Below are 57,671 nucleotides of genomic sequence, written 5' to 3' on the forward strand. Positions count from 1 at the left end.
GAGAGCCGCCAGACAGGTCAGGATCGACTCGCCCGCTTGTTACAGCATCAGATTCGTTCTTTCTATGATTCGAAAGCCTGGGTGCCGTTACTCAAGTTTCACACCGACTATCAAGACGCCTTTCAGCTGGTGCCATTGGAACGGGAGCGTCTCTTGATGGTGGCGCAGGCCTATCAGCAAGTGAATCTTCCGGCAGAAGCCTGGCATTGGTATGGCCAACTCTTAAAGGAGTACCCCGACAGTCCTCTTCGGGAGGACATTCGCCTTCAGCAGGTGGTGGTTGCTCAAGAGCAGAAAAACAAATCTTGGGTGCAAGAGGCGGGAACGTCCTATCTCCGTGAGTTTCCCAATGGCCGGGGGCGTGGGCAGGTGGAGACCATTCTTGCCTTGGAAGCTCTCACGGACAAACGGTATGCAGAAGCGATACAAGGTTTCTCGGCGGCTCTCCAGCATGTGGACGGTGAAATGGAGCAACGCTATGTGCTCCGGAATCGGGCACGCGCCTATCGAGCGCTCGGACGGATGGAGTCCGTGGTGCAAGACCTCCGACAGGTAGTGTCCATTCAACCCACGCAGGTTTCCGATGTCCTCCGTTTGGGGGATGCCATGTTTGATCATGGGGACTATGTCGAAGCTCAGCATCTGTACGATCAAGCCCTGGCCTTTGATGCGCCGCCGGCCTTGCACACCTGGGCCAAATATCGGCTAGCGGCCTCGCTTGAATACATGGGGAAGTCCGATGAAGCGGCCGCGCTGCTCGCTGAAATCCGTCAATTACCAACCCGTTCTCCAGAATTGGAACATACGATTCGTTCAGCCGCCACGGCGGTGTTGGATGAAATGTCCTCGAAAGAAACCCCACCAACCAGGATACCCGATGCCCCAATTCAATCCTAAACCGATGATCGCTTTGAGTAGCAAGAGGAATGAGGAATTGAGCTGGCCGACACTCGACTCTATCATGGAGCCGACGATCTCCAGTGAAACCCTCAGCCTGGCGCTAGAGGCCAAATATGCAGAAACGCAACGATTGCATCATCACCTGCATCGTTTGGTGAAAAGTCTTCCGTTGCCTGCCCTGCTCTATAACCGCAAAGGGCGGATTGTGACGGCTAATCACGAGGCCCATGTGCTGATGGGCGGAATCGATTGGAAGAAGATGAACTGGCAGGTTCAGGATCTCTGGACAAGCCTGGGATGGCCACCGGTTCCCTTTTCCGACTGGAAGTGGAAGGCAGGCCGGATATCCTGTTGGGATTGTCCGTTAGGAGGGATGGATCAACCGTCCAGTCTGACGGTTCGTTATCTCAAATACGAAGGAGATGCGCACAGTGGACGAACGGAACAGATTCAACGTTTGGCAACCATAGGCGAACAGGTTGGGAAGCTGGCGCATGATATTCGAAATCCACTGGCGAGTATTGAATGGTTTGCCACACTGTTGGGGCGGGACAGTCCATCCGGTAAGGGACGTCAAGAGCTGGCGGATCAATTACTTCACGCCATTCGTTCATTAGATGGACTGGTCTCGAATCTCTTAACATCCACCACGCCATTGAAGGGAAATCGGCAGTGCGTGAATCTCTTGGAACTGTTGGATGATGTGGAGCTCTTGGCCACGTTTCCCCTCAGAACCAAACGGCTGACCATTCACCGGCAGCGAGAAACCTCGCTTCTCGAGATCTTGGGACATGAGCAGTTATTAAAACAGGCACTCTTGAATCTGCTCCTGAATGCCATTCAGGCCTCTCCACCTGATGGTCATATTGAGATTCAGTGCCGGCGGACTTCTCGGCCGGTTTCGGGAGGGGACGTCTCTACCGGAGTCAATGGCGTGGCATTGAGTATTCGAGATGAAGGATGTGGCATGTCGGAAGAAGAACTCACCAGAGTTTTTCAGCCATTTTATTCGAAACGTCAGGGAGGGACCGGCCTGGGACTCCCGATCGTGAAAGACATTATGCAGGTGCATCAAGGCATGATTGAGATGGAAAGCCTGACCGGCAAAGGCACAACCGTCAAACTATTTTTTCCTCAATAAAGGAGATTGGCATGATCGATACCGAGGGTGGAGTGGGCCGGGGTATTCTGGTCGTTGAAGATGATGAACAGTTGCAATCGGCCCTGACTCACGCGTTGAGTCAGCATGGGTATGCCGTCACGGTTGCCAGAGATGGCTATGAAGGATTGGAGCGGATGGAACGTGAGGCCCCCTGGCTGGTGCTGACTGATCTGAATTTGCCCGGCAAAGGAGGAATGGATTTTTTACGAGAAGTCCGAAGCCAGGGTTACCATATGCCGGTGGTGGTTATGACCGCCTATGGTGGAGTGGATGCAGCCGTCGAGGCCCTCAAATATGGGGCAACCGATTTTCTTCAAAAGCCATTTCCCCTTGATCGTCTCGAAAAACTCATAGACCAATTGAAAGATGCGCAGCCTGTGTCAGGGCTGGAGGTTCTGAGGGAACAGGAACGATGTCGCCGTGAAGAGCCGCGCGAAGGGTTTCTGACCAGGGATCCGAAAGTGTTGAACACGATCAGCATGTTGGAGATGGTGGCGGCCAGCCCGGCAACCATTTTGATTCAAGGCGAAAGCGGGACGGGAAAGGAAGTCCTGGCCCGGCATGTCCATCGTCATAGTCCCAGGGCTTCTCAACCATTTGTGGCGATCAATTGTGCCGCCCTGCCGGAAGGACTCTTGGAAAGTGAATTGTTTGGCTATGAAAAGGGGGCCTTTACCGGTGCGCTGGCGAGACGATGCGGCAAGTTTGAATTAGCTCACCAGGGAACATTGTTGTTGGATGAAATCGGAGAAATGAGTTTGGGATTACAAGCCAAATTACTCAGGGTCCTTCAAGAACGTGAAGTGGATCGCCTTGGCTCCAGGCAGCCGGTGCAGGTGGATGTGCGGGTGATTGCCACGACTAATCGGAATTTGGCGCAGGAAGTTCAGTCCGGCCGGTTTCGTGAGGATGTGTATTACCGGTTGAGTGTCATGCCGTTTACCATTCCGCCATTGCGTGATCGCCCGGAGGACGTTCAATTATTGGCGGAATATTTTGCCAATCGGTCATTGCGGCGAAACCGGCGCACGCCGTGCGAGATCTCAGATGAGGCGATGGCCTATTTAAAACGGCGGCCGTGGCGAGGAAACGTACGCGAACTGGAAAATGTGATTGAGCGGGGTGTGTTATTAGCCGGGAATGGACCATTACTGATTGAGCATTTTCAGTTTGAAGAACCCATGTTGGCGGCCAATCATGCCAGTGCGCCAAGTGGGACTATCTGGGAAATGGAACGAGAACTCATTTTGAGAACTCTGGAGCGCCATGATGGAAATCGGACGCATGCGGCCAGGACATTGGGAATCAGTATTCGTACCTTACGGAATAAATTACGGGAGTATCGACAGTTAAACGGGGGGCTTTCCCTGAGTATTTAAGCAAAGGCAAGCGGAAGAATATCTGAATGCTCCTTTTTGCGGATTGTGCGGAATGGGAGGAGTAGAGCGGAAAAAAATGCCGGTGCGGGCAAAAGTTACCTTGAGGCCATTAACGACGGACGGTGTGAGAGTTGAGGCGCGGGAGGAATGCGGGAGAACCTCATTCTTCCCTTCCTGTTCACTCCTTACCCGTAATTTCTGGCATTGGTGTTGCTGACTGGAGTGAGAATGGCGAGGTTTGCACGGATCGGTAGCAGGGTATACAGGTGAAGACACAGGAGAACATGAAAACCGGGAAGGAGAGAAAGCCATGATGATTTCCCCGTGGGATGAAGGCACGCGACTCTTTGAGCGGTCACTGGATGTCCGGAGCGGCATTCAGGAAACGATTGCCTCCAACATGGCCAACGAAGAAACGCCTGGCTACAAGTCCAGGATCCTACCCTTCCAAGAAACCTTCAATGCAGTTCTTCGAGGGGATGGTCCATTGGAATCAGTCGTCACCAATCCAAAACATGTGCGCACGGCCTCAGAGGATTCCCGGATCTTTCAGCACACCATCAAACAGGATGCCGGAGCGGGGTTAGACGAGAATACCGTGAATTTGGAAAAAGAAATGACCCTGATGGCGGAAAATACCTTGATGTATATGGCGGTCAGTCAATTCTTAAAAGGGCGCTTCGATGGCTGGAATGCGGCCATTGATGGAGGGAGTGGCGGTAGGTGACCCCCATTGAGCGCATGGTTCCCATGACGCTGATCCATGGAAAGCCGAGAGAACAGGTGAAACGGGAGTTTGCTGAAGCAGAGATGGATATGACGATCTGAAATGGGTGTCGGAAAAAGGAGGGGACGATGAATATTGATCGAGTGTTTTCGGTTGTGGGGTCTGCTTTGGATGCACAGCGGCAGCGGTTAAATATCATTGCCAGCAATTTGGCCAATGCGGAATCCACCCGGACGCCGGAAGGGGGACCATACATCAGGCGTGATGTCGTGTTTCAAGCCTCACCGGCAGGGCAGCAGTTTTCCAATGTTTTTGCCAATGCCTTTGGCGACCAGTCCGGACCATCCGGCGTTCGGGTGACGGATGTGATCCAAGACGAGCGACCGTTAAGGACCGTGTACGATCCCAGTCATCCCGATGCGGATGAACAGGGGTATTTACACCTTCCCAATGTAAATCCGATCGAGGAAATGGTCAATCTCATGTCGGCGACCCGCGCCTACGAGGCCAATTTAGCCGTGATGGAAACCGGCAAGACGATGACGCTTCGTGCATTAGAAATGAGTCGTTAAGGCTCTTCAATCCTGAATGAAGGAGAACAGCGAAATGGACTATCTTCCGATAAAAAGCATTGAGGGTGTTTCAGAACCGTTTGGGGTCACCCCGCTCAAAGGCCCCGCCAGTCAGGACCAGGGATTCGGCGATCTCTTGAAAAAAGCGGTGGAGTCCGTCAATACCATGCAGCATGAGGCCGGACGTTTAGAAGATGCCGTCGCCCGTGGAGAGAACGTCAACATCCATCAAGCGGTCATCGCCGGAGAAAAGGCCGGTTTATCATTTAAGCTGTTAATGCAGGTCAGAAATAAAGTGATTGATGCGTATCAGGAAGTTATGCGGATGCAAGTGTAAAAAGGGTTGAGTTGATGCTGATGCCGATCATGGCGGAGACCCCAATGAGAGAGAGCCGGTCCCGGTCATATCGAGCACCACTCATCGGTGTAAGACTGGGGCCTACATTTCTTCAATCGAGAGCGTTGAGCAAAATCCGTTAACCTTATGGACAGTCTCCTTAGTAATTTTCAAGCCCTAACTTTAACGCAGCGGATCGGCGTGGTGGTCGTCCTGGCCTTAGCCCTGGCGACCATTCCGATGTTGATGATGGTCGGAAAAGCCCCTGAATTGGTGGTCCTGTTCTCCCAGCTCAATCCCGACGATACGCGAGCGATTATCCAAGAACTTGGCAAGCAAGGCGCCGTCTATGAGGTGGGGGAAGGCGGGAATACGATTAAAGTTCCGGCAGAACGGGTGCATGAGTTGCGACTCCAGCTGGCGTCGTTGGGACTTCCTGAATCAGCTGGAGTGGGATTTGAAATTTTCGATCGAACCGGGCTGGGCGTGACGCCTTTTACGCAACAAATGAATTATCGACGCGCGCTTCAAGGAGAACTGGCCCGGACCATTGGCCAGTTATCCCAAGTTGAGCGGGTACGCGTGCATCTGGTGATGCCTGAGAAGCGTCTATTCGCGACGGAACAAAAGCCAGCCCAGGCGGCCGTCGTGTTGACGCTCAAGCGGGGGGCTCCTCTTGGTGGCACGCAGGTTCAGGGGATCGTGCATTTAGTCGCCAGTAGCGTTGAAGGATTAGAGCCCAGCCAGGTGACGGTCGTGGACAATCATGGTCAGGTGCTCAGTCAAAACTCTGCGGATAGTGACGCTCAACTGACGGCTTCTCAAATTGAAACGCAACGACGGGTAGAACGGGATCTGGAGCAACGGGTGCAGACGATGTTGGACCAGGTCTTGGGCCGGGACAAGTCTGTGATTCGGGTCACCGCGCCGTTGGAGTTTCGGCAAGTCGAAATCACCGAAGAAAGCTTTGACCCCAATAGCCAGGTGGTACGAAGCGAAAACCGGAGTCAGGAGAAGGTGTTGGAATCCGGTTCGACCCACGGTGGACCGGGTGTTCCAGGTGTCAGGAGCAATGTGCCCAGCGAGCTCAAGGCAGGCAACGGAACAGAGCAAAAAGAAGCCAAACGAAAAAATGAAACATTGAATTATGAAGTCAATCGTAAAGTGAGCAAAATCATTGAACCGACCGGCGCCATTAAGCGGTTAAGCGTGGCGGTCTTAGTGGACGGGACCTATGAGGCGGCTCAGGGGGCCGAGGGTCAGGCGAATGAGAATACGGCGGAAAAGAAATATGTGCCACGACCTGAGCAGGAAATCCAGAATTTGGTCCAAATTGTGAAAAAAGCGGTCGGATTCTCGGAAGAACGCGGGGATCAAATCGAAGTCATCAATGTGCCGTTTGAATCTCCCACCATCCTTGAGGGTGAGGAGAGTATGACGGCAGGTGTGCAATCGTTCCTGGCCACCTGGGGTGGATTTCTGAAGCCCATTCTCTTTTTCTTCCTGGGAGTGATGGTGTTGTGGTTTGTGGTTCGACCGATGGCGCTGAATCTCACCAAGCCTACTGCGGCAGCGGTGGTCCTGCCACACAAAGGCTTGCCGGCCACGGTGACCGAGTATGAAGCGGAAATTTCCGAAACTCCCCAGGAGCAAGCCATTAAGCTGGCAGCAGATAATCCGGCTTCCGCCGCGCAAGTGATTCGAACCTGGATCAAAGAAGAACAAGGAGAAAAGGTGTAATCCGTGAATAGCCAGTTGTCCGGATATGAAAAGGCGGCGATTTTGTTGCTGGCCATTGGGGAGAGTGCCGCGGTGGAAGTCTTGAAAGTGCTTGACCAAAAAGACATCCGGCAAATCGGTGCGTATTTGGGGGCGTTGGTCAATGTCGGGCAGGACGAACATCGGTTGGTGTTAAAGGAATTCCGGGAATTGGCCGGAACATCCGGTCTGTCGGTGGAAGGCAAAACCTATCTCTCAAAAATTCTCAATGCGGCCCTGGGAAAAGATAAAGCCCGGCGTATTCTGAGTTCCCTGAACACGTCGGAGAATGCCGGATTTGAAACCTTAAAATCCCTTGATGCGGCATCGATTGCGAATTTATTGGCCATTGAACATCCTCAAACAGGGGCATTGATTCTGGCCAATTTGGAATCCGATCACGCAGCTCAGATTTTATCATTGCTCCCTGCGAATAAACGGGATGCCATCGTCTACCGGCTAGCCACCACAGAAGAAGTTTCGCCCAATATGTTGGACGAATTAAATGCCGTACTTCAGGAGGAATTGCGCCTGGGTTCTTCCAAAAATGCGGTGGCTGTGGGTGGGACCGGACTGGTGGCCGAAATCCTCAATTCTGTGAAACGCAATGTGGAAGGGGAAATCCTGACCTCCCTGGAAAGCAAAAATCCGGAGATCGCCGAAGAAATCCGTGGGAAGATGTTCGTGTTCGAAGATCTGGAAAATGTCGATGATCGCGGGATGCAGGAATTGTTGCGTGAAGTCAGCAAAGAAGAATTACTGCTGGCTCTGAAGCCGATCGACGGTCCGCTCCGGGATAAATTCTTCAAGAATATGTCCAGTCGAGCGGCGGAATCCCTCAAGGAAGATATGGAGACTCGCGGCCCAGTCAAGCTGAGTGATGTGGAAACCGCTCAGCAGAACATTATTAAAACCGTTCAGCGCCTGGCCGGTGAAGGCCGCGTAGTATTGGGAGGAAAGGGTGAGGAGCAAATGGTCTAAGGTGCGCCCGCTTATGGAACAGGATGACGCAGTCAAACATTTTCAGATGGTGGAATTAGTCCACAAAAGTGCGAAGCAACGCGCCGAGGAGGCCCAACCTCATGATTGCAGGGAACTCCAACAAGCCGCGTTTGAGCGGGGACGCCAGGCCGGGATCGCCGAGGGGCGTGCCCAGTGTCAAGCCCAAGTGGAGGAGGAGGTTAAAAAGGCACTCCGATTAGCCAATCAGATTGGTCGGGCCCGGGTGGTCGCGTTAGAAGAACATGAACGGGATATTGTGGAGGTCGCGCTGGCGATTAGCAAAAAAATCCTGTTACGGGAATGTGAGATCGATAAAGAACTCGTGGTTCGACAAGTGCGTCAGGTGCTTGGACTACTTCCCGACAAAACGTTAGTGACGCTGAAAGTCCATCCGCAAGACTTCAAAATCTTAGAGCCCCTTCAACACACATTACGCCCGGAGTGGGCCGATGGCGATCATCTGGCGCTTGAAGCCTTTGATGACGTGGATCCTGGTGGATGCCTGGTTGAGCAGGCCGGCCTCCTGTTCGATGCCAGGCTCACTCAACAACTGGCACTGGTGGCCAGCGAATTCGGATTGGAAGCACCCCTGCCATGAGCCTCGCCACGATTCAACAGCGTTTGGACGACATTGCTCCTGTGACGATTACCGGACGGGTCGTCAAAGCCGTGGGGCTGACTCTGGAAGGCACCGGCCTGGGGGCATCGGTCGGCCAGCGTTGCCATATCTTCAGCAAACGAGGGCAGTCGATGGTGGAGGGAGAAGTCATCGGGTTTCGGGAGCAACGGGTGGTGGTCATGCCGTTTGGAGCTGTACGCGGCATCGCCGCCGGAAATCTCATTCGCTACGATCCGACCTCTCCACGATTATTGGTCGGGCCTCAAATGTTGGGACGAGTCGTGGATGGGCTCGGGCAGCCGTTGGATGAAAAAGGGCCGCTGTCCCGTAGCCGCCGCTATGCCCTCTACGCGCCCGCTCCGGCGCCCATGCTCCGGGAGCGCATTACCACACCTATGGATTTGGGCGTACGAGCCATCAATGCCCTGCTGACCTGCGGGGTCGGGCAAAAACTCGGGATTTTTGCCGGAAGCGGGGTGGGGAAAAGTGTCTTGATGGGAACGATGTGCCGTCACACGTCTGCGGATGTGAACGTGATCGCGCTGGTGGGTGAGCGAGGGCGGGAAGTCAGGGAATTTCTGGAACGGGATTTGGGACGGGAAGGTCTCCGCCGTTCGGTGGTGGTGGTAGCTACCTCCGATCAATCGCCGTTAGTGCGGGTTCGGGCGGCGTTTGTGGCCACCGCCATCGCCGAGTTTTTTCGGGATCAGGGCAATCAGGTCCTGCTCCTGGTTGATTCCCTAACCCGGTTGGCACATGCACAACGGGAGGTGGGACTGGCTGCCGGTGAACCCCCTACGACCAAAGGGTATCCGCCATCTGTTTTTACGCTCTTTCCTCAGGTCCTGGAGCGGGTGGGGCCCGTGGGTACGGGATCCATTACCGGTCTGTATACGGTGCTTGTTGACGGTGACGACTTAAACGATCCCATTGCCGATTCCATCCGGTCCATTTTAGACGGACACATTGTGTTGACACGGCGGTTGGCGATGCAAGGACACTTTCCCGCGATCGATGTTCTGCAAAGCGTGAGTCGGGTGATGTCGGATATCGTGTCGACCGCCCAGCAGGATGCTGCCAGATTTCTGGTGCAGATGATGGCCGAATACCGGAACGCGGAAGATCTCATCAATTTAGGGGCATACCAATTAGGCACGAATCCTCGACTCGATGCGGCAATTCACATGAAAGGACCGATCGATGCCTTTCTCCGGCAAACACGTGAGGAAGGGGTGGGCATACCGGAAAGCTGTCAGGCTCTCGAATTGTTGGCACAACAGGGCCGGCGTCTTCTTGAGAGAAAGGGAAAAACCGTATGAATTGGACGACATTACTCCGATTTCGAAAACAAGTGGAAGACCTCGCCCGTGAAGAAGTGGTCTTGGCGGAGTGGGAAAAAAGTCAGATCGTCTCGAAACGGGATGACCTGATGGTTGAAATAGAAGTGGTGGCCTCTGAATTAGACCAGCGGATACGAGGGGGTATCGACACGATGATTGCTGAGCAACGCTATCAGTGGTTGGATCAAATCAGTACGGCCATCGAACACCAGAGCCAACAGATTCAGATGGCGGAAACCAAGCTGGTTGAGTTACGGGCCACATTAAAAAAGGCCCATCATGCCAGACGTGTGGTGGAGTTGGTGATCGCCAAGAAGGAGGAAGAGGTCATGCAGAAAGTCGCCACGCAGGAACAACAGATGCAGGAAGATGTGACGGCTCATGCGTATGCCACTTCTCAACTTGAAGAAATGATCCAATAGGGAATGGAAATATGTCAAAAAAAATGTCTGTTCAGCCTATGTATGGTCTTGACCAACAACCCAACAATGGAGCCTTCGGCAAGGCTCGGGGTGGAAGCCCGCCTGGGATCGAAAGAAATGAGGGGAGGTCAGGAGAAACGAGGCATCTGTTGGTTTCACGCTATACGCCTCACACCTCCCGTGTTCCGTTTCACTCTTCACAGACCCAAGAACGCGGCTGGCGGCAATGTTCAACACTCCTGAGTAGAACAATGTTGCCTAGTCGATCACTCATGGTGTGTTGGGTGCTGGCCATGATCTTGTGGGCAACCACGGTCGGGTCCGTTCAAGAAACCCCGGAGGTGGGAACAACGGATTCATTTGAAAATCAAACAGTTGAAAACGGGTTGAATGAGGAAGCGCCCAGTGCAGAAACCACATTATTGGAACAACTGCAAGCGCGTCTTAAAGAGGTGGAAGAGAGGGAACGTGGTTTGCAACAACGTGAAGAACGGCTCATTGCACTCCAGCAGGATTTGGAGGCGCTGGCTGCACGACAAACCAAAGAGGGGAAACGGTTAGAGGGGGAGGCCTCTTCGCTTGCAGAAGAACAACGTCGATATGTGGAACAGGATCCGGCGTTAATTCATCTAATTAAAATCTATGAATCCATGGATCCCGAAGAAGCGGCGTTGCGAATCGCAGAAATGCGGGAAGGCTTAGCCCTGGATATTTTGGCCGCGATCAAAGACAAAAAAGCCGCCGGCGTGTTAGCAGGCGTCGAACCGGTCAAAGCGGCCAGATTGTCAGAAGGCCTCAGACGATATCGAGACATTAAACTGAACCAACGTAAGAACTCCAAGATTCAGAATTAAATGATGATCAATGCCGTGCCATTTCTTTTCGGACCTCTGGAAAGTCCCCCACAGGTAACCGGTCAGGCTGGTGGAGCCGGGCTGGATCATGCAGGCACCACGGAGAATCCTACCAAAGATTTGTTTGCGAAAATTTTTCGTAACCAGACGACACCGGATTCTTTTTTGAATAATGTATCCAAGACGAGGTTAGGGGAGGACGGAGGACGAGGGTCGAACCAGGATTGGCTTTTCGGCACCCAGGCCCTATCTGGTGAGACCCTCCCGTCCCTGTACCTGGCGAGTCTCTTGGAGAACAATGGGCAAGAGGTACCTGAAGAAGGTGCCGTAGTGGGAAATTATTCGATTTCCTTGAGAGCAGAAGGTGTGAATGGAGACAAGACAGGCGGCCAGGTGGAGAGCCCAACGGCGTTGTTCGAATTTTTGCCCGGGAATGGATCCCAGGATGGGTCTGTGGTTCCTGGGAATGTGGCGCCCCTGGCATTCCTCCAAGGAAAACCCGGAGGAGAGATACGACAACCTCCGGTATGGGGCATTCAGACAGGCTTGCCTCCCTTTGCGGGCGCCCCTGCAAGTCAGACGGCAGGGGTAGGGAGCACGCTCGCTGATCAGAGTGCGGCTCCTCTCGTAACCACGGTCGATTCGGAACGGGTTCTCCAAAATGCCCTCGCAGCGGTGGCTGGGAAGTCTGTCACAGAATCTGACGCGAATCAGCTGAATACAGTGTACCGCGTCTTGAGCCCTGTTCAAGAAACCGGGCCTCGTCTGCTGAAAAATCCTCCATCACCGATAGGGCCTCCGCAGGAATCACTCAAGCCTGCGAACACTCCAGTCAATCAGGCATTCCCGGTTCCAGAACCTTTTGAAGACACGCCCGCAGGTATGGCGAATGTAGCTCAATTGAGTCAGAACCGATTGAATTATGTGAGCAGGGTTTCGTCCGTTCTTAGTGAATCTCCAGCGAACGGGAAGGAGTCCTCGATCGGGATTCCCCTGGATCTTCTTGCTGATGCCAATGTGTCTTTGACAGGCGATCGTTCAAGAGACGTCCTTGAGGCCACAGGAAAAGCCGTGGGAGTCGATCCCAATGCCGGGCAGGGGCTCAATCATGGCATGGGCAATCCGACACATTCTCAGCCGGGCTTTCAGCAGTCCTCTTCCTCACCTGGATCGACTATACGAATGGCGGAAGAGCGTGTCCCGGATCTTCCCGGCCCGGCGCTTCAACGCCTCCAATTGGAGGTGCAACTTTCCGAAACCAATCGAGTGCAGATTGATGTGGGCGTGCAGCATCGGCAGGTCTATGCCAGTTTGTTAATGGATCAAGCTACGTTGAAAAATCTGGCGGTCCAATTTGTTCCACAATTGGAAGAGCAACTGACCCAGGGCGAGATGGAGTTGCAGGAATTTTCCGCGGAAGTCCGCGATCACCAGAATGGGCCGGAATCAGACACACGTTCGGATGGGGCGGGAACGCAGACGAGCCAACGGGGTACGACTTTCCTCCATCAGACACCAGGATCGCTCTCCCATAGGGCCGGGCGGGTTGAGGAACAGGGATTCCATTTGGTGGCATGAAGCAGATGAAATGATGCACTCGTGTAAACAAGATCGCATAACAAAGGAGCCCTGAATCATGGATGCCATTACGCCGACCCAACCAGGAACAAATGCCACGGCAACAGGCGGTGCCAATGTGCAAGCGGCGGTTTCGGCACTTGGGTCGGATGTCTTTCTTCGCTTATTAGTCACACAGTTGCAAAGCCAGGACCCCACCAACCCGGTCCAGAATGAGGAATTTGTGGCGCAGTTAGCGCAGTTCACGACGTTGGAGCAGGCCACGAGTACCAATAAACTCTTGGAAAAATTGATCGGCCAGGATACCCAACGGACACAATTAGATCTGGTGAATTTGATTGGACGGACGGTGGTTGCGCAGGGCGATACCGTCAGTCTTGCCGAAGATGAGCAGCCCACGCTGGGCTATGCCTTAAGCGGGGAGGCCAGGTCGGTCATTATCAAGGTGTTGGACTCGAACAAGCAGGTGGTTCGGACGTTAGAGTCCACAGATGTTCAAAAGGCCGGAGCCAATCAGGTTCAATGGGATGGGTTGAATGATTCGGGAGATCGAGTGCCGGAAGGTGTCTACCAGTTCATTGTGAAAGCCGAAGACGTGAATAAACAGCCTGTCCCGAATTTCACCTTCGCTCGTGAACGCGTTATGACGATTGCCTTTGGGGCGGAGAATCCGGTCGTCCTGCAAAGTGGAAAAAGCTTACACACGGAGGACATTCTTTCAATTCTTTGAAGTGGACGGTTGTAGGGGAAACAGCATCAGATTGGTTAATCGAGAAACAAGGAGTACACGCCAATGGGAATTACCTCAGCATTTTTTGCCGCGACAAGTGGAATCAACGCGACCAGCCGGGCGCTCAGTGAGATCGGTAACAACATCGCCAATGCGCAGACGATCGGCTATAAGAGCCGGTCGGTCTCGTTTGGCGATCTCTTTGGAGCCACGATCGGCGGTGGAGGGACCAGCACGGCTTTAGTGGAAGGTCGTGGCGTGCGGGTGTTGGGGATCGACCCGAGTTTTACGCAAGGATCGCTCCAGACGACGTCCAATGCCTTGGATCTGGCCATTGATGGTGACGGATTTTTTCGGGTGAGTGATGCCACCGGAAATATTTTCTACTCCCGTGCCGGCCAGTTTGATATCGACGCACAAGGGAATCTGGTCAATCCGGCAGGTCTACGGTTACAGGGAGACCAAGCAGATGATACGGGGCTTCTAAGCGGGAGTGTTGGCAATTTAACGTTAACCACGAGCACCCAACCAGGAATCCAAACATCGGAGATCACGATGTCCGGGCGTCTGGCGGCCAATGCTCCAATCAACGCATACACCACGGCACAGGTTCTCGATCCTCAATCAAATAGTGGGTTGTTTCCAGGAAGTACCTCTGTCCGGGTTTTTGACTCTCAGGGGAGGGGGCATGACTTAACGGTGTATTTTGCTAAAACAGCTAATAATACCTGGGACTATAATGTGATTGCACCAGACTCGGAGGTGACCGTTCCAGCCGGAGATAACAATCCCACTACAGGCAATGCATTAGTGGCCCAAGGAACTCTGACGTATACCACGGATGGTTTTTTGTCATCAGAAAGTGATCCTACGGGGCATGACATTACATTTACAGGTGGAGTTGGCGCGCCACAGAGAATCATTTTTGATTTTGGAACCAGTATTACCGAAGGGGGAGCTGGAACGGATGGCATATTACAACAGGGTGAGAGTTTGAATAACAAGGCGTTGATTCTCGACACCTTATCCCAAGACGGGTATGGACCGGGATCACTTGCAGGAACTTCCATTGGTGAGGATGGGGTGATTACGGGCCGATTTGATAATGGAACCACCCGGACGTTGGGACAGGTTCGACTCACCCGGTTTATTAATCCTGATGGCTTGCAACCGATTGGACGAAATTTGTTTATTCAATCCGGTGATTCCGGAACCCCCTTGGATGGAGTACCCGGCACGGGGGCGTTTGGCAAGGTATCGGCAAGCACGCTTGAGGCTTCCAATGTGGATTTGGGTGAAGAGTTAGTGAATATGATTACCATGCAGCGTGGATTCCAGGCGAATTCACGAATCATCACCACTACCAACGATCTACTTGGAGAACTGGTGAATCTGGCCCGTTAGATTTTGACCGAGCAGGTGACTGATTAAGCCCCCAGGCAGGTGTTCCTGCCTGGGGGCATTTTTTTGTCTTAGTGGAATGTTGAACCATCATGTCTCGTGAATGGTGAAAATTAAAGCGTAAGGAGTCAAAAGTAAGGGGTAAAGAGTAAGTAGAAAAGAATACTTGCCTTAATTTGCTGAATGCATCTTTATTTCTCTCTCCTTCCGTTTTTCCTTTCACACTCCGCACTCCTGACTCCTCACGCCTCACGTTCTCATAGACGACCCTGTCAAATGTTCCCGCGAATTGCCAGGAAAATGACGAAAAGGCAGGCCTCATCTTGTTACAGAGCCTAAGAGATATAAGGCAGGACTGCGGAAGAAACATATGCATATTCAATGTATTACAGGATGAGCTGAAGCGTGTCTACGTAGAAAAGTGGAGTGGCACAAAGGTTGCTGACTTGGGAAGTGGAACGTGAAGGTCCAAAAATTTCTTAGCGTGTGAGGTTGATGTATGGCTGAAGAAGATGACAAAGGGGAAGCGCCCGTTAAAGCAGGGGCCGGAAAAAAAATGCTGTTGATCATTATCGCGGGCGTTCTTCTTCTCGGAGGAGGAGGAGGCGCAGCCTGGTATTTCATGAGTGGGCAGGAGGAGAAGCCCGCCGAGCACGACGAGCATGCCAAAGCTGAGACAGGTCATGAAGAGCCCGGGCCGGTGATGGAGTTAGAGCCCTTTCTGTTGAATTTGGCGGACCGGGAGGAACTGCGATTTTTAAAAGTAAGTATCAAACTCGAGTTAGACCGGCCTGAGGAAAAAACGGATTATCAACACAAAATCCCCGCAATTCGCGACGCCTTGTTGGTGTTACTGAGCAGTAAAGAATCGCACCTACTCAGAACAGTGAACGGAAAGCGCCGGGTGCGGGAAGAAATCATGACGCGGGTGAACGGCGTCATGAGTAAAGGGAAAGTCGCCAATGTGTATTTTACTGATTTTATTATTCAGTAGGGCGTGAGGAAAAAGACGTAAAAGGCCTGGAGTCCGGAATCAGAAAGAGGAGAGAAGAGACAGCAGGGCTGTTTCTTTGTGCCACGTCCCAACATGGAAAAAATTCTTAGTCAGGATGAAGTTGATGCCCTTCTTCGGGGTGTGTCCGATGGCGGCGTGGAGACGGAACCTGAAGATCCGGTAGATGCCGGACTACAGGACGGACCGGTTCCATATGATCTGGGGAATCAGGAATGGGTCGTTCGCGGGCGAATGCCGACCCTCGATGTGATTCACCAGCAATTCTCGCGTGGGTTCCGTCTCTCTTTGAGCGACGTGCTTCGTAAAACCGCCGAAGTGACGGTCACGAACCAAACGGTGATGAAGTTCGGGGAGTTCACCAAACGTCTTCCCGTCCCGGCCTATCTCCAGATTATCTCCATGGAGCCTCTTCGCGGCTTGGCGATGATCGCCATGGATGCGGCGACGGTGTATTTGCTGGTTGATCATTTTTTCGGGGGAGCCGGCCAGACCCATGTCAAGCCGGAAGGGCAGGACTTTACCATTATTGAGCAGCGCGTGATGAAGAAGGTCATGCTGATGGGTTTGGGGAATCTCCAAAAAGCCTGGGACCCTGTCCAAAAACTCCTCATCAATGCCGTTCGGGTAGAAATGAATCCCCAGTTGGCCGCCATTGTGTTGCCGGCGGATATCGTCATTGTCGTCACCTTGGGTATCGAGTTAGGCAATTCGGTGGGAGATCTCCACCTCTGTCTTCCCTATGCGATGTTGGAACCGATTCGCGAACGTCTGCAGGTGAGTTTCCAGGGAGACTCGTTTGAAACGGATCATGGCTGGTTGAAACGATTTTCAGCCAGGCTGAAGGAGGCCTATGTCACCCTGTCCGTGTGTTTGGGAGAAACGGAAATCTCGGTGGAGGAATTGATGCAATTTTCTACTGGCGATGTGATCGGGTTGAATCAAGGGACCACCCAGCTACTCACAGCCACAGTGGAAGGGGTGCCAAAGTTTCTTGGTTCTCCGGGAACGACAAAGGGCATGCAATCATTTCAGATCAAGGACATCATTCTGACGAGGGAGTAAGGGCCGGTGAACGCGATGAGGTGCCGGCCGGTCACGGACTGTGGAAACCCGGAGATAAACCATGAGTGAAGACGAGAACATCGACCTGGACACGTTTGATGCTGAGAAGGAAATGATGGAGGCGTTAGCGCAGGAAGCCGCTACGAAAGAACCGAACTCGGCTGCGAAAAAACAGGAGGTGGCGGCGAGTACCAGCAGTCACACGCCACAATTGAATGGGTCTCATGATCAGAACTTAAATCGAATCCTAGATATTCCGTTGGTGCTCTCTGCGCAACTGGGCAATACCCGCATGCTGATTAAGGACTTATTGCAGTTAGGACCGGGTTCCATCGTTGAATTGGATAAGCTCGCCGGTGAACCGTTGGAAGTGTTGGTGAATGAACGGTTAGTTGCGCGTGGTGAGGTGGTGATGGTGAATGAGAAATTCGGCATCCGTCTCACCGATGTGATCAGCCCGACCGAGCGTGTGAATAAACTTCGATAGGGACGAAAGGGTGAAGGGTAAAGAGAGAAGGGAAAAGCTAGAAGTAAATAGATAAAAAGTAGAGAACCAGGATAAGAAATCTTTTGCTGATTCTCCTTACTCCTCACTTTTTCCTTCGTACTTTCAACGAGAACATTATGGATCTTACCCATGAAGCGCTCAAAATGGCGGGAACGCTGGCTCTGGTAGTTCTGGTCCTTCTTGGAGGATTAGCCTGGGTTCGGCGCACGTTCGGGGAATTGCCGGGAAAGAGCGGCGATCCGGTGATGCGCATTTTAGGGGGACTCCGGGTCGGAACGGGAAAGCACATCATGCTCGTGGAGGTGGCCGGAGAAGTGTTGGTGTTGGGGACGACGGCCCGGGAGATGACGTTGCTGACGACCGTTGCGGATGCCGACCGGATTAATCGGCTCCGCTCCATTGGGAATCCGCTCGTCGGGCCGCTAGGGGCCTGGTTGGGACAGTGGACCCGGCAGGCGTTTGAGAAGTCCGAACGAGGATCGGTGACCTCTGAACCGCCCAACCGAATGTCCAATAGCGTTACACGGGTGAGGGGAGAAGAGAGGTCGTGAAGTACCTCTTGTGCGGGTTTCGTGGAGGAGGTGTCTTTTGGCGATTGTCAGCCATGAGTCTGCTCTTGGGACTGCCCGCCTCGGCTTTTGCCCAGGCCACCAAGGATCCCGCGATCAGTTTGCAGGTATCCGGATTGGACGGGACCGAACCATGGACGTTCGGGCTTCGTATTCTCTTTCTCCTGACGGCCTTAACGCTTGCGCCAGCCCTGTTGATGTTGGTGACGGCATTTACACGCGTCGTGATTGTTCTGGGTCTTCTTCGGCAGGCGTTGGGGACCATGCATGCCCCACCGAATCAGGTGATGATTGGACTGGCCATGTTTTTGACCCTGTTTATTATGATGCCGGTGTGGGAACAGATTCGGGTTGAGGCCCTTAATCCGCTATTGGAACAGCAGGTGACACAGGAAGTGGCACTTGATCGGGCCAAGATTCCGTTAAGAACGTTCATGCTGAAACAAGTACGGGAAAAGGATTTGACCTTGTTTGTGGAGATGGCAAAAGTTCCTCACCCTCAGACGCCCGATGATGTCCCGTTCCATGTCCTGGTGCCGGCGTTTGTCACGAGTGAATTGCGAACGGCGTTTCAAATCGGGTTTCTCATTTATGTGCCTTTCCTTGTGATCGATATGATTGTTGCCAGTATTCTCATGTCCATGGGGATGATGATGCTGCCACCGATCATGATTTCGCTGCCGTTTAAATTAGTGTTGTTTGTGTTGGCTGATGGATGGTTTTTGGTCGTGGGAGCGCTGATGAATAGTTTTCAATGAAAAACGTGAAGCGTAAGGCGTAAGTCGTGTATCGAATGCTGAGGTGCAAAGATCGGTTCTTTCTTCTGTCTCCTTACGCTTTACGCCTTACGCCTCGCGGCTTTTCCTTCACGCCTCACGTTTCACAGCAAGACTGAAAGGGGTAGGGAGATGACAACCGAAAGTGTCCTGAGCATCGGTCAGGAGGCGATTCAAACAATCCTGCTGGTGGCGGGCCCCATGTTGGGTCTCAGCTTACTGGTCGGACTCTGCGTGAGTGCCTTTCAAGCCATGACACAAATTAACGAAATGACCCTCACCTTTTTGCCAAAGGTTGCAACCATGTTTGTGGTGCTCTTGGTGACATTCCCCTGGATGGTGGAAATTCTCGTGGGATTCATGACGGGGATATGGGCCAGGATACCCCAGTTTGCCCAATAATCGAGGGAGTCGAACTGCGGCATGTATCAGAAAGATGTCCGGTAACCGGTGTTGCAATGGGATATGGCGATTCAGCAAGTGTGGCAATTCGTGGTCGTGCTCGTGCGCACGGCCGTTATCTTGTCGGCGTTACCGTTGATGGGCGGGCATTCGGTTCCGAGTCGCATCAAAATCGGCATGGCGGTGATCATCGCCATCCTGTTGATGCCCATCGTGACGTTTACCCTTCCTCCCAATTGGTTGCAACCTGGAAATCTGGTGATTGCCTTGGGTGCCGAATTGCTCGTCGGTCTGGTGTTGGGTTTGGCCCTGCGATTAATTATGACGGCGGTGGAACTGGCGGGAAGTGTGATGGGCTTTCAAGTGGGGTTTGCCATGGCCGGAGTGTTGGACCCTGTCACGCAAGTGGAGACCCCGGTGTTCGGGCAATTACTGACCATTCTGGCAACCCTTCTGTACTTTCAAGTCGATGGGCATCATTTGGTGTTGTTGGCGTTGGGCAGTAGTTTTCTGTTGATCCCTCCCTTTGGCGCTCATTTGAGCGCCCCCCTCCTGAGCGATGTGACCGGCGTGATTCAACGCACCTATGACACGGGAATGAAACTGGCCTTCCCCGTGATGGGGGCCACATTTCTGGTTCATTTCATCATGGGGATTCTTGGCCGGCTGGTTCCCCAGATGAACGTGATGCTCACCAGTTTTCCCATTACGATTGCGGTCGGTTTGTTGGTGTTAGGCCTGGGTTTGCCCTTCATCGCCCTAGTGTTTCAAGACTCCATTGTCGGAATGGAAACGGTCTTGTGGGACTTATTACAGGAATTAGGGCATGGCTGAGAATAAAGACGGGGCGGATAAATCAGAGCAACCGAGTCCGAAACGTTTAGCGGAAGCTCGTCGCAAGGGCCAGGTGCCGATGACCCGGGAATTGCCCTCGTTGTTTGTCTTGTTGGGTGGGGTTGGGCTGCTTTCTCTGTGGGCGCCTCACGCGTTTGTTCAATTTTTTGATCATTACCGTCAGTGGTTGGGGCAAGCTGGAACTCTTCAGTTAGATGCTCAATCCACACATGTCCTGTTGTTAAATATTGCCTATCAGGCCTTTGTTCCCCTGATTCCGTTCGGGCTCCTGGTTGGGGTATTCGCCTTCCTCGCCATTATCCTGCAAACGGGGCCGCTTTGGATTGAAAAGGCCCTGCAACCCAAGCCGTCCAAATTAAATCCTTCCAATGGGTTGAAGCGCATTTTTTCCTGGAAAGGGGTCGTCGATCTTTTAAAGTCCCTGCTCAAATTAGCAAGCGTGAGTGGGATTGCCTATCTGATTCTGTCTCATAACCTGCTCGCGATTCTTCAACTTCCCCTCCTTGAGTTAACGGAGGCGGTTGGGGGTGTGTGGGGTCTCCTGGAAAAAATTATGTGGTCGGTCGGAGGATCGCTGCTCCTGTTGGCGATCATCGATTTCGTGTATCAGCGGTGGCAGCATACCGAAGATCACAAGATGACCAAACAGGAAGTCAAAGACGAGTCGAAGGATGTGGAAGGTGATCCGCAGATTCGATCCCGCCGGCTCAGTTTACAACGGGAACGTGCCCGACAACGAATGTTGCAGGCTGTGCCTAAAGCCGATGTGGTGATTACCAATCCTACGCACGTGGCAGTGGCGCTCAGGTATGAAACAGGAAAAATGGACGCGCCGGTGGTGGTGGCGAAGGGCGCAGGATTTATGGCGGATAAGATTAAGCAAATCGCGCGTCATGCGGGAGTGCCGATTATTGAAAACCGCAGTTTGGCTCGAGGGCTGTATAAGGCCGTAAAAATCGGTCAAGAAGTGCCCAGTGCGTTGTATAAGGCGGCCGCTGAGGTGTTGGCCTACGTGTATCGCCTGAAGAACATGCATGAGGGAAATTGAAGACGGGAAGCGTGAAAAGCGAGAAGGAAAACGTAAAAAGTAAAAAGAAAGCAGAAAAACAGATTTCCTGCGTTCCTTCTTTACTTTTGACTTCTCACTTTTCACTTTCCACCCCTTACGTCTCACGAGGTTGAGGAGAGTCATGTGGAACTAAATTACAACCATATGCAACAGCGGTAATCGATCAAGGCACGTATGGCATTTGATTCTCAGAAATTACGAGACGAACTGACTCCCGCGCATTATGGGGATGTGCTCCTACCGATCGGGGTGGTGGGGATGCTCCTCCTCATGCTCTTACCCCTTCCTTCATTTCTTTTGGACCTGTTTTTATCCTTTAGCATTACACTGGCCGTTTTGATTTTACTCGTGACCATGCATGCCGGGCGTCCGGCCGAGTTCTCCGTCTTCCCCTCGGTGGTTTTACTCACCACGTTGTTCCGTCTTGCGTTAAACATTGCGTCGACGAGGGCCATTCTCATGCATGGGAACGAAGGACCCGCCGCCGCCGGACAGGTCATTGCCGTGTTTGGGGAGTTCGTGGTCGGGGGGAATTATGCGGTGGGCATTGTAGTCTTCTCCATTCTGGTCATTATCAATTTTGTCGTGATCACAAAGGGCGCCACCCGTATTGCGGAAGTCGCCGCGCGATTTACCCTGGATGCGATGCCCGGTCGGCAGATGAGTATCGATGCGGATTTGAATGCGGGGATCATTGACGAAGGCGAAGCGCGGAAACGCCGGGAGGCCATTTCCCAGGAAGCCGATTTTTACGGATCGATGGACGGTGCCAGCAAGTTTGTTCGTGGCGATGCGATTGCCGCGCTGCTCATTATCTTCATCAATGTCATTGGCGGGTTGGGCATCGGTGTGCTGGAGCACGGGATGTCCATCATTGATGCCGCCAAACGCTTCACCCTGCTGACGGTCGGGGACGCCATTGTGGCGCAAATCCCTGCCCTGATTATGTCGACGGCCGCCGGTATCATCGTGACGAGGGTTTCGACCAAAACCAGCCTTGGGCGTGATTTAACCGAACAAATCTTTTTTAATCCTCATCTTGTGGCTGCCGTGGCCGGAATGTTGTTCTTTTTAGGATTTCTTCCCGGGCTGCCGCATGTTGCGTTTTTGATGTTGGGAACGATGACCGCCGGTCTCGCCTACGTCCTGTGGAATCAGAAACAAGAAGCCGCTCGCCTGAAAAATCTCCCCAAGAAAAAAGACCCGGCCATCTCCTCCGGTACGGAATCGGTGGATTCCGTGACTCCTCCGGACCTTATGGAGCTGCATGTCGGTTATGGACTTGTGCCGTTTGTTGATCAAGCTCAGGGAGGAGAGTTGCTGGAACGGATTCGGGCTATCCGGCGACAAACGGCTCTTGACATGGGATTTGTCGTGCCCGCAGTCCATATCCGGGATAATCTTCAGCTCAAGCCGCATGAGTACAACATTCTGTTGAAGGGAATTCAGGTGGCTAAGGGAGAATTGGTGCCTCGACATTTATTGGCCATCAATCCCGGTCATGCCAAAAAGGGTCTGCAAGGAAAGCCGGGAAAAGATCCCTGTTTTGGATTGCCGGCCGTCTGGATTGCTCCGACCGAAAAAGAGCGTGCTCAAATGGATGGCTATACCGTCGTCGATGGCCCGGCCATTATCGCCACGCATATGACCGAATTTATTAAAACCAATGGGCATGAATTGCTGGGTCGGCAAGAGGTCCAGAATTTGCTGGATAACCTCGCTAAGACGTACCCCAAGGTGGTGGATGACTTGATTCCGACTCAAATATCGTTAGGAGCGGTGGTGAGAATTCTCAAGAATCTCTTGCGGGAACGAGTGTCGATCCGCGATTTACGGACTATTTTGGAGACTGTTGCGGATTACACCACTCAGAGTAAGGATCCTGACACCCTGACCGAATATGCTCGGCAAAATTTATCCAGAACGATTTCGTCCCAATACGCCAATCCCGACGGATTGCTGCAGGTGATTAGCCTGGATCCGATGCTGGATCGCCGCCTGATGGAGGCGATGCGGCCGAGTGGTAATGGAGAGCAAGGCGGGTTACCTCCCAGTTTGTTGAATCAGGTGATTCTGTCGGTCCGTCAAGCCATTGAGCGAGTCGTGAGCCAAGGATATCAACCCGTGCTGTTATGTTCCCAGTCGATTCGATCCCAACTGTATCGTCTAGTCTCGCCGGGCGTGCATGCCCTGGCGGTACTTTCTCCGAACGAGTTGGACCCTAAAACCCAAATTCAAGCAATTGAAGTTGTGAGGATGCCACATGAAGCTGAAACGGTTTGAAGCCCTTTCATTACAAGAAGCTCTCCAAGCGGTAAAAGCCGAGCTGGGACCTGAAGCGGTCATCGTCTCATCGCGGCGTATTCAGAAAGGGGGAGGCTTGTTCGGTCTGCTCAGTCAGTCCGTCATTGAGGTCACCGCGGCGGTGGATCGTTCGGCTCAGGCGGAGGAAGGTCCTGCCGTACGTGTTGATCGATCCCTTCAGTCCCTTATGGCCAAACGTTATGTGCCGGAGGAGCCTGTTCGTCAACCGGGACCACCGAAAACGGATGCCAGTTTTTCGGAAGCTCTTCAAGTGGCGACCGTCCTCGATCCGGTGACTCAGAACCTCCAGGAAATGCGCCAGGAAATTCAACGGTTGCGTGAAGAACAACAAGATCCTGAACGGGTGTTAGGGCCCTTGCGACAGGAATTGGAAGGCTTGCGGATTGTGGTGGGACAAGTCTTGGGAAGCCAGATGGACAAACGTGTTGAAGGGTTACCTGGAGACGTAATGGACGTCTACCAGTCCTTGGTGAGTCAGGGCGTGAATCCTCAGACTGCGCATCACCTGCTTCGTACGGTTGTGGAAACGCTCGGGACAGCCGGCGTGGGAAATCGCGAAGCCATGAAAAGTCTGTTGTGGGAACGAATGGAGGAGACCGTGGCCGTCTCGGGTCCATCGGTGTCCAAACATTATGGCCAAAAAGTGATGATGATGGTTGGGCCGACCGGCGTGGGAAAAACGACGACTATTGCCAAGCTGGCCGGGTTGGCCCGTCAACAGGATGAGCATCGGCGAACCGTGTTGATTACGTTGGATACGTATCGTGTGGCAGCGGTAGAACAACTTCGGGTGTTTGCAAAAATTTTAAAAATTCCCTTGGAGGTGGCCGTGTCCCACAAGGATTTTATGGAATGCATGGGACGACATCAGCACGCGGATTTGCTGTTGATTGACACGGCGGGGCGAAGCCCAAAGGATCAAGCCGGGTATGATGAACTGCTGGCGATCACCCGTGGACAATTACACGTCGAAACGCATCTGGTGTTAGCCGCTCCGATGGCCGAGTCGGTGCAGATGGACACCATCCGCCGCTACCAATCGGTTCCTATCCATAAGCTCATCATCACGAAACTGGATGAGGTATCGATGGGCGGCGGTCTGTATAACGTCTTGTCACAGACGGGACTGCCGGTTTCTTATCTCTCGGCCGGACAGCGTGTGCCGGAAGATTTAGAAATCGCCACCCGGACACGCCTCGTGGAATTGGCTTGGGCCCACTCACCAGGCCAGGTCCTTCAAGAACGTGTGCCGTTAACGGAGGTGGCGCACTAATGGCCGGGTCATTATCCACACCGGTCCTGATGACTGACGTCCCGGCGCAACGACGACTGGATCAAGCCAGTGGATTGCGTGCCGCCATGACCTCCAACCCACAGGACCCCTCAAGGATTCAGGTGATTGCGGTCAGTTCCGGAAAAGGCGGGGTAGGAAAAAGTAATGTCGTCGCGAATTTAGCAGTGGCTGCGGCTCGGCAGGGGCGGAAGGTCCTGATCATGGATGCAGATCTCGCCTTAGGCAACGTCGACATTCTCCTGGGCCTCACTCCGCAATATACGATTGAGGACGTGCTTTCCGGGCAGCGAGGCTTGAAGGACGTCCTCGTGACCGGACCCGAAGGTATTCGCCTGTTGCCGGCGACCTCCGGAGGTCAGGCATTCACTCAGCTGACGCATGATCAGCAACTCCATTTGCAATCGGCGTTTCTTCAGTTGGCGTCTCCGCCGGATTTGCTGCTCATTGATTGCGCGGCAGGGATTTCGGCCAATGTGCTGTACTTTAGTTTAGTGGCCCACGAAACACTGGTGGTGGTAACGCCCGACCCGACGTCTCTGACTGATGCGTATGCCCTCGTCAAAATCCTTTCGACCCGCTATCACTTACGGACATTCCGCATGCTGGTCAACAAAGTGAAGCATACCCAGGAAGGTAAAGATGTGTTTCGGAAGTTGAGTTTGGTGACGGATCGGTTTTTAAATATTTCGCTCGATTACCTCGGGTGTGTTCCCGCGGACGACTATGTGACGATGGCCGTGGCTCAACAACGCGCGGTGTGCGAGGTCTATCCGCGCGCCCCGGCGAGTCGGGCCCTTTCTTCGTTGGCGAAGACCCTCAATCATTGGAGAGGAGAATGTTCCTGGCAGGGGGGCTTTCAACTGTTCGGTCCTGCTGCCTTGGGAGCCACTCGAACTGTGACGGAAGGATAACGTATGAAACGTGGCGCGGTAACAACGGTTTCAGAGAGCCCGGTTTCGGAGAAACCGGCATCGTCCAATCCGACGAAACTTTCTCTTTCCACGCAGGAACGGGAGACGTTGGTTCAGGAATTTTTGCCGGTGATTAAATACATGGCGATGCGAATGGCCATGCGGGCATCGAGTGGGCTCAATGTGGAAGATCTCATGAGTGCCGGGATGGTCGGGCTTCTGGATGCCCTGACGAAATTTGATCCCTCACGGGAAATAAAATTTCGTACCTATGCCGAGTTTCGTATTCGTGGAGCGATGCTCGATGAAATCCGGGCGATGGACTGGGTCCCGCGGTCGCTTCGTGAACGCATCGGGAAAATTCAGCATGCGGCCAATGAATGGACGAAACGCAAAGGGCGGCCACCGACGGAGGATGAGCTCGCAGAATCCTTAGGCATGGAGGCTCAGGAGGTGGACGAGACGCTTCTGCAAGCCAAAGGGGCCGTCGTGTTAAGTCTCGATGATTTGGGCTCCAATGATGAAGACTCCCATCCCATCTTGGATGCGCTGGCGGATCGAGATCAACCCTCGCCCTTGGAGACCTTGGTGTCGGAGGATGCCCGCCAGGCATTGGTCGATGCCATTGAGCGATTGCCGGAACGTCAACGCCTGGTATTGACCCTCTATTATTTTGAAGAGCTGACCATGAAAGAAATTGGAGTCGTGTTGCACGTCACGGAATCCCGAATTTGTCAGTTACATGCCCAAGCCATGATTCGTCTGAAGGCCCTTCTCCATACCCGGCTCGGACCGTAGACATGCTTGAGGGGTAAGGCGTGAGGAGTAGGGCTTAAGCAGCCAGAACTTTTCCGTCATACCCGACAGGGTTTTTCGAGTATCCATCTTCACGTTTCCCTTGTTACTCAATTCCTGACTATCGCTGTGGGTTCCATGAAGCAGATGACGACGGAAAAAGTCCTCGATATGAAAATGCCTCCCGGCGATCCTCTTTATACCATTCTCATTGTAGATGATGAAACAGTTATGCGGATGGTTGCCAAGAAGCGTTTGGCCAAACTGCCGTGTCGGTTACTGGAGGCCGGTAGTGGGGAAGACGCGCTATCCATCCTGAATCAGGAGCCGGTGGATCTCATTCTTTCGGATTGGGTGATGCCCGGTCTTGATGGTCCAGGACTGTGTGAAGCGATTAAACAGGATGAACGCTATCGCACGATTCATTTTATCCTGATGACGGCATTGGACCACCCGACACAAATTGCCGAAGGGCTTAGCCGGGGAGCCGATGATTTCCTATCCAAAACCGCATCCGATCATGAAATTGTCGCCAGAGTGTGCGCGGGCCTTCGAGCCCGACAGTTGATGTTGTATGTGGAAAAGTCTAATCGGCTGTTGTCACAGAAGCAGGCGGAATTAGACTCTGAACTCCGTTCGGCCTCCACCTTTGTGCGAGGTCTCCTCCCCCGGACCGGTGAAGTGATTCCTGGAGTGCGGGTGGAGTGGGAATTTTTGCCGTCTTCACATTTGGGAGGAGATTTTTTTCAGATCGCCCGGTGGGGAGACGATCATCTTGGGCTCATGGTGTTGGATATGTCGGGGCATGGGATCGGACCGGCGTTGCGGGCCGTGTCGTTATCTTTGCTGTTCAAGGGAGAACATATGCAACAATTGTTTCCCTCTTACGATCCGGGCGAGATTCTGACGAGTCTGAACCAACAATATCCCATGAGCGATGAGGGGGATTATTTCACGATCTGGGTTGGGGTGTGGCAATGCTCCACGCGCAATCTTCGATATGCGAGCGCGGGGCATCCCGGTTCAATTGTTGTGAAAACAGACCGGTCTTCGATGGTGTTGGGCGGGAAATCCTGGCCTATTGGGTTTTCGCGTAATGAGCTGTATGCAACAGAATCCATCTCGGTGGATTCCGGTGATCGGATGTATCTCTTTAGTGATGGGATTTATGAGGTGATGAATTCTCAGGAAGAAATCTGGGGGAGAAAAAGGCTTCAGAAGGCACTTGAGGAGGTCGCCGGACACCCGATGCAGTCGGGATTGTCCCGTATTATCGAGCAGAGCCGGACATGGAATGCCAAAGGCGTGTTTGAGGATGACGTCGCGTTACTCGGAGTGGAATTTTAGCGGTGGGGGGTGAAGCGTCAGGAGTGAGGAGATAGAAGCCAGATACTCCTTTAGCCTTATCCCCTCACCTCTTCGTTCCACCCTGACATCTCCCGATTGGCTGTTGTCGAAATGGCATATATGACACCCACATCCCCCCGAATCCTATTGGTGGACGACGATGAGTTAAATTTGGATGTTCTTGTCGAATGTCTCAAAGATGAACCCTATGAACTTGTTCAGGCACATAATGGTGAGGAGGCCTTAGCGTATTTACGAGAGGATGGACAGGATTTCCATGCCATGGTGTTAGATCGAATGATGCCGGGTATGAATGGTCTTGATCTTTTGGCGCATCTGAAAGCGGATGAACTCCTCCAATGGCTTCCGGTTGTGATGCAAACCGCAGCCGGATCTCCGCAAGAAATAGGCGAAGGGATTGAAGCGGGGGTCTTTTTTTATCTCATCAAGCCCTTTGATCAGCGGCTCTTATTGCGGATTGTGAATGCCGCGGTTGAGGAGGGATTGAAATGGAAACGGATATGCCGAAATCTTAACCAACAGTCTCAAATTGTTGAATTATTACAGCAAGGCCGTTTTCACGTTCGTACCATGGAAGAGGCATATGATCTGGCATTCCTGTTGGGGAGAGCTTGTCCCAATTCAGAAAAAGTAGTGTTCGGGTTAAATGAACTGTTGGCGAATGGTGTGGAACATGGAAATTTGGGAATCGGGTTCGATGAAAAAACAGCCCTCCAGACAAGTGGAACGTGGGAGAAAGAGATTCAACGTCGGGCGGGGTTGCCTGAGTATGTCCATAAGGTGGTGGACGTGTTGTTTGAACGGTGCCTGGATTGCATTCGGGTGACCATAACCGACCAGGGTTCCGGATTCGACTGGCGGAAGTATGAACAGATTGATCCGGATCGAATTTTGGAAAGTCACGGAAGGGGTATTGCGATGGCCAAGGCCTTAAGTTTCTCACGAGTCGAATATCGAGGGAATGGCAATCAGGTCGTGTGTATCATCAAGACTGACTTGTCGATCGGTGAAGAAGTGGGCTCGCTTTCGTCCCAAATCCCTATGGCCGCTTATCAATCAGATCGAATGTGAGGAGTCCTTCGTGAGAAAAACGGTTTCCGGCTTCAACACATTTCCCCCTGGTTCCTTGCTCTTCACCTCAGGTTATGGACATCACAATAAAAAAATGAGTCCTTCTCAAGTAAGGTCCATTGGCCTCCGAAAGGTCTCGTTGTCTTCTGTTTATTCCTTGATAGGCCGAAGGGGCCTACCTGGAAAGGGAAGCGTCAGACTAGGCCGGATGGGTTGTTGGAATGTCCACGTTTTTTTCACGAAAAAATGAGAGGGTAACATGGAAGAATGCCAAGTCACGTCAATGATTCCTGATGAGGCGATTCTCAGGCCACGAGGCGACCTCACCATTTTTGAAGCAGCACAATTTCACGCCGATTTAGTATCCTTGCATCAACAACAAGGGCCTCTTGCGATTGATTTAGGCGGGGTGGAACGTATGGACTCCTCCTGTGTGCAGTTGATGGTCTCAGCGACCCGCTCCGGACGTGTGACCGTGCAGGGGTATTCCAATCGTATTCGTGACAAGTTTGAGCAAATTGGATTTGCACAGTTTCTCCCGACTCAAGAGTCGTAACACAGAATCATGAAATAATGCAGTCGATATTCATCGAGATCCAAGAATGAGGTGATGTGTGAATGGTGATTGGATGGTATGGATGGGTGTAGTGGTGGCCGGAGCCGGGATTGGATATGTCTTGGGCGCCAGGAGCAGGCAGATGCGAATTCATCGGCTGGAACAGCAACTGCAGGAAAGCATTCAGGCTCAGCGCCGTTGGCTGGAGAACTGGAAGGCCTTTTGCCAGTGTCTGGCACCGGTGTTTCCGGTATTTGTGGGACAGATCAAGGCAGTGATTCAAGAAACAGGACAGGCGGCCGACGGACTGATTCAGCGGTTTCAGGCCATTTCACGAAATGCCAGGGAGCAGGTGGAGGAAACCGAAGCGTTGTTACATATGGCAGATGGCCATGGCGGGAAAGATGACTATACCGTCGATCGGATCCTTCATGACACGCAAAAAACCATAGAAATGTTTGTCAAACAAGTCACACAGACGACCACGGTGACGCTCGCCACGGTAAGTGTGATGGAGCAGGCATTAGAAACCACCTCTCGAATTTCGGAGGTGGTGGAGGAAGTCGAATTCATTGCCGATCAAACACGACTGTTAGCGCTCAATGCGGCGATTGAAGCCGCTCGGGCGGGAGAGCATGGCCGAGGATTTGCCGTAGTGGCGGACGAAGTGACGAAATTGGCCAATCGGTCTGCGCAGGCCTCAGAGCAAATTCGTACTCTCGCGACGACGGTGAAAGGCACAACCGAATCGGCCATGTCGGAACTCCAGGTGTTGGCGTCATTAGACTTATCGGAAACGGTCGAAGCTCAGAACCAGGTTCTGGAGATGATCAAGATCATGGGTCAAAAAAATGAGACCTTAAAAAAGAGCGTTGGTCACAATTCGGGGCGAACCAAAGAACTGGGCAAGGATATCGGCCAAATTGTCATGTCCATGCAATTTCAAGATATTACCCGTCAAAAGTTAGAGCATGTGTACCAGCCATTGGAGAGAATTCATGCGCCGCTTCAAGCGGTGGCCGACGATACGGAGGGTATAGACATGATGCCGAAGGTGCTCGAAGAAATCCGGAATCTCGAGCACACCTACACCATGGAGTCTGAACGCCTCACGATGCAGGCTGCGCGTTCGGGTCAAGGGACGGTGATGGTCGGAACCGGCTCGGATGAAGGAGATAACATCACGTTATTCTAAAGACGTGAAGGGGGTGAAGGGTCTGGCGTGAGGTGTAGTTCTTCTTCCTACGCCTCACTGTTACGGCTTTTTGAAAAACTGGGTGTAGGGTGCAGGTTCAATGCTGATCGTACAGCGTCAACAGAGAAATTCACAGAATCAAAGTGAGGTAAAGCTATGGGCAAGACAGTTTTAGTCGTGGACGATTCCGTCTCGATGCGTCAAATGGTGAGTTTTACGCTGACCGGTGCTGGCTACGAGGTGGTCGAGGCTGGGGACGGAAAAGAAGCCGTGGATAAGCTCAATGGAGGGGCGAAGCCCAATTTGGTGATTACGGATCTGAATATGCCGAACATGGATGGGATTTCTCTGATTAAGGCCGTACGGGGCATGGCCGCCCATAAGTTCACCCCGATTCTTATGTTAACCACCGAGTCATCTGATGACAAAAAGAAAGAAGGCCAAAGTGCCGGAGCCACGGGGTGGGTCGTGAAACCGTTTAATCCAGAACAAATGTTAGCCACGATTAAGAAAGTACTGCCAGGCTGAGACGTGAGGCGTCAGGGGATAAGGCTTGACACGGGAGGCGAAAGCTAAAAGGAATCTTGAATAAGCCACATAAAAATTGGATGTATGGAATTTAGCAAGGCAACTTGTGACTGATGTGTACCAAATAACAAAAACTTTTCCTGAACAGGAGAGATATGGTCTTACCAGTCAGATGCGGCGAGCGGCAGTCAGTATTCCTAGTAATATCGCGGAAGGTGCGGCGCGGCAAACCCCAAAAGAGTTTATTCAGTATTTGCATGTTTCTCAGGGATCGTTAAGCGAGCTGGATACTCAATTGGATCTTGGGAAACGACTTAGGTGGTTACAGGCAAAGAATGTGAATAGACTTGAAAGTGCGAGGAACCGACTAGATAAGATGCTGAGTGGGTTAATCAGGCATCAAAAATCGTCTCACCCCTTACGCCTAACGCCTCACGAAAAGATAAATTCTCCGTCCATTCGTAAAGGAGTCGAATAATGGCAGTTGATCTCTCACGGTTTCAAGAATCATTTTTTACTGAATCCGCAGAACATGTAGAAACCATCGAATCCGGATTGCTGGCGTTAGAGCAACGTCCGAACGACCTGGACTTACTGAATCGAATTTTTCGGGGCGCCCATTCGATTAAAGGGAATGCGGGGATGTTTCATTTTACGGCCATTGCCGAGTTGACCCACAAAATGGAAAACATTCTGGATGACCTTCGGAATGAAAAAATGCCCGTGACGCCTCACGTCATCGATGTGCTGTTACGGGCGTTGGACGGCTTGAAAAGTCTGTTGGACGCGGCGCAAGGGGGTGACGCGGCAGATGAAGCAGCCATTCACGCCTTAGAAGGTGAACTGGAGGCCTGTCAGAAGGGACCGATCGCTTCACATGAGGGGTCTTTAGCTGGAACCGGTCCCCAGGGTTCTTCATCTCAAGCCGCCAGTTGGCGAAAGGTCCAGATTGATTGGAACGCCTTGCCGGAATTATTTCAACGGGGCATGGATCCGGCCCAGATCTTCAAGGAACTGCGTGAGTTAGGCATAGTGAAGGTGCTTCATGTGCGAACCGATGGTCTTCCGCCTTTGGACACACTCGATCCAGAACGATGTTATCTCAGTTGGAGAGTGGAATTGGAAACGGATGCCTCTATCGGTCAGATTGAAGAGGTGTTTGCGTTTGTCCGGGATGGCAGCGAATTAGCCATCATCGATTGCGCACCCAAAAAACCGGAACCCTATAAACGGGTGGGAGATATTCTGGTGGAAGAAGGAGTGGTGACTCCGGAGCAAGTCGCCGAAAGCCTGGCCAAGCAAAAGCCTCTTGGCGAAATTCTGGTGGAAGAGAAAAAGGCGTCTCCCCAACAAGTCGATAAGGCGCTTCAGAAACAGCAGCAACTGAAAAAAAATGAAGTGGCGTCTATTCGGGTCGATACGGAAAAAATCGATAAATTGATCAATCTGGTGGGAGAGTTGGTGATTACCCAATCGATGATTACGGACCTGAGTGAGAAGTTTACTCTCGCGCAGCTTCCCGTTCTCCAGGAACGGATCACCCAATTGGAACGCAATACCCGGGAGATCCAGGAACGGGTCATGTCCATTCGGATGATGCCGATCGGCAGTGCATTCCACCGGTTCCCACGGTTAGTTCGGGATCTCGCAGGGAAAAGCGGCAAGCAGATTCAATTGGTCATGTCCGGGGAGGAAACCGAGTTGGATAAAACGCTGATTGAGGCGATTGGCGATCCGCTCACCCATCTGGTTCGCAATTCGGCCGATCATGGGTTGGAGTTACCCGAAGACCGGGTGGCTCAAGGCAAGCCGGAGCGAGGAACCATTCGCCTTCATGCGTATCACGATGGCGGGAGTATTTGTATTGCCGTGGAGGATGACGGGCGCGGATTGAACCGGGAAAAGATCATTAAAAAAGCCGTCGAAAAGGGGATTATTGCGGATGGCAGCAATATGTCGGATGAAGCCGTATATCAACTGATTTTTCGTCCTGGATTTTCCACGGCGGAGACCATCACCGATGTGTCAGGTCGAGGGGTAGGGATGGATGTGGTGAAGCGAAATATCGAAGGTCTGGGTGGGTCAGTGGACATTCAGAGCACGATGGGCAAGGGTTCCCGGCTCACGCTGAAATTGCCGCTCACGCTGGCCATTATTGACGGGATGACTGTCCGGGTCGGTCAGGATAACTACATTATCCCGCTTATTGCGGTCACCGAATCCATTCGCCCTAAACCTAATGAGTTGCAACGGATCGTGGGAAAAGGCGAGGTGGTCAATCTTCGTGGAGAATGGGTGCCGGTGGTCAAGCTCTATGAAGCGTTTACCCTCACGCCAGACTTTACCGATCCCTCGCAGGCTTTGTTGGTGATCGTGGAAACCGATGGTCGGCGATTGGCCGTGCTCGTGGATGAACTGACCGGCCAACAACAAGTGGTCATTAAGAGTTTGGAGCAAAACTTTCGCAAGGTCGAGGCTATTTCCGGAGCCACAATTCTGGGGGACGGGCAAGTGGCTTTGATCTTGGATGTACCGGGATTGGCCAAATTGGCACGGGTTGGCCACATTGCGGCGGCGTGAAACCGTGAGGCGAAGCAGACGCGGGGCGTGAAGAAAAAGACAGCTTTCCCCCTCACGCCTTACGCGTCACGCCTTATGAGGGAAAAGGATGACAAGTATTGAGCCATAGAGATGATCTTCATAACAAAGGAGCCTAATGATGACCACCGCAACAGGTGAACCCACAGAACAACGCTCGATTCGAACGACGTATGCCAGGGACGATCAACAATATCTGACCTTCAATCTGGCGGATGAATATTACGGAGTGGATATTCTGAAAGTGCAGGAGATTAAGGGATACACCACGGTGACCAGGATCCCCAATACCCCGGATTTTCTCAAAGGGGTGCTCAACCTTCGTGGCACAATTGTGCCCATTGTGGATCTTCGCATGAAATTCGGCATGGGGGTGACCGAACCCACGTCGTTCACCGTGGTGGTTGTGGTTAATGTCCGGAATCGTGTGATGGGCTTTCTGGTCGATGCGGTGTCCGATGTGTTGGATATGAATGCCAAGGATATCCAGGCCCCTCCGGACATGGGCACCTCGGTCGATGTCACGTTTATCGCCGGCATCGGTAATGCCCAGGATCGCTTAGTGACCCTGTTGGACATTGACCGGGTTCTCACAGAGGAGGAAGTCATCGTCGTGGAAAAGATTCAAGACGTCGAAGATCAAGCTGAGGTCCATGCCTGACCGGAAACGAAAGGGACCATGGATGGTCCGGCACACCGGCGGCCAACAACAACTTTAAAGAAGTCAGCGAGGATTTTATGAACAGGATGGTGAACACAATTTTCAGTTTGGGAATTACAACCAAGTTGGTGGTGTTGTTCGCCATCTTTGGCATTGTCCCGATGGCCGCGGTGGGGTACTTAGGATCTTCGGCTACCGGGGAAATGGAAACCGCTGCCGGTCTGCGTGTGCAAGCCATGGCGGAGACGATCGGGGATAAAATCGACCGGAATTTGTTCGAACGGTATGGGGATCCTCAATCCTTCGGACTCAACAGGATTGTGGGTGAACGCTACCATTGGTATAGCAAGGAGAATAATGCCATTGCGAGTGCGATGAACCAGTACGTTGCGACATCCGGTATTTATTATTTGACGATACTGGTAGACCCGGTTGGAGATGTGATGGCCGTCAACTCCAAGGATGCGAACGGGAATCCGATCGACACCACGGCAATTTATTCCAAGAAATATTCGGACGCCCCGTGGTTTAAGGCGATGGAAGCCAAAGAATTTACCACCAAACAACCCTTTACCGCTCCCGGCAATGATAGGGCGACCGGGACCTTCATTGAGGACGTCCATGTCGATGAAGATGTGAAATCGGTGTATTCGGGAGATGACGGATTAACCTTGGGATTTTCTGCCCCGGTGTATGTGGATGGCGATCTGATCGGGTATTGGAGCAACCGGGTCAAGTTTTCTCTGGTAGAAGAAATCGTGCAGACCGCGTATCAAGAGCTGAAAGGGGCCGGATGGGCCGGATCGGAAATTTCTCTGCTCGGTGATAAGGGACAGGTTCTTGTGGATTATGATCCTTCCAATCAAGGCACAGAGGACATGACCCATGATTTTGAAAAAACATTGTTTAAACTCAATCTCGCCGAAACCGGGATAGAAAGCGCACAATTCGCCGTTGCCGGGAAAACAGGCTATCAATTGGCGCTCCATGACGGGAAGAACATCTGGCAAATGGCTGGATATACCCATCTGAAAGGCGCCTTAGGCTATCCGGGGATGAATTGGTCGGTCCTGGTTAGAGTGCCAAAAGCCGAAGCTACGGCTGCGGCCATTGCCTTCAATCGAAATTTAATCATGACCGCTATTATTTGTCTGGTTTTGATTCTGGTTGTCGGATTGTGGGTTGGGCGACGCGGGGCTCAGAGTCTGGTTCACATCAGCGAGGTGGCCCAACGGGCGGCTGATGGAGATTTGAGTCGGCGCGTCACTGTGACATCCCATGATGAATTAGGAAGCATGGGTAAGGCCATGAATGCCATGTTGGATAATTTGGTGAAAGTGGTGTCTGAAGTCCGCCAAGCGGCGGAACATGTCTCCACCGCGTCAGGTGAAATCACCCAAGGCAATGAAGACCTTTCGCAACGCACCTCGGCCCAGGCGGGCGCTTTGCAGGAGACCAGCGCGTCAATGGAGGAGATGACGTCTACCATCAAGCAAAATGCGGATAATGCCAAACAGGCCAATCAATTAGCCGTCGCGGCCCGTGAAGTGGCGGAGAAGGGGGGGGCGGTCACGGACAAGGCTGTGGTGGCCATGGATGAGATTAATAAGAGCAGCAAGAAGATCGCGGATATAATCAACGTGATCGACGAAATTGCCTTCCAAACGAATCTCCTGGCTTTGAATGCCGCCGTGGAAGCGGCACGGGCGGGCGAGCAGGGACGGGGTTTTGCGGTGGTGGCCTCGGAAGTACGGAATCTGGCGCAACGTTCGGCGTCGGCTGCCAAGGAGATCAAGGCCCTGATCAATGAATCGGTGCAAAAGGTAGGTGACGGCAGCGAGTTAGTGAATCGCTCGGGCCAGACGCTGGGCGAGATTGTAAATTCGGTCAAACGGGTGACGGATATTATTTCCGAAATCAGTGCGGCGTCCCAGGAGCAGGCGGCGGGGATCGATCAGGTGAATAAGGCGGTGATGCAGATGGATCAGGGCACGCAGCAGAATGCGGCCTTGGTGGAAGAAGCCACGTCGGCTTCCCAGTCCATGAAGCAGCAGGCAGCGGAACTGTTGAATCAAGTCGCGTTTTTTAAGTTAGAAGAAACAGGTCACCGGCAGTTTGCAGGAGTCAAACGCGGAACTGGAGCCACGTCTGGGTTATCAAGCGGCAAAAAGACTTCCGCTATGAGTCAGCCCATACAATCGGTGAAGGCTGCCTCTCCTCCAAAATCAACGGCTAAGTCTCAACCGGTTGGGGTGGGCAGCTCGAATGGCCATGATCGGCGTCAACGTGAGAACGATTTTTTTGAAGAGTTTTAGCAAATCAGTCTGATTATTTAACAAGGAAATTAGGAGGTCGCATGGGGAAAGTTTGGCATTCAATAGGCATTGGTCCAAAAGTGGTAATGACTATTATGGTGGTCTTCTCGGGGTTGTTGGCTGCGGGAGCATACTTGCTCGGTCAGCAGTTGCATTCGGATCTTGAACGGGTCTTATCCGATCAGGCCTATATTGTTCAAAAACAAATAGAGGTCACGCGTGCCTATGTGACCAAAGAGTTTGTGGTAAAAGCCAAGGCGGCAGGGATGAACACCGGCGTGGATCATAGTGCACCCGATACGATTCCCTTTCCGGCCACATTTGCTCGTGAAACCTCTGAGCTCTTAGCTGAGGAAGGCGTCTTCAATGCCCGGATCGTGAGTCTCGCGCCCTTGAATCCCAAAAATGCTCCGCAAGATACCTTTGAGAAAGAAGCCCTTGTTGCCCTCGCCAACGGTCAAAAAGAATTTACTAAAAACGATACCGTGAATGGGAAAATGATGTTCCGCCGTGCGACCCCGGATTTGGCGACCGCTCAAGCCTGTATCGGCTGTCATGAGGGTAAAAAAATCGGGGATATGTTGGGAGCGGTATCAGTACAGATTCCCATGGATGGTCCCGCGGCACAATTACAAGGGAATCTCAGCAATATGTATATGGGGATTCTGGCCGTGGGTGTTTTGATGATGGGGCTGTTGTATCTGATGATTGCGAAGTTGGTGGTCCAGCCGATGAAGAGTCTGGAGTCTATGGCCGTGCGAGCTAGGGACGGAGATCTCACCGGTCGGGCCAGCGTGAACAGTCAGGACGAAATCGGCCGAACCAGTGAGTCGTTTAATATGATGTTTGACCGGGTGAGTGAAGTGATTGCGTCTGTAAAAACCGCTGTGTCCGGTATTACGACCGGAACGTCGGAGATTAATGCCGGAACCTCGGATCTCGCCGGGCGAACTTCGGCGCAAGCGGGAGCCTTAGAAGAAACCAGTGCCTCCATGGAAGAGATGACCTCTACCATTAAACAGAATGCGGATAACGCCAAGCAGGCGAACCAATTAGCGGTGGCTGCCCGTGAAGTGGCGGAGAAGGGTGGGGCGGTCACGGACAAGGCCGTAGAGGCCATGGATGAGATTAATAAGAGTAGCAAGAAGATCGCGGATATTATCAACGTGATCGATGAAATCGCCTTCCAAACGAATCTCCTGGCTTTGAATGCCGCCGTGGAAGCGGCACGGGCGGGGGAGCAGGGACGAGGATTTGCGGTGGTGGCCTCGGAAGTACGGAATCTAGCGCAACGTTCCGCCACGGCGGCCAAAGAGATTAAGACGCTGATCAACGAATCGGTGCAAAAAGTTGGGGGTGGCAGTGAGTTGGTCAATCGCTCGGGCCAGACGCTGGCCGAAATTGTGAACTCGGTCAAACGGGTGACGGATATTATTTCCGAAATCAGTGCGGCGTCCCAGGAGCAGGCGGCGGGGATCGATCAGGTGAATAAGGCGGTGATGCAGATGGATCAGGGCACACAGCAGAATGCGGCCTTGGTGGAACAGGCGACCTCGGCGTCCCAGTCGATGGCACAACAAGCTGAGGATTTGTTGCGGCAGGTCGAATTTTTCAAGGTCCAGACTGAGTTGGGAACTCAACGTTCGGAGACCACACCAAAAACCCGCGCATCTGTTCACGCTCAATCGACCGGCGGAACGGGGTCTCAATATTCTCGTGCGGTCTCGTCGATAACTGGCGCAGCTCAGGGAAAGCATTCTCCCAATAAAAGAGAGGTCGCTGTGGGTGTTGGGAGCTCGGCGTCCAACGGGCATAAAAAGTCCGGGGATGATTTTTTTGAAGAATTCTAAGGAACCCTAAAATGTGAGGCGGAAGGCGAAAGATTGTTCTTCGCCTTCCGCCTCACAAAGGATACTTCCGCCCGTGTTTTCCTCTCGTGTCGCTGACGAAGGGTTTCCTTACTCTCTTCTGATGCTTTGCTTTTTTATTTTCAGTCTGTCATTCCCTCTTCTTGGGATTTTGAGTCTGGCCTCCGAAGATGGGTCTTCTTCACTTTTCATTTTTCCAGCTTGATGCCCTCTCAAGGAGTGGAAGAGTTACTTTCATATTGACTGTTCCTGGTTATGTCGGCTACCCTAACGAGCCAAAGAAGTAGATTCGAACCGTTCACCTCATGTTTTTTAACACTCACAGGAGGAGGGCTGTTATGAGAAGATGGGCTGCATTCGCAATGATGTTTGTCGTCTTCATGATCGGGCTCGCCTTGATGGTGCCGATGGGCCAAGCCGCAGACGCTGCCAAGGATTTGGCGGCGAAGTACATTCTGGCAACGGCTAAGGCCGCCAGAACGGTGTACGTCAAAGGTGTGGTGGCCGATGCGAGCAAAGGAGGCATGAAACCTGATGAAGATTGGGTGAAGGATGACCACGGTATGATGCTTCCTGCTCAATTCGTGAAAGAACTAGGAAAGGAAATTAAAGAATTTGATCTGTCCTTGGTGGGAACCGATCCCTTGTATGCGTCCAATGCACCTAAGAGCGCAAAAGAAAAAGAAATGCTAGCGGAATTAGCCAAAGGAAAAGAAAAAATGATCGTGACGGAAGATGGCGGGGCGACCGTTGGCATGTCCGCCGATTATGCTATTGCGGACAGTTGTGCCGATTGCCATAACAAACATCCTAAGACCACTAAAAAAGATTGGAAGAAGGGTGACTTTATGGGAGCCATTGTTGTCAGGCTGAAATAATTTCATTTTAAGACTAATCGTCTTGAGAGAAGGCGGGGAGGGTTTAACAACCTTCCCCGCCTTTTTTTATTCCTACCCTAAGTTTCCTTTTTGAAAAAGTACTTCCTGACCTTAAATTCGGTCATAGGTGTGCCGATAAGACGAGGTGGAAGAGAAAAAGGGAAAAGTAAGGCTGAAGGATATGGGTTAAAGCGAATGGTCTATCCTTTCATGCCTCATGAGGTCATATTTTTCTTACATCCCTTACCTATTGTTTCCAGTTCATTGACTTCCTAGAACGGAAATCCTCCAGCAAAAAATATGTGGCCATTGAAAGTCCATTATGGAAGTTGGTTCCGTTTCGAAAGACCATGGCCATGGTCTATCTCTTTTTAGGGTTCGTGCCGCCAAGCGGCCTACTGTGAAAGCACACAGAAGCTTGATGATGGTTGCTTGCAGTCTGGTGGGCCATTGACTGGTGACGTATGTCACCAAGCAATGGCTTGTCGGGTGTGACCGGTTTGGGGGAACAGTCGGGCAATATTGGTCTTTGTAGATGCGGGTGTTTTTTCGCCGGCCTCGCGATGGCCACCATAGGATTGTGATCCACGAATATGATGGATGGAGACCGGAAGCTTCGAAATGGGACGATGGTTGGTGTAATTGACCATAAAGGACAAGATGATGACAGCAATGTTGACGGACAAAGAATTTGAACTGTTTAAGCATCTGATTTATCAGCAGGTTGGTATCAAACTGGATGGGCCAAAAAAAACTCTCTTAGTGTCTCGTTTGGGAAAAAGGCTTCGGGATCTTCACCTTTCCTCCTATCAAGCTTACTACGACTGCGTAAGTGGGGAAGGCGGGGAAGAGGAGCTCATCAAATTGCTGGATCTGGTGTCGACGAATAAGACGGAGTTTTATCGGGAGCCGGTGCATTTTGATTTTCTTCGAGACCAGGTTCTTCCAGAGGTGCAATCGTCCAAGACCTTAAGAATTTGGTCTTCTGCGTCATCTTCCGGTGAGGAGCCCTATACGATTGCCATGAGCTTGTCTGATGCGATTCCCGATATCAATCGATGGGACATCAAAATTCTCGCCTCGGATATTTCTACACGGGTGTTGGCAAAGGCCTCTTCGGCTATTTATGAGGAAGAGCGGGTCAGTCAACTTCCCAATGATCTGGTGAAACGACATTTTCTCCGAGGGAAAGGTCCGCAGGCGGGAAAACTGCAAGTGCGCCCTCAGGTCGCGCGTCTTGTGGCCTTTCGACGGATAAACTTAATGGATCCGACATTTCCCATACGCAGTCAACTGGATGTGATTTTTTGTCGGAATGTCATGATTTATTTCGATCGTCCCACCCAAGCCAAGCTCATGGAGAAGTTTTTCCGATACCTCCGGCCTGGAGGGTATTTATTTATCGGACATTCAGAAAGTTTGCAATGGATTGACCATCAATTTACGTATCTGCGCCCAACCATTTATCAAAAACCGGTCGGTGTGAATAGTAAGGCGTAAGGGGGGTGAGAAGTGGAGAAGAAAGCATTCAACCCGTTTCTCCTCGGCTTGACGGTTTACCCCTTAAGGTAAGGAAATTATGTCATCGACAGGATTGATGGAATTCGGACATATTCGTCGCATGCAGGATACCCGCTTTCCTTATGAAGTGGCAGTCATACTCCCTGGTGAATATTTTGTGAGCCGGGAGCCCAAAGTCGTTTATACCGTGTTGGGCTCCTGTATTTCAGTGTGTTTACGGGATCCACTGGCGGGCGTGGGAGGGATGAATCATTTCATGTTAGCGGCCCCTTCCAACACTGAAGGGCACGATAATTGGGCCGATTCCGGACGATACGGCAGTTTTGCCATGGAAATGCTGATGAACGATATTTTCAAGCGTGGCGGAAAAAAGGAGCGACTCGAAGCGAAGGTCTTTGGTGGTGGGAAAATTTATGATGGCACCATTGATATTGGGGCTCAAAATGCCGCTTGGGCTCTCGCCTTTTTGGAGCAGGAGGGTCTGTCTCCTATCAAAGCGGATGTCGGGGATGTGTGTCCCCGGAAGGTATACTATTTTACCGATTCGGGGAAAGTGCTCATGAAAAAACTCGATCGTATCGTGGCCAGTGAGATTGCGAAGGAGGAGGGGCAGTATCGGAAGAAACTTCAACTTGCTCCGGTGCAATCGGACGTCACGCTATTTTGAGGAAAATGTAAGACGAAAAAATGGTGAAATCTCAATTGAGAATGAGATAAGGAGAAAAGCGTGAGGCGTAAAGAGGAAAGGCATTCTTCGTCCTATCCGCAGATCGTTAGCGGATATCCATTCAAAAAGGGGTAAGATGGCTTCCCGGGGAGACCTGGCAGCCAGGACGAAGCAGGTGCAAAGAAGAAGGGTTTTCATAGTAAGGAGTCAAGACAACAGAAAAAAGAGTTCAGGGATCAAAATGCTACCGGAGATTTTTTTCCAACTTCTGACTTTTCACTCCTTTAGTAGGGAATAATTTTGTCACAGAGGGGAACCGTATGATTGAGAAAAAAATACGCGTGTTGATTGTTGATGACTCGGCGTTAATTCGAAATGTCATGACGGAAATTTTAGCGCAAGATCCTGAAATTGAGGTGGTTGGAACGGCTCCCGATCCGTATGCCGCCAGGGATAAGATGAAGGCTCTGAATCCTGATGTGCTGACATTAGATGTAGAAATGCCAAAAATGGATGGGCTTACCTTTTTACAGAAAATTATGGCCGCGAGGCCGATGCCGGTGGTGATGGTGAGTTCATTAACTGAACAAGGAGCTGCGACGACGCTACAGGCATTGGAAGCCGGTGCCGTGGATTTTGTGACGAAGCCTACAGTGGATATTCAGCATGGGCTTTCGGACTTAGCTCATCAAATTATCAGCAAAGTGAAGATTGCCGCCCTAGCCAGCGTGAAAAAACGAACTCCCCCTGCCGACTGCACTGAACGGATTAAAGCCCTGGCTGCCCAATCCGCAATGATTAAAACTACTGACACAATTATAACCATTGGTGCGTCAACGGGTGGGACCGAAGCGCTTCGGGAATTATTGGAAGTGCTGCCACCGAATACTCCCCCCATCATTATGACGCAACATATGCCGGAGCAATTTACGAAATCGTTTGCGAACCGGCTGAATGAACTGTGCCAGATTCACGTGAAAGAAGCTCAGGAAGGTGACAGCGTGCTGCCCGGACAGGCCTTGCTGGCGCCGGGTAATTATCATATGGAACTTCGCCGAAGCGGTGCTCGCTATTATGTCTCTCTCAATCAAGCGCCACCGGTCAATCGTTTTCGTCCTTCGGTAGATGTCATGTTTCGATCAGTGGCGCGGTTTGCCGGGGGAAATAGTCTCGGGGTGATTCTGACCGGAATGGGGAATGATGGAGCTGCCGGTATGTTGGAAATGAAACAGGCCGGAGCCTTTAACTTTGCCCAGGATGAAGCATCCTGTGTCGTTTTTGGGATGCCAAAAGAAGCCATCAAGGCTGGAGGAGTCGACAAAATTCTTCCGTTACAGGACATCCCAGCGGCCATGCTGGCTCATTTAAAAATGCTGGCTCCGCGTTAGGCGGAGCCTCCCAGGTAGGGAAGGTCCCGAGACATGGACACGATTGCCTGTTTGACGGTCCATAAGATTCTCCTAACATCGTGAGGCTGAACTCTGATCTTTTTGTACAATTCGACATGGGGAGGTCGTTGAGGTCTGTACCTATAGTTTGTGAGCCCTCATCTCATTCCTCTCGTTTTGGCTTTGTTGAATTTCCATAGATGACGTGCCACCTATGTGTTACACCTTTTCTGTAGGTCTGGAAGATGTGCCACCCGGTGTATGGGTTTTGAAGAGCTTGCCTTAAATGGTGCGTATTCATTCGTTTCTTTATCAACTTCAATACCGATAGAAGCACAGTGGTCCCAGAAATTTCTTTTGAAGATGTTGCGTATATCCGGAATCTGGTCCGGGTCCAGGCAGCCATGGTTTTAGAGGAGGAGAAAATCTATTTGGTGCAGTCACGCCTTGGACCTTTTGCCAAACAGGAAGGCTTTGGATCAATGTCGGATCTGGTTTCTCACCTCCGACAGACTACCTATGGCCCATTACACAAACGGGTTGTGGAGGCGATGACCATTAACGAAACAAGTTTTTTTCGGGACCTCCTTACATTTCAAGCACTGAAAAACCGGCTCCTGCCGGAAATGATTCAAACAAATCGGGATACCAAGCGTGTACATATTTGGTGCGGGGCCAGTTCCAGCGGACAGGAACCCTATTCGATTCTCTTGACGATTTTGCATCATTTTCCTGAACTGACGTCCTGGCATATTCGTTTGATTGCCACTGATTTTTCCCAGGAAATGGTCAGACGTGGCCAGGAAGGCCGATATGGACCATTCGAAGTCAGGCGGGGTCTTTCTCCCCCTATGCTGAATGCCTATTTTGCGCGGCAAGGGATGGAGTGGCAGATTCGTGATGATGTGCGGGACAGGATCGAGTTTTTTGAGATGAACCTGGCTGGTCTGTGGCCGGTTCTTCCGCGAATGGATCTGGTGTTTATACGCAATGTCATGATGTATTTCGATATGGAGACCCGGATGAATATTTTTCGACGAATTCGAGGCATCCTCGCCCCCCATGGGTATTTGATTCTCGGAGCCACGGAAACGACGTTGGCCGTGGATGATCATTTTGAGCGTGTTCCGGTGAATGGCACGTCAGTGTACCGAGTAAAGAAGGATTAATGGAGGGTGTGGTTTTTTTTAATGTCCGTTCGGTTCGTATTGCTCCCGTTGATGAAGGTAATCATTTGATACGTTAAATTTATCTTTCTTGATGGAGTCAGGTAGTCGCATTCGACTGCCTCAGCACGAAGGGATCTCTTACTCGTGACCGGTTTGCTCTGTGTGGTTCTAAGAAAAAATTGTGAGGGGGTGGAGAAAACTATGGCGGCATGATGCCAAACAAGAGCCAACTGCAGTTTTCTTCACTGTTATGAAGTGAATCAATCTGATGTTAAAGCCATTATGCAGCAGTGTTTAATTCTTTGCGAATCCACACCGATAAAGTGAGTTGGATGATCACAGGCTTGTCAAGGAGATTTCTTGGCATACACCATGGAGGAGTTTATGAATGTTACGCAGGAAAAGAGAGAAAATGTCGTGGTCGTGCATCTGGCGGGACGGTTTGACTTTGGCGCAAGAAAAACTTTTAAAGACGGCTTAGGAGAGGCAATGAAAGAAGAGTTGCCGATTGTCTTAAATTTTGGAGAAGTATCGTTTGTAGATAGTTCCGCCTTGGGTATTTTGGTCATTGCCCATCAAACTCTTAAAAGTAAAAAAATCCCCTTTAGTCTGGTGAATCCCCAACCTTATGTTCGCCAGGTTTTAGATTTAGCCAATGTGGCCAAGATGATCCCCATTTACCAGACAATTGGTGAAGTCCCACAAATGGCGGTTGTGTCATCATAGGTCTAATCGTCATTTTCCTTTTTCCGGCCTGAATTATCTTTCTCACCTATTGAATTTTGATATGGATCATGAAACGAAAGAGGAGCGCGTGAGGGGTAAGGCTAAGGCGTGAAATTAAGGTCAACGGTTTTCCACCCTCCCTGCCGGTGGGTAGCGGGTATCCATCCGAAAACGCGAAGAAGAATTCTTAATAAGCAATGTCGGGAATCCCGGCGTCTGTCGGAAGGCGTAGGGGCAGGGTGGGTAGTTCGGCTGAACTGTTATGCTTCAGCCATTCAAGGAATAGCCTTTTATTCGGGACGGTCTCACCTATGACGACTCGAAAGCGTCTTGCCTGTTCACAGATATGTGCAGGCATGTATTTGGTTCGAATTCTCGATTCCTGGTGGAAGTCGCCCTTCTTTCGTCACCGCCGACTGCTTTCTTCCCACGATGTGCAGCAATTGCTCCAGTCCGGCATTCATGAAGTTGAAATTGATACTGCCAAGGGGCTTGATGTCCCGACCGATGCAGAAGCCTTTCCGCTCCCGGGCACCCTCGAATGTCATTCGAAATCCAAGACGCCTTTCGATCAGGATGAATCATCCCGTTATGAGTCCTCCGCATGCCCTCCAGAGAGAAAGGATGGACTGGAAGATGGTCATCAAGAACGGTTAATACGATTGCGGGAAGATACGATTGCGGCCTTGGAAGACATGTTCGAAGGCGTCAAAACCGGTCAGGCCATTCCTTCTGTTGCCATGCAGGAGACGGCTAAGGCCTTTGTGGAGAAAGCCTTAGCCCATCCAACTGTGCTCGCCGAGATCATGCTCATTGAGCATCTTGAACAGTTTGATCCCACCCTGTACTCGCATGTGGTTGATACAGCCTTGTTGTCCATTCTCGTTGGCCTTCAACTGAAGTGGGAGGTAAAGCAACTTGAAGAGATTGCTGTCGCCGCGTTGTTACATGATGTTGGCTATATGCGACTGCCTCTCAACTTGGTTCAGTCACGATGGGGGAGCATTGGGATTGATTATTCGTTGTTGCAGCAACATGTCGATATGGGCGTGGCGCTGATTCATAAACATTCGGAATTTTCACAGGATATCGTTCAAATGGTGCAGGAGCATCATGCCTATCTGGATGGCTCCGGGTATTCCACCATTTTAGGGGGGAAGCCGGTCTCCGATTCTGGAATTTTACTGGGACTCACCGATTATGTTGATGAGTTGCTCGCCGTGGGGAATGTCGGCGGATCATTTCCTGTGGCCTTAGCGATTCGGCGAGTCTACCAAGAAGCACAAAAGGGGAAGTTCCCGACGCGGTTTGTCGAAGCCATGATTCGTGTGTTGGGAGTGTATCCTGTGGGCACGGTTGTTCAACTTTCCACGGGCGAGGATGCCGTGGTGGTGAAGCAGAATCCTGAGATGAGCGTCAGACCACAAGTCAAGATTTTCAGGACATGCACGGGTGAGATTCTCAAGAACCCGGAGATGAGAAATTTGGGGATTCATTCAGAATTAAAGTATGAAGTGAGGATTACGAAAGTGCTTGATTCTGCAGATCCTTCTATTAACCTTCGCGAAATCGTTTCCTAGCTCATGTGGCGTAATCCTCTCTTGTTTCAGACACTATGGGATGGTTTGATGGTTGGAGTGTGTCTGGTTGATCGGGAGGGCCAGCTCACCCATATGAATTTAGCCGGCTCCCGCCTGTTAGGGTGGGGAGCCGCTTGTCCCACGAATGTTTCATGTCATGACCTGTTGGAATGTCTGGTTCCCTATGACGAGGACCGAACGGCCGTCTGCCCATTTTCTGGCTTACTGCTCGAAAAAAAGATGCTTTGGGTCCCGCGGACTCGTTTACGAAGGCGGCAGGGGACATGGTGTTGGGTTGAATTGAAGGGCCTTGTGGTGGATGACGTGGAGGCGTCTGGATTCCTGTTGATGTTTCGAGATCTCAGTTCAGAAATGAAATTGACCGAAGAAACCCGCCGATTAGCGTCCATTCCAAAGGAAAATCCATTTCCGGTGATTGAAGTCGACTCGGCAGGTCAACTGCTGTATGCCAATCCCGCCATGGTTCGCCTGATGGAGGAAGCCCATATTGGTCAGGACGGTTTTTCCACGGCCCTGCCGGATCGATTTTTAGAGTTGGCTAAGCGTTGTTTGTCCCAAAAACATCTGGAGATGCATTACGAAGTGAGTGTTGGGGAAAGACAGTATTCATGGACATTCGCTCCCCATGCCGATTTGGGTTTACTTCGTGGGTATGGCATGGATATCACGGAACCCAAGCGAGCCGCAGAGGAATTGTCCGCCTTTGCGGATACGTTGGAAGCGAAAAATCATGAACTGGATCAGGCGTTAATGAAGGCTGAATCTGCTACCCGAGCTAAGGCCGCGTTTCTGGCTGTGATGAGTCATGAAATTCGCACTCCCTTAAACGGAGTGATTGGTATGGCGGAGGTCCTGCTTGGGTCCTCTCTCAATCACGAGCAACAGGAATGTGTCAACATTATCCGTATGTCCGGTGAGGGGTTGCTGACTATCATTAACGATATTTTAGACTTTTCAAAGCTTGAGTCTGGTCAATTGGCCCTGGAAAACATTGGGTTCAATTTGACGTCCTTATTTGAAGAGGTCGTTGATTTGTTTTCAGAGCGGGCTCATCGAAAGGGTCTGGATTTGGCTGCCTATGTCGACCCCGATGTACCCTCCCAGCTGTTTGGCGATCCGCATCGTTTGCGACAAATTCTTTGTAATTATCTTTCCAATGCTCTCAAATTTACGATGGAGGGATCGGTCCTTCTGCGTGGTTCTCTGATTCATTCATTGAGCTCCGAGTGTGATGATTCTCTGGGTGGGATTAATCAACTTCCCGGTGATCCCGACGAAGAGATTCGGTTGTGGATTCACTTATCGGTACAAGACACTGGCCTTGGTATGTCGGAAGAAGTGCAGAAAAAAATTTTTCACGTGTTCACTCAGGCGGATAGTTCCATGAGTCGAAAATTTGGAGGGTCCGGTTTAGGGTTAGCGATTTGCAAGCAATTAGCGGAGCTGATGCACGGGACCGTCGGGGTGAAGAGTCAACCAAATCAGGGATCAACATTTTGGTGTGACATTCCCTGTCGGGGATCACGGATACCGCATTTCCCTAATACGGAGGGCATACAGGGTGCGGGCAAGGAGGTCTGGGTGATCGGTCCCCATGAATCATCAGGGTGGGTGATGGCGAAGCTTCTTCAGGAAGTTGGTGTCAGGGTCGTGCAGATCGCCAGCATTCAGGAGGCGATGACCTTATACGAAAGTGTCCACGAATCGGACGGTCTCGTCGCGGGAGTGATTCTGAGTGAGCGCTTGGAGAAAGCGGCTGTTCATGATGGGTTTGAACGATTGCGATCCTCTTCGCTGTTTCAGGACGTTAAAATTTGGGGTATGAAGCCATTTTGGTATCGCAAGGATGATGAAGAAACCCGTGTGAGGTTTGACGGGATGATCACGCTTCCCTTGCACCGTCAGCAATTTTTCCACTGTTTATTCGGCCAATCGGACCATCCCGGACCGTCAGATTTCACGAGAGTGACTGAGCTACATCCCGTTGAAATAGTGCAGAGACCGATTGAGGTTCTCGAGCAGCCCTTGCTCAATAAGCAGGCCGGACCTTCGGTGCTGGTTGTGGAAGATAATCCGGTGAATCAACGGGTCGCCGCCGGCATGTTAGGAAAACTCGGGTGTCAGGTGATCATCGTGGACACGGGAGCCCAAGCTTTGACGTTGTTGAAAAAGTCAGTTGTGGATTGCATTCTAATGGACTGGGAACTTCCCGACATGGATGGGATCGCCATTACGCAACACATTCGGGAATTGGAGCATGCCGGAGCATTGGTTCATACAGCTGCGTATTGGCATCGCCATCATGGTTCGGGTTCGCCTCCGGTACTCCATATTCCGATTGTTGGGATGACAGCTCATGTGCTTTCTGAGCATGGGCAACACTGCCTGGAGAACGGCATGGATGATTGTCTTTTTAAGCCGGTTCATTTACGAGATTTTGAACGAATACTCCGGCGATGGGTAGGGTTTCCTCCCAATGGATTGGATTCGTCCTCATCTAAGACACATGGACCCGAACGGGCAGGGATTCAGTCTGTTGCCACCAAACAGTCCGGAACTGCTCATCAGGAGAGAACTTTTCCACAGTACCCGGCAACCAGAGAAGGTTATGACGTCTCTGCCGCGTTGCAAGTCCTGGAGGGAGATGAAGAGCTGCTGTATTCCTTGTTCAACATTTTTACTGCCACAGCCCCTGACCTACTCAAAGGAATGCATCAGACCATTCATTTGGAAAATCGGCAAGAGCTTCAAAGGCTTGCTCATCAGATGAAAGGGGCGCTGAATGCGTTGCACGCCAAGCATGAAGGGAAGGAAGCGGAACAACTTGAACTCACGGCCGTCTCGGCAGCATTTTCGCATCTGAATTCGACAGTGATCAGATTGGAGCGAATGGTCAAACGGTTGATCGGAAAATTCGAACGCCTGATTGCCCTTCAAGGAGAAAAGTATGGGCGTTCCTCTGAACCCCCTTTTTTTCGGGAAGGGAGGTACACAGAATGACCATGGCGCAAAGGCTCAAATGGATGGGTGAGGTGACCACAATATCCTACTATCCGGGAAGAAGTCTCAAGTTTCCACATGATCGGTCCGATACCACAAACATTACAGACCAAACTCTAATGAGGGTGCCACAATGAAAGATTTGCTGACCTTAAGTGAAGTCTCGACGTTTTTGAAAGTGCCAAAATCGACCATCTACAAGCTTGCGAGAGAACGTCGACTCCCAGGGCATAAAGTTGGAAAACATTGGCGTTTCGTTCGAGAAGAAATTGAAGCCTGGGTTCAAAATGCCGGAGGAGATTCGGTGATGGTTGGTGCTGGGTCTCAACAGGGGGTTCGGGATAGGTTTAGTTTAAATTAACTTCTCCCTGAAGGCCTCTGACTCTCTCCCGGGAGGAAGGGCCGACAGCCACAGGAATGACCTGCTCATATTCTGAGGGCAAGATGCCCCGGAATGAGCAAGGCTCTTTTTTGATAGGCTTTGCAACTCTCAACTCATTTAATTTTCGATCTCTTTTCTCCTTCCTACAAAGCATTCTTTCCTTCCCATCATTTCTGTTTAATCGTACTTGTCCATTTGTCGTCAGTTGCGTTGGGTTTTTTCTGTATTCCGGTATCACGAATTTTTTAAAATCGCGTAAGGTCGAAACAACCTTGGGAGAAGGTTTACATTCTTTTACATTATGAACAGGGGCCGACCTGTGATTTTCCAGAGACGGCTAAAGATCACAGAGAAGTTAACCGAATTTCGAATATGCCACGTTATGATCATCACAATATGCACGTGTACCGTTAAAGAAAATTCTTCATTGGTTGAAAAACCCGAATTTGCCTGGGATTCCATGCCCCAAGGCGTAAGGAGCGCATCATGATTGATACCGGGATGAAAGTGTTGGTGGTAGACGATATGTCTACTATGCGTCGAATTGTGAAAAACGTGTTACGTCAAATCGGCTATTCGGACATCGTGGAAGCTGAAAACGGGCAGGACGCCTTGACGAAATTGAAGGCCGGCGGATTTGGGTTGGTGGTGTCGGATTGGAATATGCCCGTGATGCAGGGTATTGAGCTCTTGCGGGCAGTTCGTGCCGATGCAGAATTGAAAACGCTCCCGTTTTTGATGGTCACGGCTGAAGCGCAAAAAGAAAATTTGATAGAGGCCGTTCAAGCCGGGGTCAGCAACTATGTCGTCAAGCCGTTTACCGCAGAAGTTTTACAAGGAAAATTGGAAAAAATATTTGGCAATGTTCAGCCGGCAAAAACGTCATAATTGGGAAGGACATCCTCCGACTATAACGATATAAAGGAGAATCTTATGCTCGTGGATCGGATGATTGAGGCCGATGTGCCAGGCGATGAAGAGCTATCCGAAGAGGGCCTGGATGAGAAGCGTTCGATTAAAGCGGAAATGGAGGAGTTGGCCAAGTATGTTGAAGTGATTACCCAAACAATCCGGGAAATGGAATCTCCGGTGACATCCACTTCCGATCAACTTCCTCAAGCCACATCACATTTACATGATCTTGCCAAGATGACGGAAGACGGAACGCATAAGGTTCTCAGCTTGACAGAGGAACTGGAACGAAATCGGGAGGCCGTTCAACATCATTTGGAGCAATTACGGGCTAATGTGGCGGGGAGAGCGGCTAAGGATCTTGATGCAATTTTAGTTTTGGTGAAGGCGGATGAAGGACGATTGTTGAATATTCATGTGGCACTATCTTTCCAGGATCTCGTGGCCCAACGCGTGGCCAAGCTTGTGACGATTTTAAACGAAATCCAACATAAATTATTAAAGTTGGTGGTCATTTTTGGAATCCAGCAAAAAAAGGGTGAAGCAGGTTCATCGAGTGAAGGACGGGGGTACGAAATGCTGCGCCAGTTGGAATCATCCAAAACCACTGCCCTTCAACAAGATCTGGTGGATAGCATCATGTCCGAATACGGAATGTCCTAATGTGTATGCACGGATCATCAGTGCAACGTCGCAGGGTGTTCGATGGAAAAAGTCTAGGAGCTGAGAACAGGTGATCGATGAATGACGAAATGAAAGAAATCCTCAACGACTTTTTGGCGGAAAGTTCTGAAATGCTGGAAGCCCTGGACCAACATTTCGTAAAGTTGGAAACGGAGCCATCCAACACCGAACTGCTAAACGAGATTTTCCGGTGTATGCACAGTATGAAAGGATCCGCCGGCTTTTTGGGGTTTACCCATTTGGTGGAAGTGGCGCATCAAGCTGAGAGTTTGTTGAACAAGTTGCGACAGGGTGAGATGACGGTTTCTCCGTTCATAATCGATATCATTTTGGAAGCTGTGGATGCCGTGAAAATGCTCCAAACCGATATTCGGGAAACCGGAGGAGATTCTCATGTCGAGACCCAGGGCATTGTGAATAAATTGGCGCTAACCATGGATAGCGCCGACGATCTGATGCTGACTGTCTCTCCTCCCAAAAAGGCAGGGATTGAGACGATTTCTGTCGCTCACTCTTCGCCTCCTGCAGAGATGACGGCGTCTTCTATGGCTGAGCCCCCTGATACCTCTTCCTTGGCTTCTCCTTATGAGGAGCCGTCCCTTGAAGGACCGGTAGAGGTTGAAGGGGTACCGGAGCCTGCGGCCGTTTCTGAGGGTCCCGTTGGATTGTCGGATGTATTACATAAAATGAAAGAAGCGACGACCCGAACCGTCCAGGCCGCTAGTGCTCCGGGTTCCAAGCTATCAGGGGGTAAAGAAGAAGATCAGACGGTTCGAGTTGAAACCAAACGCTTAGATCATGTCATGAATCTGGTGGGCGAATTGGTGTTGAACCGCAACCGTCTTATGAAACTGGGGAATGGCCTGGAAGAGCAAGATGAGATCAATCCGGCTCTCCGGGAATTAAATATGACGTTGGCGCAACTCAATCTGGTGACCTCCGATTTGCAATTGGCGGTGATGAAAACACGTATGGTTCCTATTCGTAAGGTGTTTTCACGATTCCCCCGGTTGGTCCGGGATTTGGCCGGTAAGCTAGGGAAGCAAGTGCGATTGGAATTAGTGGGAGAAGATACCGAAGTCGATAAGTCCGTAGCCGACGAGTTAAGTGATCCATTGGTCCATTTGGTGAGAAATTCGATGGACCATGGCTTGGAAACGGCAGCCGACCGGAAACAACACGGGAAAAGCCCTGAAGGGTATGTGCGATTGTCGGCCCAGCAGGAAGGTAACAGTATTGTCATTCGGATTGAGGATAATGGTCGCGGATTACAAATTGAGAAAATTGCCGCAAAAGCCCTCGAAAAAGGTCTGGTGGCTCAATCCGAACTGGATTCCATGAGTCCCCGGGAAATCATGAATTTAATTTTTCTTCCAGGATTTAGTACGGCGGATCAAGTCAGTGATGTGTCAGGCCGTGGCGTGGGCATGGATGTGGTGCGAACCAATATCAGCCGAATGAATGGGAGTTTGGAGTTAGATTCCGATCCGGGTCAAGGGAGTCGCGTGACGATCAAGCTGCCGCTGACCGTGGCGATTATTCAAGCCCTCATGGTTGAGGTGGAATGTGCCACATTTGCTATCCCGCTGGCTTCCGTGGTTGAGGCCGTCAAGGTCACCAAAGATGAAATTAAAAGTGTCAATCGACAGGCGGTGTTGAACCTCCGTGAACGCATTCTACCGCTGCTGGATCTTGGTGAAACCTTTCATATTCCTCGGGACCGGACTGATGAGGAATGCTATGTAGTAGTCGTCAAGATCGGGGAACAACAGTTTGGAGTTGTGGTGAATCGATTGCGGGCACAAGAGGAGGTCGTGATTAAATCGTTGGGGGAATTTTTGGCAAACGTGAAGTGCGTGGCGGGAGCTACCATTACCGGGGATGGCAAAGTGGTGTTGATTCTGGATATGGCCGATTTAGTGCGGGAAGTGCAGGCGTCAACGTATACCGGTATGCGCTAATCCGTCAGGCGTGAATTGGATCTGAGTGGTCAGAGAAATTTTGTAGACGGACGGGCAATCGACTCAAAAGATAAAGATTGGACGAATGATACCTCCTGTGGTGAATGGAGGTCTGAGGAGACCGTAATGGCAAAATGGATGGCCGAAATTGACCAACGTACCGGACTTGCCGGTGCCAATAAGATGGAACTATTAATGTTTCATTTTGGGACGAGTGAAACCTACGGAATAAATGTGTTTAAGATTCGAGAAGTCATGAAGCTCCCACCCGTGGTGAAAATTCCCGATTCCGATCCTCGAATTCTGGGCCTGGTGAATCTTCGTGGAGAAAATATTGCCTTAGTGGATTTGAAGCAGGCGATTGGACTTGGACCGTTGGATCCTGTTGGTGCGAAGTTGATCATTGCGGAGTATAACGATAACAAACAAGGATTTTTGGTCGCGGGTGTTGATCGGATCATCCGTATGTCGTGGGAACGTATTCAAATACCTCCGCCGATGGTCCAATCGAGCCGGCAGGGGGCAGTCACGGCTATTACCAAATTAGAAGATGGCCGTATGGTGTTAATTTTGGATGTGGAAAAGGTCTTGGCCGAACTGCATCCACGAAGTGAGGAAGAAGTTTTCGTTGGCATTGAACCGCACGAGGAATTAGCCGGGAAACGTGTCTTAGTTGCCGATGACTCGCTTGTGGCCAGAAAGCAAATTACCAAAACGTTAGAACGATTGGGAATGAAATACGAAGAAACACAAACGGGAAGAGAGGCGCTCACCCGTTTACGACAGTATGCGGAGTTGAGTGTCAAAACGGAGCGAACCATTTTTGATTTTGTCGTGGGTGTGATTACCGATATCGAAATGCCGGAAATGGATGGGTTTTCCCTGACGAAGGCTATCCGTGAAGATCCCCGATTACAGGGTCTTCCGATTTTGATGCATTCTTCTTTGTCCGGCCAGTGCAATGTGGATAAGGGCAAGGCTTTGGGTGTGACAGATTATGTGACCAAATTTCATCCAACGGACCTTCGTGACAAATTGGTTGAACATCTTGGAACGCCGTAGTGATTCGTGGTGCGGTTTCACAGGGAAAACGCATCGTTGGAGGGGATGAAAAAAATTTTACTGCCATAGGACGAGACACATGAAACGTGTATTAAGAGGATACCAATGATGAAGGCGACGTGGAATGTAGGCATTACAACAAAGTTAGTCTGGATCCTTCTGTTTTTTTCGTTGATTCCTCTGAGTGTTCAGGTCTATTCATTGTTTCAGACTGCAGAGGTTTTGAAAAAGGAGGTTGGAGTCCAATACCAAGAGCTGGCGGAAGTGATTGTTGAAAAAATTCACCTCTATCTCGCTGAACGGGCCGCAGATGCTCAAATTCTGAGTCGGAGTACGTTTTCTGGCGTTCCGGAGCATCTGGGACAAGGTGTGAGTCCCTCATACGAATTAGTGCAGGTCTTGAATTCGTATGTTCAGATAACCGGGATGTACTCTCTGGTTCAAGTGGTAGATCTGGATGGGAATTTGATCGCTGTGAATGATCATGATGCAGAAGGCGTGCCTCTTCAGACGGAGAAATTGTATGGAAAAAATTATCGATCGACTCCGTGGTTTCGGGCCCTCCGAGGGGCCGGAGAGAGGGCCAGCCCGACAGATCCTTCTTCAAGAAGCGATGTGAGCCGAGAGGTCTTTGTGGAAAGCGTCATGCTAGATCCGGATGTGCAGGCACTCTTTCCCCGAGAGAGTGGTTTGACGATTGGGCTCTCTGTTCCTCTCTATGCTCATGGCCGAGTGGTTGGGTATGGGAGCCATCGTATGAAGTTTTCAAAGATTGAAGCTTTTTTTAAAGATGCATACCAGGATTTAAAGAAAGCCGGGTTTTCCCATGCGGACCTTATCCTGCAGGATGACCAAGGTATGACGCTGCTGGAATATGCTCCGGCTGTCAATGGAACCGAAGAAGTGACTCACGATTTCGACAATGTGGTGTTTAAGGCAAATCTGGCTCAGTTGGGACTTGAAGCCGCACAATCCGCTGTTCAGGGCCAATCCGGAAACGCCAGGAATTTTCATCCCGGAACACAAACGAATCAAGTCATTGGTTTTAGTCCGATGTCCGGGGGAGCCCGATCTTTAGGACTGCATTGGTCGGTATTGGTGCAAGTTCCGGAGGATCAAGCGTTCAGTCATGTCAGCAGCCTGACGAACAAAACTTTGTTGGAGATGCTGGTGGGCCTTCTCGTGGTGGTCCCCATTGGGATTCTGATGGGAAGGAAAGTCGTGAGCCGATTGAAACCCGTGTGGGAAGTGGCGGCGAAAGCCTCGAAGGGGGATTTGACCCACCGGGTTCCCGTAAAGACTCAAGACGAACTCGGACAAATGGGTTTAGCTCTGAATAACTTGTTGGATGAATTAAGTCGGATGCTCCTGCAAACCCGGAACGTCGCTCACTCCCTGTCTCAAGCGTCGGTCCAGTTGTCTTCGGTTGGCCATCAGGTCGTTCAGGCCAGCCAATCACAAGTTCACCAAGCCACTCAGGTGGCTGCAGCGGTGGAAGAAATGTCTGCCACGGCTATTGATATGGCCCGTCATACGCAGGCCCTGGCTTCGACGGCTACAGGAGTCAATGATTCAGCCGTCCGGGGTGGAGATGTGGTCGTCTCTTCTATTCATGGGATGGAATCGGTTTCAAGCCGCATACAGGAATCCGCCGGCCGTATTCAGAAATTAGGGCAACGCTCCAAAGATATCGGGGACATTATTGGAGTCATTGAAGATATTGCGGAACAGACGAATCTGTTGGCGCTCAATGCTGCCATTGAAGCTGCCAGGGCAGGAGATCAGGGCCGAGGGTTTGCTGTGGTCGCAGATGAGGTTCGGAAGCTAGCCGAGCGAACGGGGAAGGCGACAAAGGAAATTGCGATGGTCATCGAATCGGTACAGGCTGGAACTCACGAAGCGGTTCGTTCGATGGAAGCGGGTACGGAGGAAGCGCATTCCGGAATGGCCCTGGCCAGAGAAGCCGGAAATCGATTGACGGAGATTGTGCAAGGGGTTCAACGGGTGGTGGATATGATTCAACATTTTGCTGAATCGACGAAACAACAGTCTTCGGTCTCCGGACAAATCTCTTCGAGTATTCAACAGGTGGCGCAACTCAGTCAGGATAATGAAAGCCACATTCAGGGAGTGGCGACGGCCACCAAGCAGTTTGCGGCATTGGCGGACGACCTTCAAACATCCCTTAGTCGCTTTACGCTAAAAAGGTGAAGACATTTTTTGTTCGATGTGTCTCTCGTGAAAGAAGTGTATGCAGCGTTTAAGGATTGGTCCAAAATTCGTTGTAAATCTGGGTGCGCTAGCCGTCGGATTAATTGTCTGTAGTCTAGGGGTGATTTATCAACTAGAGTTTGGCCGGTTGCAGATGATTTTGGAAGAACAAGGAAAGATTATTCAAGCCCAATTTGAAGTCACGAGAGCCTATATTGCCAAAAATTATGTGGGAAAAATAAAACAATCGTCCATGGGTCCCAACCTGCATGTGTCTCGTGATCATGAGGAAGATTCCGATGCCATCCCTTTTCCCGCCACTGCCATACAGGAAATCGGCCAGAATTTGGGGGTGGGGGGAGTGTATCAGGCACGGCTCGTCAGCGATCAGCCGATGAATCCCGACAATGCACCGAAAGATACCTTTGAACAACAGGCTCTTGAGCGAATAAAGAATGGAGCGAAAATTTTCAGCAAAATTGAGTCGATCAACGGGGTTCCCACCTTTCGACGGGCGAGCGCAGATGTGGCTACCGTCGAAGCTTGTATAGGTTGTCATGGCGGGAAAACATTGGGAGATGTGCTTGGCGTGTTGTCCCTTTCAATTCCGATAACGCAGGCCAAAGAGGCGATGATCAGTTCGGTCCTCCAATCGGGGATGTTGATGATCGGGATCATCATCATTTTTCTGGGTGCGGTGTACTGGCTGGTTTACCGGCTTGTCCTGAAACCTCTTCACACCCTAATGGGCATCTCTCGTGCCATTGCACAGGGCGAAGGTGATCTGACGAAGCGAGTGTCAGTTGGAAAGGGATCTGATGAATTCGTGGAACTCAGTTACGATCTCAATACGTTTATTGAAAAAATGCGGTTGGCGTTGTCATCCGTCAAGCATGTGACAAACCGCCTTGTGGGTTCCACTATGCAGCTTTCCACGACGGCGGATGAAGTGGTTCAGGCTGCTGAAGGGCAAAATTCTCGTGTGAT

The 57,671-nt window shown here is 51.3% G+C and carries 52 protein-coding genes (2 of these 52 running past the window's edge); all 52 read left to right on the plus strand.

What is annotated here, in order from left to right:
* Positions 1-897, plus strand: partial view of a tetratricopeptide repeat protein gene (locus PQG83_RS03105; RefSeq protein ID WP_312746693.1) — the 3' portion only. The gene continues 1,182 nt to the left of window position 1, outside the view; only the last 897 of its 2,079 coding nucleotides appear in the window; its start codon lies beyond the left edge, outside the window; the stop codon is at positions 895-897.
* Positions 878-2,041, plus strand: coding sequence for an ATP-binding protein (locus PQG83_RS03110; protein WP_312746695.1), 1,164 nt, complete (start codon positions 878-880; stop codon positions 2,039-2,041). The genes PQG83_RS03105 and PQG83_RS03110 overlap by 20 nt, the downstream gene beginning before the upstream one ends.
* A gap of 11 nt (positions 2,042-2,052) precedes the next feature.
* Positions 2,053-3,441 carry a sigma-54-dependent transcriptional regulator gene (locus PQG83_RS03115; RefSeq protein WP_312746697.1) on the plus strand — a complete coding sequence of 463 codons (1,389 nt, stop codon included), beginning with the start codon at positions 2,053-2,055 and terminating at the stop codon, positions 3,439-3,441.
* Positions 3,442-3,751: 310 nt separating this feature from the next.
* A complete protein-coding gene (flgB, locus tag PQG83_RS03120; RefSeq protein WP_312746700.1) occupies positions 3,752-4,168 on the plus strand; it encodes a flagellar basal body rod protein FlgB in 417 nt (138 codons plus the stop codon).
* 128 nt (positions 4,169-4,296) lie between these two features.
* Positions 4,297-4,740: a flagellar basal body rod protein FlgC gene (flgC, locus tag PQG83_RS03125; protein WP_312746703.1), complete on the plus strand. Its 444-nt coding sequence runs from the start codon at positions 4,297-4,299 to the stop codon at positions 4,738-4,740.
* 34 nt (positions 4,741-4,774) lie between these two features.
* Positions 4,775-5,077, plus strand: a complete 303-nt coding sequence (gene fliE / locus PQG83_RS03130; protein ID WP_312746706.1) for a flagellar hook-basal body complex protein FliE — start codon at positions 4,775-4,777, stop codon at positions 5,075-5,077.
* A 147-nt stretch (positions 5,078-5,224) separates the two neighbouring features.
* Positions 5,225-6,817, plus strand: a complete 1,593-nt coding sequence (gene fliF, locus PQG83_RS03135) for a flagellar basal-body MS-ring/collar protein FliF (protein WP_312746709.1) — start codon at positions 5,225-5,227, stop codon at positions 6,815-6,817.
* A gap of 3 nt (positions 6,818-6,820) precedes the next feature.
* On the plus strand, positions 6,821-7,816 hold the full coding sequence (gene fliG / locus PQG83_RS03140) for a flagellar motor switch protein FliG (RefSeq protein WP_312746712.1): 996 nt from the start codon (positions 6,821-6,823) through the stop codon (positions 7,814-7,816).
* Between the two features lie 13 nt (positions 7,817-7,829).
* Positions 7,830-8,435, plus strand: coding sequence for a FliH/SctL family protein (locus PQG83_RS03145; RefSeq protein ID WP_312746714.1), 606 nt, complete (start codon positions 7,830-7,832; stop codon positions 8,433-8,435).
* Positions 8,432-9,775, plus strand: a complete 1,344-nt coding sequence (locus PQG83_RS03150; protein ID WP_312746716.1) for a FliI/YscN family ATPase — start codon at positions 8,432-8,434, stop codon at positions 9,773-9,775. The genes PQG83_RS03145 and PQG83_RS03150 overlap by 4 nt, the downstream gene beginning before the upstream one ends.
* The gene (locus tag PQG83_RS03155; protein ID WP_312746717.1) at positions 9,772-10,218 is read left to right on the plus strand and encodes a flagellar FliJ family protein; all 447 of its coding nucleotides are present in this window, start codon (positions 9,772-9,774) and stop codon (positions 10,216-10,218) included. Before PQG83_RS03150 ends, PQG83_RS03155 begins: the two co-directional genes overlap by 4 nt.
* 11 nt (positions 10,219-10,229) lie before the next feature.
* A complete protein-coding gene (locus PQG83_RS03160; RefSeq protein WP_312746718.1) occupies positions 10,230-11,072 on the plus strand; it encodes a MotE family protein in 843 nt (280 codons plus the stop codon).
* Entirely contained in the window at positions 11,073-12,650 is a 1,578-nt protein-coding gene (locus PQG83_RS03165) for a hypothetical protein (RefSeq protein ID WP_312746719.1), read from the plus strand. It abuts the gene before it with no gap.
* A 58-nt stretch (positions 12,651-12,708) separates the two neighbouring features.
* On the plus strand, positions 12,709-13,380 hold the full coding sequence (locus tag PQG83_RS03170; protein ID WP_312746721.1) for a flagellar hook assembly protein FlgD: 672 nt from the start codon (positions 12,709-12,711) through the stop codon (positions 13,378-13,380).
* A gap of 63 nt (positions 13,381-13,443) precedes the next feature.
* On the plus strand, positions 13,444-14,784 hold the full coding sequence (locus PQG83_RS03175; protein WP_312746723.1) for a flagellar hook protein FlgE: 1,341 nt from the start codon (positions 13,444-13,446) through the stop codon (positions 14,782-14,784).
* A gap of 496 nt (positions 14,785-15,280) precedes the next feature.
* On the plus strand, positions 15,281-15,775 hold the full coding sequence (locus PQG83_RS03180) for a flagellar basal body-associated FliL family protein (RefSeq protein ID WP_312746725.1): 495 nt from the start codon (positions 15,281-15,283) through the stop codon (positions 15,773-15,775).
* Positions 15,776-15,868: 93 nt separating this feature from the next.
* Complete coding sequence (gene fliM, locus PQG83_RS03185; RefSeq protein WP_312746727.1) at positions 15,869-16,858, plus strand: flagellar motor switch protein FliM; 990 nt, start codon at positions 15,869-15,871, stop codon at positions 16,856-16,858.
* Between the two features lie 61 nt (positions 16,859-16,919).
* Complete coding sequence (fliN, locus tag PQG83_RS03190; RefSeq protein ID WP_312746729.1) at positions 16,920-17,345, plus strand: flagellar motor switch protein FliN; 426 nt, start codon at positions 16,920-16,922, stop codon at positions 17,343-17,345.
* A gap of 137 nt (positions 17,346-17,482) precedes the next feature.
* Positions 17,483-17,917: a flagellar biosynthetic protein FliO gene (locus PQG83_RS03195; RefSeq protein ID WP_312746733.1), complete on the plus strand. Its 435-nt coding sequence runs from the start codon at positions 17,483-17,485 to the stop codon at positions 17,915-17,917.
* Positions 17,914-18,693 carry a flagellar type III secretion system pore protein FliP gene (gene fliP, locus PQG83_RS03200; RefSeq protein WP_312746735.1) on the plus strand — a complete coding sequence of 260 codons (780 nt, stop codon included), beginning with the start codon at positions 17,914-17,916 and terminating at the stop codon, positions 18,691-18,693. The genes PQG83_RS03195 and fliP overlap by 4 nt, the downstream gene beginning before the upstream one ends.
* A gap of 150 nt (positions 18,694-18,843) precedes the next feature.
* Positions 18,844-19,113 carry a flagellar biosynthesis protein FliQ gene (gene fliQ / locus PQG83_RS03205; RefSeq protein WP_312746736.1) on the plus strand — a complete coding sequence of 90 codons (270 nt, stop codon included), beginning with the start codon at positions 18,844-18,846 and terminating at the stop codon, positions 19,111-19,113.
* A gap of 63 nt (positions 19,114-19,176) precedes the next feature.
* On the plus strand, positions 19,177-19,947 hold the full coding sequence (fliR, locus tag PQG83_RS03210; RefSeq protein WP_312746737.1) for a flagellar biosynthetic protein FliR: 771 nt from the start codon (positions 19,177-19,179) through the stop codon (positions 19,945-19,947).
* On the plus strand, positions 19,940-21,016 hold the full coding sequence (gene flhB / locus PQG83_RS03215) for a flagellar biosynthesis protein FlhB (protein ID WP_312746738.1): 1,077 nt from the start codon (positions 19,940-19,942) through the stop codon (positions 21,014-21,016). Before fliR ends, flhB begins: the two co-directional genes overlap by 8 nt.
* A 195-nt stretch (positions 21,017-21,211) precedes the next feature.
* Entirely contained in the window at positions 21,212-23,320 is a 2,109-nt protein-coding gene (gene flhA / locus PQG83_RS03220) for a flagellar biosynthesis protein FlhA (protein WP_312746739.1), read from the plus strand.
* A complete protein-coding gene (gene flhF / locus PQG83_RS03225; protein WP_312746741.1) occupies positions 23,301-24,635 on the plus strand; it encodes a flagellar biosynthesis GTPase FlhF in 1,335 nt (444 codons plus the stop codon). Before flhA ends, flhF begins: the two co-directional genes overlap by 20 nt.
* Positions 24,635-25,567, plus strand: coding sequence for a MinD/ParA family protein (locus tag PQG83_RS03230; protein WP_312746743.1), 933 nt, complete (start codon positions 24,635-24,637; stop codon positions 25,565-25,567). Before flhF ends, PQG83_RS03230 begins: the two co-directional genes overlap by 1 nt.
* 3 nt (positions 25,568-25,570) lie before the next feature.
* Complete coding sequence (locus PQG83_RS03235) at positions 25,571-26,365, plus strand: sigma-70 family RNA polymerase sigma factor (protein ID WP_312640537.1); 795 nt, start codon at positions 25,571-25,573, stop codon at positions 26,363-26,365.
* A 144-nt stretch (positions 26,366-26,509) separates the two neighbouring features.
* Entirely contained in the window at positions 26,510-27,709 is a 1,200-nt protein-coding gene (locus PQG83_RS03240) for a PP2C family protein-serine/threonine phosphatase (RefSeq protein ID WP_312746745.1), read from the plus strand.
* Between the two features lie 120 nt (positions 27,710-27,829).
* Positions 27,830-28,801, plus strand: coding sequence for a response regulator (locus PQG83_RS03245; protein WP_312746747.1), 972 nt, complete (start codon positions 27,830-27,832; stop codon positions 28,799-28,801).
* A gap of 259 nt (positions 28,802-29,060) precedes the next feature.
* A complete protein-coding gene (locus PQG83_RS03250; protein WP_312746749.1) occupies positions 29,061-29,357 on the plus strand; it encodes an STAS domain-containing protein in 297 nt (98 codons plus the stop codon).
* Positions 29,358-29,811: 454 nt separating this feature from the next.
* Positions 29,812-30,552, plus strand: coding sequence for a methyl-accepting chemotaxis protein (locus PQG83_RS03255; protein WP_376753564.1), 741 nt, complete (start codon positions 29,812-29,814; stop codon positions 30,550-30,552).
* 156 nt (positions 30,553-30,708) lie between these two features.
* Positions 30,709-31,080, plus strand: a complete 372-nt coding sequence (locus tag PQG83_RS03260; RefSeq protein ID WP_312640549.1) for a response regulator — start codon at positions 30,709-30,711, stop codon at positions 31,078-31,080.
* A 115-nt stretch (positions 31,081-31,195) separates the two neighbouring features.
* The gene (locus PQG83_RS03265; RefSeq protein WP_376753565.1) at positions 31,196-31,558 is read left to right on the plus strand and encodes a four helix bundle protein; all 363 of its coding nucleotides are present in this window, start codon (positions 31,196-31,198) and stop codon (positions 31,556-31,558) included.
* Positions 31,558-33,660 carry a chemotaxis protein CheA gene (locus tag PQG83_RS03270; protein WP_312746754.1) on the plus strand — a complete coding sequence of 701 codons (2,103 nt, stop codon included), beginning with the start codon at positions 31,558-31,560 and terminating at the stop codon, positions 33,658-33,660. The genes PQG83_RS03265 and PQG83_RS03270 overlap by 1 nt, the downstream gene beginning before the upstream one ends.
* A 136-nt stretch (positions 33,661-33,796) precedes the next feature.
* On the plus strand, positions 33,797-34,339 hold the full coding sequence (locus PQG83_RS03275) for a chemotaxis protein CheW (protein ID WP_312746756.1): 543 nt from the start codon (positions 33,797-33,799) through the stop codon (positions 34,337-34,339).
* A gap of 86 nt (positions 34,340-34,425) precedes the next feature.
* A complete protein-coding gene (locus PQG83_RS03280; RefSeq protein WP_312746758.1) occupies positions 34,426-36,654 on the plus strand; it encodes a methyl-accepting chemotaxis protein in 2,229 nt (742 codons plus the stop codon).
* Positions 36,655-36,695: 41 nt separating this feature from the next.
* Complete coding sequence (locus PQG83_RS03285) at positions 36,696-38,504, plus strand: methyl-accepting chemotaxis protein (protein WP_312746760.1); 1,809 nt, start codon at positions 36,696-36,698, stop codon at positions 38,502-38,504.
* A 356-nt stretch (positions 38,505-38,860) separates the two neighbouring features.
* Complete coding sequence (locus tag PQG83_RS03290) at positions 38,861-39,400, plus strand: c-type heme family protein (RefSeq protein WP_312746762.1); 540 nt, start codon at positions 38,861-38,863, stop codon at positions 39,398-39,400.
* Positions 39,401-40,060: 660 nt separating this feature from the next.
* Positions 40,061-40,900 carry a CheR family methyltransferase gene (locus PQG83_RS03295; protein WP_312746764.1) on the plus strand — a complete coding sequence of 280 codons (840 nt, stop codon included), beginning with the start codon at positions 40,061-40,063 and terminating at the stop codon, positions 40,898-40,900.
* Between the two features lie 79 nt (positions 40,901-40,979).
* Complete coding sequence (locus PQG83_RS03300) at positions 40,980-41,588, plus strand: hypothetical protein (RefSeq protein WP_312746766.1); 609 nt, start codon at positions 40,980-40,982, stop codon at positions 41,586-41,588.
* Positions 41,589-41,911: 323 nt separating this feature from the next.
* Entirely contained in the window at positions 41,912-42,976 is a 1,065-nt protein-coding gene (locus tag PQG83_RS03305) for a protein-glutamate methylesterase/protein-glutamine glutaminase (RefSeq protein WP_376753566.1), read from the plus strand.
* A gap of 338 nt (positions 42,977-43,314) precedes the next feature.
* On the plus strand, positions 43,315-44,145 hold the full coding sequence (locus PQG83_RS03310; protein ID WP_312746770.1) for a CheR family methyltransferase: 831 nt from the start codon (positions 43,315-43,317) through the stop codon (positions 44,143-44,145).
* Between the two features lie 360 nt (positions 44,146-44,505).
* Positions 44,506-44,871, plus strand: coding sequence for an STAS domain-containing protein (locus PQG83_RS03315; RefSeq protein ID WP_312746772.1), 366 nt, complete (start codon positions 44,506-44,508; stop codon positions 44,869-44,871).
* Positions 44,872-45,182: 311 nt separating this feature from the next.
* Positions 45,183-46,451 carry a cyclic di-GMP phosphodiesterase gene (locus PQG83_RS03320; RefSeq protein ID WP_312746774.1) on the plus strand — a complete coding sequence of 423 codons (1,269 nt, stop codon included), beginning with the start codon at positions 45,183-45,185 and terminating at the stop codon, positions 46,449-46,451.
* Between the two features lie 3 nt (positions 46,452-46,454).
* Positions 46,455-49,472, plus strand: a complete 3,018-nt coding sequence (locus PQG83_RS03325) for a PAS domain-containing hybrid sensor histidine kinase/response regulator (RefSeq protein ID WP_312746776.1) — start codon at positions 46,455-46,457, stop codon at positions 49,470-49,472.
* Positions 49,473-49,605: 133 nt separating this feature from the next.
* Entirely contained in the window at positions 49,606-49,833 is a 228-nt protein-coding gene (locus tag PQG83_RS03330; RefSeq protein ID WP_312640577.1) for a helix-turn-helix domain-containing protein, read from the plus strand.
* 507 nt (positions 49,834-50,340) lie between these two features.
* The gene (locus tag PQG83_RS03335) at positions 50,341-50,742 is read left to right on the plus strand and encodes a chemotaxis response regulator CheY (protein WP_312746778.1); all 402 of its coding nucleotides are present in this window, start codon (positions 50,341-50,343) and stop codon (positions 50,740-50,742) included.
* 45 nt (positions 50,743-50,787) lie between these two features.
* Positions 50,788-51,429: a protein phosphatase CheZ gene (locus PQG83_RS03340; protein WP_312746780.1), complete on the plus strand. Its 642-nt coding sequence runs from the start codon at positions 50,788-50,790 to the stop codon at positions 51,427-51,429.
* Positions 51,430-51,506: 77 nt separating this feature from the next.
* Positions 51,507-53,411 (plus strand): chemotaxis protein CheA, encoded by a 1,905-nt coding sequence (locus PQG83_RS03345; RefSeq protein WP_312746782.1) that lies wholly within the window; start codon positions 51,507-51,509, stop codon positions 53,409-53,411.
* A 126-nt stretch (positions 53,412-53,537) separates the two neighbouring features.
* On the plus strand, positions 53,538-54,473 hold the full coding sequence (locus PQG83_RS03350; RefSeq protein ID WP_312746784.1) for a chemotaxis protein: 936 nt from the start codon (positions 53,538-53,540) through the stop codon (positions 54,471-54,473).
* Between the two features lie 105 nt (positions 54,474-54,578).
* Positions 54,579-56,684, plus strand: coding sequence for a methyl-accepting chemotaxis protein (locus PQG83_RS03355; RefSeq protein WP_312746786.1), 2,106 nt, complete (start codon positions 54,579-54,581; stop codon positions 56,682-56,684).
* Between the two features lie 40 nt (positions 56,685-56,724).
* Positions 56,725-57,671 carry the 5' portion of a methyl-accepting chemotaxis protein gene (locus PQG83_RS03360; RefSeq protein ID WP_312746787.1) on the plus strand. The gene runs 730 nt beyond the window's last position, so only the first 947 of its 1,677 coding nucleotides appear in the window; its start codon is at positions 56,725-56,727; its stop codon lies off the right edge, out of view.

Source organism: Candidatus Nitrospira neomarina (genome assembly GCF_032051675.1).
Taxonomy (GTDB): domain Bacteria; phylum Nitrospirota; class Nitrospiria; order Nitrospirales; family UBA8639; genus Nitrospira_E; species Nitrospira_E neomarina.

What these genes read in the sequence shown, in the direction of transcription:
- PQG83_RS03110 (WP_312746695.1), top strand. Translation starts at nt 878, where the DNA reads ATGCCCCAATTCAATCCTAAACCGATGATCGCTTTGAGTAGCAAGAGG.
- PQG83_RS03115 (WP_312746697.1), top strand. Translation starts at nt 2,053, where the DNA reads ATGATCGATACCGAGGGTGGAGTGGGCCGGGGTATTCTGGTCGTTGAA.
- flgB (WP_312746700.1), top strand. Translation starts at nt 3,752, where the DNA reads ATGATGATTTCCCCGTGGGATGAAGGCACGCGACTCTTTGAGCGGTCA.
- flgC (WP_312746703.1), top strand. Translation starts at nt 4,297, where the DNA reads ATGAATATTGATCGAGTGTTTTCGGTTGTGGGGTCTGCTTTGGATGCA.
- fliE (WP_312746706.1), top strand. Translation starts at nt 4,775, where the DNA reads ATGGACTATCTTCCGATAAAAAGCATTGAGGGTGTTTCAGAACCGTTT.
- fliF (WP_312746709.1), top strand. Translation starts at nt 5,225, where the DNA reads ATGGACAGTCTCCTTAGTAATTTTCAAGCCCTAACTTTAACGCAGCGG.
- PQG83_RS03145 (WP_312746714.1), top strand. Translation starts at nt 7,830, where the DNA reads ATGGAACAGGATGACGCAGTCAAACATTTTCAGATGGTGGAATTAGTC.
- PQG83_RS03150 (WP_312746716.1), top strand. Translation starts at nt 8,432, where the DNA reads ATGAGCCTCGCCACGATTCAACAGCGTTTGGACGACATTGCTCCTGTG.
- PQG83_RS03155 (WP_312746717.1), top strand. Translation starts at nt 9,772, where the DNA reads ATGAATTGGACGACATTACTCCGATTTCGAAAACAAGTGGAAGACCTC.
- PQG83_RS03160 (WP_312746718.1), top strand. Translation starts at nt 10,230, where the DNA reads ATGTCAAAAAAAATGTCTGTTCAGCCTATGTATGGTCTTGACCAACAA.
- PQG83_RS03165 (WP_312746719.1), top strand. Translation starts at nt 11,073, where the DNA reads ATGATGATCAATGCCGTGCCATTTCTTTTCGGACCTCTGGAAAGTCCC.
- PQG83_RS03170 (WP_312746721.1), top strand. Translation starts at nt 12,709, where the DNA reads ATGGATGCCATTACGCCGACCCAACCAGGAACAAATGCCACGGCAACA.
- PQG83_RS03175 (WP_312746723.1), top strand. Translation starts at nt 13,444, where the DNA reads ATGGGAATTACCTCAGCATTTTTTGCCGCGACAAGTGGAATCAACGCG.
- PQG83_RS03180 (WP_312746725.1), top strand. Translation starts at nt 15,281, where the DNA reads ATGGCTGAAGAAGATGACAAAGGGGAAGCGCCCGTTAAAGCAGGGGCC.
- fliM (WP_312746727.1), top strand. Translation starts at nt 15,869, where the DNA reads ATGGAAAAAATTCTTAGTCAGGATGAAGTTGATGCCCTTCTTCGGGGT.
- fliN (WP_312746729.1), top strand. Translation starts at nt 16,920, where the DNA reads ATGAGTGAAGACGAGAACATCGACCTGGACACGTTTGATGCTGAGAAG.
- PQG83_RS03195 (WP_312746733.1), top strand. Translation starts at nt 17,483, where the DNA reads ATGGATCTTACCCATGAAGCGCTCAAAATGGCGGGAACGCTGGCTCTG.
- fliQ (WP_312746736.1), top strand. Translation starts at nt 18,844, where the DNA reads ATGACAACCGAAAGTGTCCTGAGCATCGGTCAGGAGGCGATTCAAACA.
- fliR (WP_312746737.1), top strand. Translation starts at nt 19,177, where the DNA reads ATGGCGATTCAGCAAGTGTGGCAATTCGTGGTCGTGCTCGTGCGCACG.
- flhB (WP_312746738.1), top strand. Translation starts at nt 19,940, where the DNA reads ATGGCTGAGAATAAAGACGGGGCGGATAAATCAGAGCAACCGAGTCCG.
- flhA (WP_312746739.1), top strand. Translation starts at nt 21,212, where the DNA reads ATGGCATTTGATTCTCAGAAATTACGAGACGAACTGACTCCCGCGCAT.
- flhF (WP_312746741.1), top strand. Translation starts at nt 23,301, where the DNA reads ATGAAGCTGAAACGGTTTGAAGCCCTTTCATTACAAGAAGCTCTCCAA.
- PQG83_RS03230 (WP_312746743.1), top strand. Translation starts at nt 24,635, where the DNA reads ATGGCCGGGTCATTATCCACACCGGTCCTGATGACTGACGTCCCGGCG.
- PQG83_RS03235 (WP_312640537.1), top strand. Translation starts at nt 25,571, where the DNA reads ATGAAACGTGGCGCGGTAACAACGGTTTCAGAGAGCCCGGTTTCGGAG.
- PQG83_RS03240 (WP_312746745.1), top strand. Translation starts at nt 26,510, where the DNA reads ATGACGACGGAAAAAGTCCTCGATATGAAAATGCCTCCCGGCGATCCT.
- PQG83_RS03245 (WP_312746747.1), top strand. Translation starts at nt 27,830, where the DNA reads ATGACACCCACATCCCCCCGAATCCTATTGGTGGACGACGATGAGTTA.
- PQG83_RS03250 (WP_312746749.1), top strand. Translation starts at nt 29,061, where the DNA reads ATGGAAGAATGCCAAGTCACGTCAATGATTCCTGATGAGGCGATTCTC.
- PQG83_RS03255 (WP_376753564.1), top strand. Translation starts at nt 29,812, where the DNA reads ATGTTTGTCAAACAAGTCACACAGACGACCACGGTGACGCTCGCCACG.
- PQG83_RS03260 (WP_312640549.1), top strand. Translation starts at nt 30,709, where the DNA reads ATGGGCAAGACAGTTTTAGTCGTGGACGATTCCGTCTCGATGCGTCAA.
- PQG83_RS03270 (WP_312746754.1), top strand. Translation starts at nt 31,558, where the DNA reads ATGGCAGTTGATCTCTCACGGTTTCAAGAATCATTTTTTACTGAATCC.
- PQG83_RS03275 (WP_312746756.1), top strand. Translation starts at nt 33,797, where the DNA reads ATGATGACCACCGCAACAGGTGAACCCACAGAACAACGCTCGATTCGA.
- PQG83_RS03280 (WP_312746758.1), top strand. Translation starts at nt 34,426, where the DNA reads ATGGTGAACACAATTTTCAGTTTGGGAATTACAACCAAGTTGGTGGTG.
- PQG83_RS03285 (WP_312746760.1), top strand. Translation starts at nt 36,696, where the DNA reads ATGGGGAAAGTTTGGCATTCAATAGGCATTGGTCCAAAAGTGGTAATG.
- PQG83_RS03290 (WP_312746762.1), top strand. Translation starts at nt 38,861, where the DNA reads ATGAGAAGATGGGCTGCATTCGCAATGATGTTTGTCGTCTTCATGATC.
- PQG83_RS03295 (WP_312746764.1), top strand. Translation starts at nt 40,061, where the DNA reads ATGATGACAGCAATGTTGACGGACAAAGAATTTGAACTGTTTAAGCAT.
- PQG83_RS03300 (WP_312746766.1), top strand. Translation starts at nt 40,980, where the DNA reads ATGTCATCGACAGGATTGATGGAATTCGGACATATTCGTCGCATGCAG.
- PQG83_RS03320 (WP_312746774.1), top strand. Translation starts at nt 45,183, where the DNA reads ATGACGACTCGAAAGCGTCTTGCCTGTTCACAGATATGTGCAGGCATG.
- PQG83_RS03325 (WP_312746776.1), top strand. Translation starts at nt 46,455, where the DNA reads ATGTGGCGTAATCCTCTCTTGTTTCAGACACTATGGGATGGTTTGATG.
- PQG83_RS03330 (WP_312640577.1), top strand. Translation starts at nt 49,606, where the DNA reads ATGAAAGATTTGCTGACCTTAAGTGAAGTCTCGACGTTTTTGAAAGTG.
- PQG83_RS03335 (WP_312746778.1), top strand. Translation starts at nt 50,341, where the DNA reads ATGATTGATACCGGGATGAAAGTGTTGGTGGTAGACGATATGTCTACT.
- PQG83_RS03340 (WP_312746780.1), top strand. Translation starts at nt 50,788, where the DNA reads ATGCTCGTGGATCGGATGATTGAGGCCGATGTGCCAGGCGATGAAGAG.
- PQG83_RS03345 (WP_312746782.1), top strand. Translation starts at nt 51,507, where the DNA reads ATGAATGACGAAATGAAAGAAATCCTCAACGACTTTTTGGCGGAAAGT.
- PQG83_RS03350 (WP_312746784.1), top strand. Translation starts at nt 53,538, where the DNA reads ATGGCAAAATGGATGGCCGAAATTGACCAACGTACCGGACTTGCCGGT.
- PQG83_RS03355 (WP_312746786.1), top strand. Translation starts at nt 54,579, where the DNA reads ATGATGAAGGCGACGTGGAATGTAGGCATTACAACAAAGTTAGTCTGG.